Source organism: Bradyrhizobium sp. Bra78 (assembly GCF_024519855.1).
GTDB classification, from domain to species: Bacteria; Pseudomonadota; Alphaproteobacteria; order Rhizobiales; family Xanthobacteraceae; genus Bradyrhizobium; species Bradyrhizobium japonicum_G.
Genome location: NZ_JALJRE010000013.1, coordinates 109656 through 165503 on the forward strand (window position 1 = coordinate 109656; position 55848 = coordinate 165503).

59 protein-coding genes (2 of these 59 running past the window's edge) are annotated in these 55848 nt (G+C 63.1%); 6 read left to right on the forward strand and 53 right to left on the reverse strand.

Annotation, left to right across the window (positions count from 1 at the left end):
* Positions 1 to 328 carry the 5' portion of a winged helix-turn-helix transcriptional regulator gene (locus tag OC450_RS26485; protein WP_211386639.1) on the reverse strand. The gene continues 50 nt to the left of window position 1, outside the view, so the window shows 328 of its 378 coding nt (coding positions 1-328); the start codon lies at positions 326 to 328; its stop codon lies off the left edge, out of view.
* Between the two features lie 134 nt (positions 329 to 462).
* Between OC450_RS26485 and OC450_RS26490 the strand changes: the two genes are divergently transcribed.
* On the forward strand, positions 463 to 1476 hold the full coding sequence (locus OC450_RS26490) for a zinc-binding alcohol dehydrogenase family protein (RefSeq protein ID WP_262048950.1): 1014 nt from the start codon (positions 463 to 465) through the stop codon (positions 1474 to 1476).
* Positions 1477 to 1484: 8 nt separating this feature from the next.
* The gene (locus OC450_RS26495) at positions 1485 to 1874 is read left to right on the forward strand and encodes a hypothetical protein (protein WP_262048951.1); all 390 of its coding nucleotides are present in this window, start codon (positions 1485 to 1487) and stop codon (positions 1872 to 1874) included.
* Between the two features lie 81 nt (positions 1875 to 1955).
* On the opposite strand, the gene OC450_RS26500 is transcribed toward OC450_RS26495, so the two are convergent.
* The 34 genes from OC450_RS26500 to rpsL all read right to left on the reverse strand — a co-directional run bounded on the left by OC450_RS26500 (position 1956) and on the right by rpsL (position 23836).
* Positions 1956 to 2744 carry an SDR family NAD(P)-dependent oxidoreductase gene (locus OC450_RS26500; RefSeq protein WP_262048952.1) on the reverse strand — a complete coding sequence of 263 codons (789 nt, stop codon included), beginning with the start codon at positions 2742 to 2744 and terminating at the stop codon, positions 1956 to 1958.
* Between the two features lie 78 nt (positions 2745 to 2822).
* Entirely contained in the window at positions 2823 to 3659 is an 837-nt protein-coding gene (locus OC450_RS26505) for a c-type cytochrome (RefSeq protein WP_262048953.1), read from the reverse strand.
* Positions 3660 to 3781: 122 nt separating this feature from the next.
* Positions 3782 to 4198 (reverse strand): 50S ribosomal protein L17, encoded by a 417-nt coding sequence (gene rplQ / locus OC450_RS26510; RefSeq protein ID WP_211386643.1) that lies wholly within the window; start codon positions 4196 to 4198, stop codon positions 3782 to 3784.
* A gap of 120 nt (positions 4199 to 4318) precedes the next feature.
* Positions 4319 to 5350, reverse strand: a complete 1032-nt coding sequence (locus OC450_RS26515) for a DNA-directed RNA polymerase subunit alpha (RefSeq protein WP_063195091.1) — start codon at positions 5348 to 5350, stop codon at positions 4319 to 4321.
* 114 nt (positions 5351 to 5464) lie between these two features.
* Positions 5465 to 5854, reverse strand: a complete 390-nt coding sequence (gene rpsK / locus OC450_RS26520; protein ID WP_007603045.1) for a 30S ribosomal protein S11 — start codon at positions 5852 to 5854, stop codon at positions 5465 to 5467.
* 122 nt (positions 5855 to 5976) lie between these two features.
* Positions 5977 to 6345, reverse strand: coding sequence for a 30S ribosomal protein S13 (gene rpsM / locus OC450_RS26525; RefSeq protein WP_211386644.1), 369 nt, complete (start codon positions 6343 to 6345; stop codon positions 5977 to 5979).
* A 187-nt stretch (positions 6346 to 6532) separates the two neighbouring features.
* A complete protein-coding gene (locus OC450_RS26530; RefSeq protein ID WP_211386645.1) occupies positions 6533 to 7402 on the reverse strand; it encodes an adenylate kinase in 870 nt (289 codons plus the stop codon).
* Complete coding sequence (locus tag OC450_RS26535; RefSeq protein ID WP_262048954.1) at positions 7399 to 8466, reverse strand: preprotein translocase subunit SecY; 1068 nt, start codon at positions 8464 to 8466, stop codon at positions 7399 to 7401. Before OC450_RS26535 ends, OC450_RS26530 begins: the two co-directional genes overlap by 4 nt.
* Entirely contained in the window at positions 8463 to 9794 is a 1332-nt protein-coding gene (gene secY / locus OC450_RS26540; RefSeq protein ID WP_211386647.1) for a preprotein translocase subunit SecY, read from the reverse strand. Before secY ends, OC450_RS26535 begins: the two co-directional genes overlap by 4 nt.
* Before the next feature lie 150 nt (positions 9795 to 9944).
* On the reverse strand, positions 9945 to 10430 hold the full coding sequence (gene rplO, locus OC450_RS26545; protein ID WP_211386648.1) for a 50S ribosomal protein L15: 486 nt from the start codon (positions 10428 to 10430) through the stop codon (positions 9945 to 9947).
* 74 nt (positions 10431 to 10504) lie between these two features.
* A complete protein-coding gene (gene rpmD / locus OC450_RS26550; protein ID WP_011088137.1) occupies positions 10505 to 10699 on the reverse strand; it encodes a 50S ribosomal protein L30 in 195 nt (64 codons plus the stop codon).
* Positions 10700 to 10724: 25 nt separating this feature from the next.
* On the reverse strand, positions 10725 to 11315 hold the full coding sequence (gene rpsE, locus OC450_RS26555; RefSeq protein WP_211386649.1) for a 30S ribosomal protein S5: 591 nt from the start codon (positions 11313 to 11315) through the stop codon (positions 10725 to 10727).
* Positions 11316 to 11359: 44 nt separating this feature from the next.
* Complete coding sequence (gene rplR / locus OC450_RS26560; RefSeq protein ID WP_211386650.1) at positions 11360 to 11722, reverse strand: 50S ribosomal protein L18; 363 nt, start codon at positions 11720 to 11722, stop codon at positions 11360 to 11362.
* Positions 11723 to 11733: 11 nt separating this feature from the next.
* On the reverse strand, positions 11734 to 12267 hold the full coding sequence (rplF, locus tag OC450_RS26565; protein ID WP_027549201.1) for a 50S ribosomal protein L6: 534 nt from the start codon (positions 12265 to 12267) through the stop codon (positions 11734 to 11736).
* Positions 12268 to 12283: 16 nt separating this feature from the next.
* Entirely contained in the window at positions 12284 to 12682 is a 399-nt protein-coding gene (gene rpsH, locus OC450_RS26570; RefSeq protein ID WP_007603034.1) for a 30S ribosomal protein S8, read from the reverse strand.
* A gap of 14 nt (positions 12683 to 12696) precedes the next feature.
* Positions 12697 to 13002 carry a 30S ribosomal protein S14 gene (gene rpsN, locus OC450_RS26575; protein ID WP_211386651.1) on the reverse strand — a complete coding sequence of 102 codons (306 nt, stop codon included), beginning with the start codon at positions 13000 to 13002 and terminating at the stop codon, positions 12697 to 12699.
* 46 nt (positions 13003 to 13048) lie between these two features.
* Complete coding sequence (rplE, locus tag OC450_RS26580; protein WP_211386652.1) at positions 13049 to 13606, reverse strand: 50S ribosomal protein L5; 558 nt, start codon at positions 13604 to 13606, stop codon at positions 13049 to 13051.
* Positions 13599 to 13913, reverse strand: a complete 315-nt coding sequence (rplX, locus tag OC450_RS26585; protein WP_007603031.1) for a 50S ribosomal protein L24 — start codon at positions 13911 to 13913, stop codon at positions 13599 to 13601. The genes rplE and rplX overlap by 8 nt, the downstream gene beginning before the upstream one ends.
* Positions 13913 to 14281 (reverse strand): 50S ribosomal protein L14, encoded by a 369-nt coding sequence (rplN, locus tag OC450_RS26590; RefSeq protein WP_007603030.1) that lies wholly within the window; start codon positions 14279 to 14281, stop codon positions 13913 to 13915. Before rplN ends, rplX begins: the two co-directional genes overlap by 1 nt.
* An 83-nt stretch (positions 14282 to 14364) precedes the next feature.
* Positions 14365 to 14613: a 30S ribosomal protein S17 gene (gene rpsQ, locus OC450_RS26595; RefSeq protein ID WP_007603028.1), complete on the reverse strand. Its 249-nt coding sequence runs from the start codon at positions 14611 to 14613 to the stop codon at positions 14365 to 14367.
* 13 nt (positions 14614 to 14626) lie between these two features.
* Positions 14627 to 14833, reverse strand: coding sequence for a 50S ribosomal protein L29 (gene rpmC / locus OC450_RS26600; RefSeq protein WP_140982250.1), 207 nt, complete (start codon positions 14831 to 14833; stop codon positions 14627 to 14629).
* A gap of 5 nt (positions 14834 to 14838) precedes the next feature.
* Positions 14839 to 15252 carry a 50S ribosomal protein L16 gene (rplP, locus tag OC450_RS26605; protein WP_008136349.1) on the reverse strand — a complete coding sequence of 138 codons (414 nt, stop codon included), beginning with the start codon at positions 15250 to 15252 and terminating at the stop codon, positions 14839 to 14841.
* Positions 15253 to 15284: 32 nt separating this feature from the next.
* On the reverse strand, positions 15285 to 16010 hold the full coding sequence (rpsC, locus tag OC450_RS26610) for a 30S ribosomal protein S3 (protein ID WP_129268065.1): 726 nt from the start codon (positions 16008 to 16010) through the stop codon (positions 15285 to 15287).
* A gap of 18 nt (positions 16011 to 16028) precedes the next feature.
* On the reverse strand, positions 16029 to 16415 hold the full coding sequence (rplV, locus tag OC450_RS26615) for a 50S ribosomal protein L22 (protein WP_211386653.1): 387 nt from the start codon (positions 16413 to 16415) through the stop codon (positions 16029 to 16031).
* Between the two features lie 10 nt (positions 16416 to 16425).
* Positions 16426 to 16704: a 30S ribosomal protein S19 gene (gene rpsS / locus OC450_RS26620; RefSeq protein WP_008136357.1), complete on the reverse strand. Its 279-nt coding sequence runs from the start codon at positions 16702 to 16704 to the stop codon at positions 16426 to 16428.
* A gap of 12 nt (positions 16705 to 16716) precedes the next feature.
* Positions 16717 to 17550, reverse strand: coding sequence for a 50S ribosomal protein L2 (gene rplB, locus OC450_RS26625; RefSeq protein ID WP_211386654.1), 834 nt, complete (start codon positions 17548 to 17550; stop codon positions 16717 to 16719).
* Between the two features lie 12 nt (positions 17551 to 17562).
* Positions 17563 to 17865 carry a 50S ribosomal protein L23 gene (locus OC450_RS26630; protein WP_211386655.1) on the reverse strand — a complete coding sequence of 101 codons (303 nt, stop codon included), beginning with the start codon at positions 17863 to 17865 and terminating at the stop codon, positions 17563 to 17565.
* The gene (gene rplD, locus OC450_RS26635; protein WP_074116741.1) at positions 17862 to 18482 is read right to left on the reverse strand and encodes a 50S ribosomal protein L4; all 621 of its coding nucleotides are present in this window, start codon (positions 18480 to 18482) and stop codon (positions 17862 to 17864) included. The genes OC450_RS26630 and rplD overlap by 4 nt, the downstream gene beginning before the upstream one ends.
* 1 nt (position 18483) lies before the next feature.
* Positions 18484 to 19197: a 50S ribosomal protein L3 gene (rplC, locus tag OC450_RS26640; RefSeq protein WP_211386656.1), complete on the reverse strand. Its 714-nt coding sequence runs from the start codon at positions 19195 to 19197 to the stop codon at positions 18484 to 18486.
* A gap of 53 nt (positions 19198 to 19250) precedes the next feature.
* Positions 19251 to 19559, reverse strand: coding sequence for a 30S ribosomal protein S10 (gene rpsJ, locus OC450_RS26645; RefSeq protein WP_002712302.1), 309 nt, complete (start codon positions 19557 to 19559; stop codon positions 19251 to 19253).
* Positions 19560 to 19641: 82 nt separating this feature from the next.
* On the reverse strand, positions 19642 to 20832 hold the full coding sequence (gene tuf / locus OC450_RS26650) for an elongation factor Tu (protein ID WP_200455586.1): 1191 nt from the start codon (positions 20830 to 20832) through the stop codon (positions 19642 to 19644).
* 40 nt (positions 20833 to 20872) lie between these two features.
* Positions 20873 to 22945 carry an elongation factor G gene (gene fusA / locus OC450_RS26655; protein ID WP_211386657.1) on the reverse strand — a complete coding sequence of 691 codons (2073 nt, stop codon included), beginning with the start codon at positions 22943 to 22945 and terminating at the stop codon, positions 20873 to 20875.
* 33 nt (positions 22946 to 22978) lie between these two features.
* Positions 22979 to 23449 (reverse strand): 30S ribosomal protein S7, encoded by a 471-nt coding sequence (gene rpsG / locus OC450_RS26660; RefSeq protein ID WP_018322260.1) that lies wholly within the window; start codon positions 23447 to 23449, stop codon positions 22979 to 22981.
* Between the two features lie 15 nt (positions 23450 to 23464).
* A complete protein-coding gene (rpsL, locus tag OC450_RS26665) occupies positions 23465 to 23836 on the reverse strand; it encodes a 30S ribosomal protein S12 (protein ID WP_007603006.1) in 372 nt (123 codons plus the stop codon).
* Positions 23837 to 24525: 689 nt separating this feature from the next.
* On the opposite strand from rpsL, the gene OC450_RS26670 reads away from it, so the two are divergent.
* A complete protein-coding gene (locus tag OC450_RS26670) occupies positions 24526 to 25770 on the forward strand; it encodes an FAD-dependent oxidoreductase (RefSeq protein WP_256808379.1) in 1245 nt (414 codons plus the stop codon).
* Here OC450_RS26670 and OC450_RS26675 read toward each other — a convergent pair.
* The 14 genes from OC450_RS26675 to OC450_RS26740 form a co-directional block, all read right to left on the reverse strand.
* The gene (locus tag OC450_RS26675; protein ID WP_256808380.1) at positions 25692 to 27716 is read right to left on the reverse strand and encodes an ABC transporter ATP-binding protein; all 2025 of its coding nucleotides are present in this window, start codon (positions 27714 to 27716) and stop codon (positions 25692 to 25694) included. The genes OC450_RS26670 and OC450_RS26675 overlap by 79 nt on opposite strands.
* Positions 27717 to 27849: 133 nt before the next feature.
* Entirely contained in the window at positions 27850 to 29910 is a 2061-nt protein-coding gene (locus tag OC450_RS26680; RefSeq protein ID WP_262048955.1) for an FAD-dependent oxidoreductase, read from the reverse strand.
* Positions 29911 to 30103: 193 nt separating this feature from the next.
* Positions 30104 to 34300, reverse strand: a complete 4197-nt coding sequence (gene rpoC, locus OC450_RS26685; protein ID WP_211386661.1) for a DNA-directed RNA polymerase subunit beta' — start codon at positions 34298 to 34300, stop codon at positions 30104 to 30106.
* A 129-nt stretch (positions 34301 to 34429) separates the two neighbouring features.
* Entirely contained in the window at positions 34430 to 38548 is a 4119-nt protein-coding gene (gene rpoB / locus OC450_RS26690; protein ID WP_211386662.1) for a DNA-directed RNA polymerase subunit beta, read from the reverse strand.
* Between the two features lie 480 nt (positions 38549 to 39028).
* Positions 39029 to 39400: a 50S ribosomal protein L7/L12 gene (rplL, locus tag OC450_RS26695; protein ID WP_211386663.1), complete on the reverse strand. Its 372-nt coding sequence runs from the start codon at positions 39398 to 39400 to the stop codon at positions 39029 to 39031.
* A 54-nt stretch (positions 39401 to 39454) separates the two neighbouring features.
* On the reverse strand, positions 39455 to 39973 hold the full coding sequence (rplJ, locus tag OC450_RS26700; RefSeq protein WP_211386664.1) for a 50S ribosomal protein L10: 519 nt from the start codon (positions 39971 to 39973) through the stop codon (positions 39455 to 39457).
* A gap of 587 nt (positions 39974 to 40560) precedes the next feature.
* A complete protein-coding gene (locus OC450_RS26705; RefSeq protein WP_262048956.1) occupies positions 40561 to 41508 on the reverse strand; it encodes a 2-hydroxyacid dehydrogenase in 948 nt (315 codons plus the stop codon).
* 90 nt (positions 41509 to 41598) lie between these two features.
* Positions 41599 to 42291, reverse strand: coding sequence for a 50S ribosomal protein L1 (rplA, locus tag OC450_RS26710; protein ID WP_014494487.1), 693 nt, complete (start codon positions 42289 to 42291; stop codon positions 41599 to 41601).
* 6 nt (positions 42292 to 42297) lie between these two features.
* Positions 42298 to 42726, reverse strand: coding sequence for a 50S ribosomal protein L11 (gene rplK, locus OC450_RS26715; protein ID WP_045008228.1), 429 nt, complete (start codon positions 42724 to 42726; stop codon positions 42298 to 42300).
* Positions 42727 to 42857: 131 nt separating this feature from the next.
* On the reverse strand, positions 42858 to 43412 hold the full coding sequence (gene nusG / locus OC450_RS26720) for a transcription termination/antitermination protein NusG (protein WP_008136441.1): 555 nt from the start codon (positions 43410 to 43412) through the stop codon (positions 42858 to 42860).
* A complete protein-coding gene (gene secE / locus OC450_RS26725) occupies positions 43412 to 43603 on the reverse strand; it encodes a preprotein translocase subunit SecE (RefSeq protein WP_007611620.1) in 192 nt (63 codons plus the stop codon). Before secE ends, nusG begins: the two co-directional genes overlap by 1 nt.
* 375 nt (positions 43604 to 43978) lie before the next feature.
* Positions 43979 to 45247 carry a class I SAM-dependent methyltransferase gene (locus OC450_RS26730; protein ID WP_211386666.1) on the reverse strand — a complete coding sequence of 423 codons (1269 nt, stop codon included), beginning with the start codon at positions 45245 to 45247 and terminating at the stop codon, positions 43979 to 43981.
* A gap of 84 nt (positions 45248 to 45331) precedes the next feature.
* A complete protein-coding gene (locus OC450_RS26735; RefSeq protein ID WP_256808389.1) occupies positions 45332 to 46354 on the reverse strand; it encodes a lysylphosphatidylglycerol synthase transmembrane domain-containing protein in 1023 nt (340 codons plus the stop codon).
* A gap of 12 nt (positions 46355 to 46366) precedes the next feature.
* Positions 46367 to 46954, reverse strand: a complete 588-nt coding sequence (locus tag OC450_RS26740) for an SIS domain-containing protein (protein ID WP_249129548.1) — start codon at positions 46952 to 46954, stop codon at positions 46367 to 46369.
* Positions 46955 to 47120: 166 nt separating this feature from the next.
* On the opposite strand from OC450_RS26740, the gene OC450_RS26745 reads away from it, so the two are divergent.
* The 3 genes from OC450_RS26745 (at position 47121) to OC450_RS26755 (ending at position 50833) form a co-directional block, all read left to right on the forward strand.
* A complete protein-coding gene (locus OC450_RS26745) occupies positions 47121 to 48149 on the forward strand; it encodes an SDR family oxidoreductase (protein WP_256808395.1) in 1029 nt (342 codons plus the stop codon).
* A gap of 89 nt (positions 48150 to 48238) precedes the next feature.
* A complete protein-coding gene (locus tag OC450_RS26750) occupies positions 48239 to 49804 on the forward strand; it encodes a PfkB family carbohydrate kinase (RefSeq protein ID WP_211386669.1) in 1566 nt (521 codons plus the stop codon).
* A gap of 27 nt (positions 49805 to 49831) precedes the next feature.
* A complete protein-coding gene (locus OC450_RS26755) occupies positions 49832 to 50833 on the forward strand; it encodes an NAD-dependent epimerase/dehydratase family protein (protein ID WP_211386670.1) in 1002 nt (333 codons plus the stop codon).
* Between the two features lie 44 nt (positions 50834 to 50877).
* Here OC450_RS26755 and OC450_RS26760 read toward each other — a convergent pair whose 3' ends face one another.
* From OC450_RS26760 to OC450_RS26775, 4 genes are all read right to left on the reverse strand, one after another.
* Positions 50878 to 52080 carry a class I SAM-dependent methyltransferase gene (locus tag OC450_RS26760; RefSeq protein WP_211386719.1) on the reverse strand — a complete coding sequence of 401 codons (1203 nt, stop codon included), beginning with the start codon at positions 52078 to 52080 and terminating at the stop codon, positions 50878 to 50880.
* Positions 52081 to 52133: 53 nt separating this feature from the next.
* The gene (locus tag OC450_RS26765; RefSeq protein WP_256808397.1) at positions 52134 to 53147 is read right to left on the reverse strand and encodes a transketolase family protein; all 1014 of its coding nucleotides are present in this window, start codon (positions 53145 to 53147) and stop codon (positions 52134 to 52136) included.
* A complete protein-coding gene (locus tag OC450_RS26770) occupies positions 53078 to 53860 on the reverse strand; it encodes a transketolase (RefSeq protein WP_262048957.1) in 783 nt (260 codons plus the stop codon). Before OC450_RS26770 ends, OC450_RS26765 begins: the two co-directional genes overlap by 70 nt.
* Before the next feature lie 65 nt (positions 53861 to 53925).
* Positions 53926 to 55848, reverse strand: partial view of a hypothetical protein gene (locus tag OC450_RS26775; protein ID WP_262048958.1) — the 3' portion only. Its footprint extends 237 nt past the window's final position; the window shows 1923 of its 2160 coding nt (coding positions 238-2160); its start codon lies off the right edge, out of view; its stop codon occupies positions 53926 to 53928.

Consider the following 55848-nt stretch of genomic DNA (forward strand, 5'->3'; position numbering starts at 1 on the left):
ACAGCCGCTGCTGATGGCTCTCGCCCCACGCCTTCAATATGTCGATCACCGGTCGCAGGCTCTCACCGAGCTCGGAGAGGCAATACTCAACGCGCGGCGGCACCTCGGCATAGACCTTGCGAATGACGAGCTTGTCCTCCTCCAGCGCGCGAAGCTGCTTGGTCAGCATGCGCTGGGTGATGCCCGGCATCCGGCGGCGCAGTTCGCCGAAGCGCTGGGTGCCGTCCTGGAGGTGGTAGAGGATCACGCCCTTCCACTTGCCGTCGATCAGATCCAGCGTCGCCTCGACCGAGCAGCCGGGACGCCGGGCAAAATCCCGCCGTTTCATGCGTGTTTCCCTATAGTATCCAAACAGGGACTATATCCCCGAATTTACAGTACTTGCCAAATCGGAGCCAGAGCGACAGTTAGCAAGCCAGGCGCACACCTCACAAGCTCTGCGCCATCTGATGGAGACAAGCCATGAAGGCCGTCGGCTACAAGAAATCGCTTCCGATCGAGGATCAGGACGCGCTGTTCGATTTCGAGACCACAAAGACCGAGCCCAAGGGCCGCGATATCCGCGTCGCCGTAAAGGCGATCTCGGCCAATCCGGTCGACTACAAGGTTCGCAAGCGCGCAGCTCCACCCGAGGGCGAGACCAAGATTCTGGGCTATGACGCGGCCGGCGTGGTCGATGCCGTCGGGCCCGAGGTGACGCTGTTCAGGCCGGGCGACGAGGTGTTTTACGCCGGCTCGATCCTGCGCCAGGGCACCAATTCCGAATTCCATCTGGTCGACGAGCGCATCGTCGGCAACAAGCCGAAGAGCCTGTCGTTTGCGCAGGCCGCCGCCCTCCCCCTCACCTCCATCACCGCCTGGGAATTGCTGTTCGACCGGCTCGGCGCCGTGCCCGGCAAGAGCGTCGATCCGCGCACGCTATTGATCACCGGCGGCGCCGGCGGTGTCGGCTCGATCCTGATCCAGCTCGCCCGCCGCCTCACTGGCCTCACGGTGCTCGCGACCGCGACACGGCCGGAGTCGCAAAAGTGGTGCCTCGACCTCGGCGCCCATGCGGTGATCGACCATGGCAAGCCGATGAAGGAGCAGATCGAGAAGCTCAAGCTGCCGCCGGTCGCGCTGGTGGCAAGCCTCACCTTCACCGAACAGCACTACAAGGCGATCGCGGAGTTCATGGCGCCGCAGGGCCGGTTCGGCCTGATCGACGATCCCCCGGAATTCACCATGAGCACGTTCAAGGGCAAGGCGATCTCGGTGCATTGGGAATCGATGTTCACGCGCTCCTCGTTCCAGACGCCCGACATGATCGCGCAGCATCATTTGCTCAATGACGTCGCCGACCTCATCGACAAGGGCGTGCTGCGCACCACGCTCGACCAGACCTTCGGCACGATCAACGCGACCAACCTCAAGCGCGCACATGCGCTGCTCGAGAGCGGCAAGTCGCGCGGCAAGATCGTGCTGGAGGGGTGGTAGAAAACGTGATGACTGTCGATCCGGGCCCAACTCACCGAACGGTGCCATTGATCGAGTGTGACGTCACTTTGCTGAGCCCAGAGGAAGGCGGTCGAACGACCTCCTTCCCTGCCGGCGCGTTCTCAAACAATCGCTATCGCCCTCATATCGTCGTTGGCGACCCCAGCATTCGCCATGCGGCGGTCGACAATCGGGGCGTTAGCACGGAAGAATACATCGGCGTCGCGTTCAGTGACGGCCCTCACCTCCCCGCCATCGGCAAGGAGATGAAGGTTCTTCTCGCTTTAATGTATTTTCCAAACCCGATGTACGACAAACTCAGGCCAGGCGTCATGTTCACTCTGCGCGAAGGCCCAAAGATCATCGGCTATGGCCGGATTGAGCGTTGGCTCGAGTAGCAGGTGCGTAAGGTGGGTCACGCCAGGCGAATTGCGTTTCGCGCAGTCGCAAGGCTAACCCACCTTGCGAAGCCTACATTTCTAAGCGATCGTATTGACAATGCCGCCCTCCGCGCGCAGTGCCGCACCGTTGGTTGCGGACGCTTCCTTCGACGCAACATAGACCACCATGTTGGCGATCTCGTCGACGCTGGCGAAGCGCTGGATCAGCGAGCTCGGGCGATGCTGCTTGACGAAATTGGCAGCGGCTTCATCCACCGACTGCCCGTTTTGTTTGGCGAGATCCTTCACGAAGGTCTCGACACCCTCCGACATGGTTGGGCCCGGCAGCACGGAGTTGACGGTGACACCCGTGCCGCGGGTGAGCTGTGCCAGGCCCCGCGCGACCGAAAGCTGGGCCGTCTTGCTCATGCCGTAGTGGATCATCTCGACGGGGATGTTGAGACCGGATTCCGACGAGATGAAGACGATGCGGCCCCAGTTGCGCTTGAGCATGCCCTGCAGATACGCGCGCGACAGCCGCACGCCGCTCATGACGTTGACCTCGAAGAACCGGCTCCAGTCCGCGTCGGGGATCTCGAAAAAGTCCTTCGGCTCGAAGATGCCGGCATTGTTGATGAGGATGTCCACCTCGGACAGCGCGGACACAAGCGCCTTGCAGCCCGCTGCCGTCGAGACGTCCGCGGCAATGCCGCGCACCTTAGCCCCGGCCGCTTCCAGCTTGCGGACGGCCGCATCGACCTTGTCCTGGCCGCGCCCGTTGATCACGACGCTCGCGCCTGAGCCCGCGAGGCCCTTGGCGATGGCGTGGCCGATGCCGGCGGTCGAGCCGGTCACGAGGGCGGTCTTTCCGGAAAGGTCGATGTTCATGCGTCGTCTCCATTGAGGCTGACGCAGATATCGTGCGCTGCACAAGCAGCTTCAATCGCCCTCACCGACGCGTGAGGATCAGTTGCGCGCCGGTAGTGTCCTGAGAAAGGCGACGATCGCATCGAGGTCCTGCGCCGTCATGCTGGCGTAGGCAGCATAGGCCATCGGCGGCTTGAGCTTGTGGCCGTCGCGCGCGATGCCTTGCGTAATCGCACGTTTGATTTCGTCATCGCTCCACGCGCCGAGACCTGCGCCGGGATCCGGGGTGATATTGGGGGAGACGGATTCGCCCCAGGGCCCCCTAAATGTCCGACCGCCCTTGCCGCTCGCTGCGGCGAAATCGTGCACGGCGGACGGGCCCTCCGGCGTGTGGCATTCCAGGCAATGGGCGATGGTCAGCAGATAACGGCCATGCGCAAGCTGGTCGGACAGCTCCTGCTCGCTCGCCTGCATGCCGGCATAGATCGGCGTCTCCGGCTTCAGCGCGATCTTGTATTCCGGGGCCGGCGTCTCGTGTCGCACGGGAGGCACGGAGCGCAAGTAAGCCGCGAGCGCATCGAGATCGCGGGCGGTGAGCACCGTGTAGAACGCAGTCGGCATGATCGGCGCGACCCAGGTCCCGTTCGGCCTGTTGCCGCTGACGAGAAACCGCTTCAGCTCGGCGTCGCTCCAATTGCCGATGCCGGTGTCCTTGTCCGGCGTGATGTTGGAACCGGTGACCTTGAATGCCGGCTCGTCGAAGGTCTGCCCGCCCGACAATGCGCGCGAGAGATCGAGGCCCTGCGGCGCGCGCGGGGTGTGGCAGTTGTGGCAGACCATCACGCTGTTGACGAGATAGGCGCCGCGCTCGACCAGCGTCTCGCAGGTGGCCGGCGACATCAGCATCGCCAGCGCAATCCCAACCACAATCCTCATGTCAGCCCCCCGGCCCGCATCGCCTTCAAAAAAACGATCGTGCGCGGCATGAGATATCGCCGCGCTATAAAAAAAGCGGCGCCCTGGGGCGCCGCTTTCTGAAAACTGAAATGCCGGTCGGCTTACGCCGCCTCGGCTTCCTTCTCCTGCACCGGACCGGAATCCTGGCCCTTGGCATCGACGTCGCGATCGACGAACTCGATCACGGCCATCGCGGCGTTGTCGCCGTAGCGGAAGCCGGCCTTGATGATGCGGGTGTAGCCGCCCTGGCGGTCCTTGTAGCGGGTCGCCAGGACGTCGAACAGCTTCCTGACCTGATCCTTGTCGCGCATCTCGGAGATGGCCTGGCGGCGCATGGCGAGACCGCCCTTCTTGCCGAGGGTGACGAGCTTCTCGACGATCGGACGCAGCTCCTTCGCCTTCGGCAGCGTGGTGACGATCTGCTCGTGCTTGATCAGCGCGGCGCACATGTTGGCGAACATCGCGCGGCGATGCTCGGCAGTGCGGTTGAGCTTCCGATGAACCTTGCCGTGACGCATTGATCTATTCCTTGACTTGTCTTCGTCGCGACGGTTCGTCGGACTTGTTGCTCAGGTGGGCTGCCTGCGTTCGCCCGCTAAAGCGCGATGAACTCGCGCTTTAGCCTGTCGTAGCTCGGATCAGTAGTGATCCTCGAAGCGCTTGGCGAGCTCGTCGATGTTCTCCGGCGGCCAGCCCGGCACTTCCATGCCGAGATGCAGACCCATCTGGGCCAGCACTTCCTTGATCTCGTTCAGCGACTTGCGGCCGAAGTTCGGGGTGCGGAGCATTTCGGCTTCCGACTTCTGCACGAGGTCGCCGATGTAGACGATGTTGTCGTTCTTCAAGCAGTTGGCCGAACGCACCGACAGCTCGAGCTCGTCCACCTTCTTGAGGAAGGCCGGGTTGAAGGCGAGGTCCGGGATGATCTCCTGGGCGACTTCCTTGCGCGGCTCTTCGAAGTTGACGAACACGTTGAGCTGATCCTGCAGGATGCGGGCGGCGTAGGCCACCGAGTCATCCGGCGAGATCGCGCCGTTGGTCTCGATCGTCATGGTCAGCTTGTCATAGTCGAGGATCTGGCCCTCGCGGGTGTTCTCGACCTTGTAGGAGACCTTGCGGACCGGCGAGTACAGGCTGTCGACCGGGATCAGGCCGATCGGCGCGTCCTCGGGACGGTTGCGCTCGGCGGGCACGTAGCCCTTGCCGGTGGCGACCGTGAACTCCATGCGAATCTCGGCGCCCTCGTCGAGGGTGCAGATCTGCAGGTCCGGATTGAGCACCACGACGTCGCCGACGGTCTGGATGTCGCCGGCGGTGACGACGCCCGGGCCCGACTTCTTGACGACCATGCGCTTGGGGCCTTCGCCCTGCATCTTGATCGAGATGTCCTTGATGTTCAGCACGATGTCGGTGACGTCCTCACGGACGCCCGCGATCGAGGAGAACTCGTGCAGCACGCCGTCGATGTGCACCGACTGCACCGCCGCTCCCTGGAGCGAGGAGAGCAGGATGCGGCGCAGCGCGTTGCCGAGCGTCTGGCCGAAGCCGCGCTCGAGCGGCTCGGCGACGATGGTCGCAAAGCGGTTCGAATCGCTTCCGGGGGTCACCTGGAGCTTGTTCGGCCGAATCAGTTCTTGCCAATTTTTCTGGATCGTCACTGTTTCACCCATACGGGCCAGTCGAACTGCGATTGCAGATTCTGGCGTTGGAGAAAGGCCGCGGGTCGCACCCGCAGCTTCTTAAAAAAAGTCATCGCAGGCGACGATGGCGCCCGCGACCTCGTATCAAACGCGCCGACGCTTGCGGGGACGGCAACCGTTGTGCGGGATCGTGGTCACGTCGCGGATCGAGGTGACGGTGAAGCCCGCGGCCTGGAGCGCGCGGAGCGCCGATTCGCGGCCCGAACCGGGACCGGCGACTTCGACTTCCAGCGTGCGCATGCCGTGCTCCTGCGCCTTCTTGGACACGTCCTCGGCGGCAACCTGCGCGGCGTACGGGGTCGACTTGCGCGAGCCCTTGAAGCCCATCGTGCCGGCGGAAGACCAGGCAATCGTGTTGCCCTGCGCGTCGGTGATGGTGATGGTCGTGTTGTTGAACGACGAGTTCACGTGCGCGACGCCGGAGGCGATGTTCTTGCGCTCACGACGACGAACGCGGGTGGCTTCCTTGCCCATGGAGTACCTTTCCTGGAGATCTCAAACGCCGCCGTAATGCCAGCGGCTACACCTGTGGAACGAAAGGCGTGTGGCGAACGGGTCATCCCCTTTCGCCACACGCCGTGATTGGATTCGAAAACTTACTTCTTCTTGCCGGCGATGGCCTTGGCCGGGCCCTTGCGCGTGCGCGCATTGGTGTGGGTCCGCTGACCGCGCACCGGCAGGCCGCGACGATGGCGCAGGCCGCGATAGCAGCCGAGGTCCATCAGACGCTTGATGTTGATGCCGACCTCACGACGCAGGTCGCCCTCGACGAGATAGTCGCGGTCGATCACTTCGCGGATCTGGAGCACCTCAGCATCGCTGAGCTGATTGACGCGACGATCCGCGGGGATCTTCACCTTCTCCATGATCTCACCGGCGATCTTCTGGCCGATGCCATGGATGTACTGGAGCGCGATGAGAACGCGCTTGTTGGTCGGAATGTTCACGCCGGCAATACGGGCCACGGCCTTCTCTCCTGTTGCCGATCCCTCGTCAGGAACCGGTCTTTAAGTGCTTGGTTTCTCGGGCAGGTGTTCACAAACGCGAACACGACGCCCACCCCTGGTCTTCCTGGGGCCCGGCATCGTTTGAAACTATCCGACTTGGATGCGGGGCTTATTAGGGGATTCAGGGGGCTTTCGTCAACCGCCGCTAGCGCTTGGCTCGCCTTTTCGTGACCTTTTTTGCGGCCTTTTTGGCACCCTTTTTGACGGCCTTCTTGACCGTCTTTTTGGCCGCCTTCTTTGTCGCCTTCTTGACGGTCTTCCTGGCCGCCTTCTTGGCACCCTTCACGGCCTTCTTGGTGGCCTTTTTGGCGGATTTCGCAGCCTTTTTGGCTGTTTTCACCGGCTTTTTGGCCGCTTTGGCCTTCTTGGCCGTCGTCTTGGCGGGGCCCGTCTTGGCCGCGCTGCGGGCATGCGTCTTGGGCTCGACCGCCCCGAGCGCCAGGAGCAGGCGGTGGATGGCGCGGGTCACCTCGTCGATGGCCATCATGCCGTCGATGGTCGAGAGCTTCCGCCGCTCGGAATAGTAGTGAATCAGGGGTTCCGTCTGGTTGCGGTAGCTGGCTAAACGCCTGGTCAGGACCTCCGGGGTATCGTCGATCCGGACCTCCTCGCCGCGCTCCCGCATCTGGGCAACGCGGGTCTCGACACGGTTCAGCAGCGCGCTCTCGTTGACGCGGAGCTCGATCACCGCGTCGAGCTTGAGGTGCTTGTGCTTGAGCAACTCGTCCAGCGCCTCGGCCTGCGGCACGGTGCGCGGGAAACCGTCGAGGATGAAACCGTTCTTCGCGTCCGGCTGGTCGATGCGATCGGAGATGATTCCGACCACGACCTCGTCGGGAACGAGGCCGCCGCTGGCCATGATTTCCTTGGCCTTGAGCCCGACCGGCGTTCCCGCCGCCACGGCCGCGCGCAACATCTCACCGGTCGAAAGCTGGACGATGCTGTAGCGCTGTACCAGCCGCTGCGCCTGGGTCCCCTTGCCCGATCCCGGCGGTCCCAGAAGTATAATTCTCATCGGCGTACGCCCCCCGGATTGGTGAGCGATACGTCGCGCACCTGTGTTTTGATATCAAGAGCGGTGCAAACCACAACCAGCGCCGCACCACCATCGATGATCATACTATAAGGCAGCCCGATCCGGTAAAGCTCGAAGACCTCCGGAATCAACTGCAATGCCGTCAGGTAGACGGCTCCGACGACCGTCGTCAATGATACGACGCGATCGAGATAGCCGGCCGTCGCCTCGCCGGGTGCGACACCGGTGATGCTGCCGTCGCGTGCAGCCAAGGATTGGGCCGTGTGCTCGGGATCGACCACATAGGCGGTGTAGACGAACGCAAGCACGAAGACCGCAACCGATCCGAGGACCACGTGCGCCAGCGTGCCAAGCTCAAGTTGCCGGTAGGCGGCGGCGACCCATGGCGTATCGGCACCAAAGATGTAGGTCAGGCCAGCCAGCGGCAGAAACCAGATCCACGGCGCCACGGTGGCCGGCACCAGAAAGCCGGCGTGGACCAGCACGAGATCGCCGGAGATTTCACCGCTCTGCAGCAGGCCTGCGATGCCGGCAACGTCGCCCGGGATATGAACCAGAAAATTGACGCTGAGCAGCAGCGCCAGACCATTGCCGATGCCGTGGCGGGTGATCTGTTCACTGAGCCAGATCAGGACGAACACACCACCGACGACCGAGGCCGTGGCCGCGAGCACGGACCATTCGTCCGGATTGGGAACCAGTGCCGGAATTGTCCGGACGGCCGAGGCGTAGCCGTAGGCCTGGAAGGCCCCAAACGCGAAAGTCAGGATCAGCGTGTAGCCGGAGATCCTGCGCCGGCCGCGCTCGCCCGACCTCTCGAGCGAGCTCAGGCCCTGCCATACCAGCGAAGGAAGCCGAATGACGATCGCAGCACTCAGATAAGGAAAGATACCGAGTGCAAAGATCGAAAAGCGGCCCACATGCTCGGCGGAGAACGACAGGCTCGAAGCACCCATCCCTGCGAACGGGATCCGGGTGCCCAGCCTGAAAAGGAGCAGCGCGCCAATCGTGAAAGCGATCCGGCGCGCGAGCTCCCTGCTCATCTACGGCGGCCGCGCAGCTTCGACTTACGGATCAGGCCCTCATACTGATGGGCCAGCAGATAGCCTTGCACCTGCGCCACCGTGTCCATGGTGACGCTGACGACGATCAGCAGCGATGTGCCGCCGAAGTAGAACGGCACCGAGGCGTAGGAGATCAGGATCTCCGGGATCAAGCAGACGATCGCCAGATAGACCGCTCCGAGCACGGTGATGCGCGACAACACGTAGTCGATATATTCCGCCGTGCGCTCACCGGGGCGGATGCCCGGAATGAAGCCGCCGTGCTTCTTCAGATTGTCCGCGGTCTCGGTCGGGTTGAACACGATCGCGGTGTAGAAGAACGCGAAGAAGACGATCAGCGCGAGATACATGATCAGGAACAGCGGCCGGCCGTGGCCGAGCTGGGTCGTGATCCACTGGAACCATTCCGGTCCCTTGCCCGCGTTGAAATTCGCAACCGTGGTCGGCAGCAGCAGCAGCGAGGACGCGAAGATCGGCGGGATCACGCCCGAGGTGTTGAGCTTGAGCGGCAGATGCGAGGACTGGCCTTCGAACATCTTGTTGCCGACCTGGCGCTTGGGATACTGGATCAAGAGCCGGCGCTGGGCGCGCTCCATGAACACGATGAAGGCGATCACGGCGACCGCCATGATGATGACGACCAGGATCAGGCCGGTCGACATCGCCCCCTGACGGCCGAGCTCGAGCATGTTGGCGAGCGCCGCCGGCAGCTCGGCGACGATGCCGGAGAGAATGATCAGCGAGATGCCGTTGCCGATGCCGCGCGAGGTGATCTGCTCGCCCAGCCACATCAGGAACATGGTGCCGCCGGTCAGCGTGATCGCCGTGGACAGGCGGAAGAACATGCCGGGGTCGCTGACGACGTTGCCGGCGCCCTCGAGGCCCACGGCGATGCCGTAGGACTGGAACGCGGCCAGGATGACCGTGAGATAGCGGGTGTACTGGTTCAGCAGCTTGCGGCCGGCCTCGCCTTCCTTCTTCAGCGCCTCGAGCTGCGGCGAGACGGTGGTGAGGAGCTGGATGATGATCGAGGCCGAGATGTACGGCATGATGTTCAGCGCGAAGATCGCCATGCGGTGGATGCCGCCGCCGGCGAACATGTTGAACATGCCGAGGATGCCGCCCGCCTGGGAGCGGAACACCTGCTCCCAGATGTTGGGATCGATGCCGGGCAGCGGGATGTAGGTCCCGAGCCGATAAACGAGCAGCGCACCCAGGGTGAACCAGATGCGCTTCTTCAGCTCGTCGGCCTTGGCAAACGCGCCGAAATTGAGATTGGCTGCCAGTTGTTCCGCTGCAGAGACCATCTTGGACTTTCTCCCGCCGCCTGTTGCGCCGTCATGCCCGCGGCCGGGCTACTATATAGCGGACGCCGGACATTATCTGGGGCTCGGCTTCGATAAGTCCACGTCCCACATGCGTAAAGGCCCGCGAGCCGCGGGCCAATGACGCAGTTGTTACGCCGCCTCGCCTTCTTCCTTGGCAGGGGCGAGAATCTTCACCGAACCGCCGGCCTTCTCGACCGCGGCAATCGCGGTCTTGGTGGCGCCGTGCACTTCAATGTTGAGCTTGGACTTGAGCTCGCCGCGGCCGAGCAGCCGCAGCCCGCCCTTGGGGCGACGCAGCACGCCGCCCTTCACCAGGGCCTCGACATTCACGACGCTGCCGGCATCGATCTTCTTGGCATCGACCGCTTCCTGGAGCCGGTCGAGATTGATCTCGGCGAACTCGATGCGGAAGATGTTGTTGAAGCCGCGCTTGGGCAGACGGCGATGCAACGGCATCTGGCCGCCTTCGAAACCCTTGATGCGCACGCCCGAACGCGCGGTCTGGCCCTTGCCACCGCGGCCGGATTGCTTGCCCTTGCCGGAACCGATGCCGCGGCCGACGCGCATACGCTTCTTGCGCGAGCCGGCGTTGTCGGCGATATCGCTGAGCTTCATCGCCCTTCTCCTTGTTTCTTGCGCATGATCTTCGCCGAAAGCCGGTGCCGGACTTCGGGATCGCGCGCCCTTGCTTACTTCTCGTCGACGATGCGGACGAGATGGTGAACCTTCTCGATCATGCCGCGGACCGCCGGGGTATCCGGCAGTTCACTGGTGCGGCCGATCTTGTTGAGCTTGAGCCCGATCAGCGTCGAACGCTGCGAGTGATGGCGGCGAATCGCGCTGCCGGTCTGCTCGAGCTTGATCGTCTTTGCGGCCTTGGCCATCGTGGTCTACTCCGAAAAGCTTCCGTTAGTCAGCAGCCACTTCGGCATCGCCGCCGATGCGACGGGCCTGAAGGGTGGAGACCTTGATGTTGCGGCGGGCTGCGACCGAACGCGGCGAATCCTGGTGCTTCAGCGCATCGAAGGTCGCGCGCACCATGTTGTAGGGGTTCGACGAGCCGATCGACTTCGCCACCACGTCCTGGACGCCGAGCGTCTCGAACACGGCGCGCATCGGACCGCCGGCGATGATGCCGGTACCCGCGGGAGCTGCACGCAGGTAGACACGACCCGCGCCATGACGGCCGGCGATGTCGTGATGCAGCGTACGGCCCTCGCGCAGCGACACGCGCGTCAGGTTGCGCTTGGCGGACTCGGTTGCCTTGCGGATCGCCTCGGGCACTTCGCGCGCCTTGCCGTGACCGAAACCGGCGCGGCCCTTCTGGTCGCCGATCACGACCAGCGCTGCGAAACCGAAGCGCTTGCCGCCCTTGACGACCTTGGCCACGCGGTTGATGTGAACGAGCTTGTCGACGAACTCGCTGTCGCGCTCCTCGCGCTGCTGACGGTCACGTCCGCCGCGTTGATCGCGTCCACCACGTTGTTCGCGTTCTGCCATTTTTCCAATCCTTCAGAGGCTTACGCCTCAATCCTCAAATTCTGTTAGAAGCTCAGCCCGCTCTCACGCGCCGCGTCGGCAAGAGCCTTGACGCGCCCGTGATAGAGATAGCTGCCGCGATCGAACACGACTTCCTTGACGCCCTTCTCGGCGGCGCGCTCGGCCAGCAGCTTGCCGACCGCCTTCGCCGCATCGATGTCGGCGCCGGTCTTGCCGCCGTCGCGCATCGACTTCTCGAGCGACGAGGCGGAGGCCAGCGTCTCGCCCTTCAGATCGTCGATGACCTGGGCGTAGATGTGCTTGGACGAGCGGAACACCGACAGACGCGGACGGCCGCCACCGGAGCGGCGCAACTTGAGCCGCACACTCCGCTTGCGCCGGGCATTCGTAACCTTGGCTTTCGTCATGACCGGCTCCGTTACTTCTTCTTGCCTTCCTTGCGGAAGATGAATTCGCCAACATACTTCACGCCCTTGCCCTTGTAGGGCTCCGGCGGACGATAGGAGCGAATCTCGGCGGCGACCTGGCCGACGCGCTGGATGTCGCTGCCGGTCACCGTGATCTCGGTCGGCTTCGGCACGGTGATCGTGATCCCTTCCGGGATCGCGTAGACCACATCGTGGCTGTAGCCGAGCGCGAGCTGCAGGTTCTTGCCCTGCATCGCGGCGCGGTAACCGACGCCGGTGATTTCGAGCTTCTTTTCGAAGCCCTTGGTGACGCCTTCGACCAGATTCGCGACCTGGGCGCGAGCCGTGCCGTACAGCGCCCGCGCGCGATTGGTCTCGACCCGCGGGTTCACCTTCACCTGGCCGTTCTCGAGCTTCACCTCGACGTCGTCATGGACGACGAACTGAAGCTGGCCCTTCGGCCCCTTCATCTTGACGGTCTGCCCATCGACGGTCGCGGTCACACCCGACGGCACCGCAACAGGCCTTTTGCCAACACGTGACATGGATCAAAAATCCTTCTCAGAACACCGTGAAGAGAACTTCACCGCCCACGTTCGCTTCACGCGCACTGTGGTCGGCCATGATTCCCTTCGGCGTCGACAACACCGAAATGCCGAGTCCGTTGTTGACCCGCGGCAGGTTCTTCACCGAGGCGTAAACGCGACGCCCAGGCTTGGAGACCCGCTCGATCTCGCGGATGACGGGCTCGCCGTCGAAATACTTCAGCTCGATCTCGATCTCGCTGCGGCCCGAGGAATGCTCGAGCGTGGCGTAACCGCGGATGTAGCCCTCGCTCTTCAGCACTTCGAGGACGTTCTCGCGCATCTTCGAGCCAGGCGTGGAGACCTTGTTCTTGGAGCGCATCTGCGCGTTGCGGATACGGGTGATCAGATCGCTGATTGGATCGTGCGTAGACATCTAAACGACCCTCCTTACCAGCTGGACTTCACGAGGCCCGGGACCATGCCCTTGGAGCCAAGCTCGCGCAGCGCGATACGGGACAGCTTGTTCTTGCGGTAGATCGAGCGCGGACGGCCCGACAGCTCGCAACGCAGACGGATGCGGGTCGCCGACGAGTTGCGCGGCATTTCCGCCAGCTTCAGGGTCGCGGCGAACCGCTCCTCCATCGGCAGCGTCTTGTCGGCGATGATCGCCTTCAACCGCGCGCGCTTCGGGGCGGCGTTCTTCGTCATCCGCTTACGCCGGTTGTTCTTCTCGATTGAACTCTTCTTTGCCATGCTTGGCTCCTGGGTATCCGCGTTTGAGAGGCTTTAGGTCAGCGTCTCACTGCCGGAACGGGAAATTGAAAGCGGTCAACAAGGCCCTCGCCTCTTCGTCGGTCTTGGCCGTGGTGCAGACGGTGATGTCCATACCGCGGGCTTCCGTGACCTTGTCGAAGTCGATCTCGGGGAAAATGATGTGCTCCTTGATGCCGAGCGAGTAGTTGCCGCGGCCGTCGAAGCTCTTCGGGTTCAGGCCGCGGAAGTCGCGGACGCGCGGCAGCGCGACCGTCACCAGGCGATCGATGAACTCGTACATGCGGGCCTTGCGCAGCGTGACCTTGCAGCCGATCGGCTGGTTCTCACGCAGCTTGAAGGTCGCGATCGCGATACGCGAGTAGGTCACGATCGCCTTCTGGCCGGCGATCTGGGTCAGCTCGGCGGCTGCCGTCTCGGCCTTCTTGCGGTCGTTGACGGAATCGCCAACGCCCATGTTCAGCACGATCTTGTCCAGGCGCGGAACCTGCATCACGTTCTCATAACCGAACTTCTCGGTCATGGAGGTGCGGATCTTCGCGTCGTATTCCGCGCGCAGGCGCGGCGTGTAAGCGGCCTCAGCCATCGATCTCAGCTCCCGAGCTCTTGGCGATGCGGACCTTCTTGCCGTCCGCCAGAATCTTGAATCCGACGCGGGTCGGCTTTCCATCCTTGCCGACATACGCGATGTTAGACAGTTGGATCGGCGACTCCTTCGAGATGATGCCGCCCTCCTGGGCCTGCGTCTGCTTCTGGTGACGCTTGACCATGTTGATTCCGCGCACCAGGGCCGTGCCGGCGTCGGGACGCACCTCGAACACCTCGCCGGTGCGGCCCTTGTCGCGACCGGTCAGCACGACGACCTTGTCGCCCTTGCGGATCTTCGCAGCCATCACAGCACCTCCGGCGCGAGCGAGATGATCTTCATGTGATTCTTGGCGCGCAGCTCGCGCGGCACGGGCCCGAAGATACGGGTGCCGACCGGCTCGGACTGGTTGTTGATCAGAACGGCGGCGTTGCGGTCGAAGCGGATGACCGAACCGTCGGCGCGGCGGATGTCCTTGCGGACGCGCACCACGACGGCCTTCATCACGTCGCCCTTCTTCACCTTGCCACGCGGAATCGCTTCCTTGATCGAGACGACGATGATGTCGCCGATCGTGGCGTAGCGGCGCTTGGAGCCCCCGAGCACCTTGATACACATGACACGGCGTGCGCCAGAATTATCGGCCACGTCGAGGTTGGTCTGCATCTGAATCATTGATGCACCTCGTCCTCTTCTCTTTGCGCCAGCCCAGCCGGCGCTCAACATTTCCCTGAAGTCAGTCGGCTAAAGCCAACAGATCAGGCGCTTTTCTTGTGTTCGCCCCGGATCACGACCCAGCGCTTCAACTTCGAAATCGGCTTCGATTCCTCGATCCACACCATGTCGCCCGGCTTGAATTCGTTGCTCTCGTCGTGCGCGTGGTAGTTCTTCGAACGACGGATCGTCTTCTTGTAGATCGGGTGCGTGAAGCGGCGATCAACGCGCACCACGATGGTCTTGGCTTGCTTGTCGCTGACGACCACGCCCTGCAAAGTACGTTTCGGCATCTTCGTAAGCCTCTTACTTCTTCTTCGCGCGCTTTTGCGCGGCGACGGTCTTGATCCGGGCGATGTCACGACGAGCCTCGCGCAGGCGCGAGGTGTTCTCGAGCTGCCCCGTGGCACGCTGGAAGCGCAGGTTGAAGCGCTCCTTCTTCAGGTTCAGGATGGCGTCATCCTGCTGGTCGGGGCTCATCGCGCGGATGTCTTCGATCTTCATCTGTGCCATGGCCATTACTCCGCAATGCGCTCGACGAAGCGCGTCTTGATCGGCAGCTTGGCGGCCGCCAGGGTCAGCGCCTCACGCGCCGTCTGGGTGTTGACGCCGTCGATCTCGAACAGCACCCGGCCCGGCTTGACGCGCGCGACCCACAGTTCCGGCGAACCCTTGCCGGAGCCCATGCGGACTTCGGCCGGCTTCTTCGACACCGGAACGTCCGGGAACACGCGGATCCAGACGCGGCCCGCACGCTTCATGTGGCGGGTCAGCGCGCGGCGAGCGGCTTCGATCTGGCGCGCGGTGACGCGTTCAGGCTCGGTCGCCTTCAGGCCGAACTGGCCGAAGGCCAACGTCGCACCCGAAGACGCAACGCCGTGGATACGGCCCTTATGCGCCTTCCGGAACTTCGTTTTCTTAGGTTGCATCATGGCTTCAAGCCCTCAAATTCTCTGTGCTGGCGTCAGGCCGCAGCGTTGTCACGGCGCCCACGGCCACCGCGATCACCACCGCCGCTGGTCTCGCCTTCGGCCATTCTCTTGTCCTGGGCCATCGGATCGTGCTCGAGGATCTCGCCCTTGAAGATCCAGACCTTGACGCCGCAGGTGCCGAAGGTCGTGAACGCGGTCGCAACGCCGTAGTCGATGTCGGCACGCAGCGTGTGCAGCGGCACGCGACCTTCGCGGTACCATTCCATACGCGCGATTTCCGCACCGCCCAGACGTCCCGAGCAGTTGATTCGGATGCCTTCCGCGCCGAGACGCATCGCCGACTGAACGGCGCGCTTCATGGCGCGGCGGAACGCCACGCGGCGCTCCAGCTGCTGCGCGATCGATTCGGCCACCAGCGTCGCATCGAGCTCCGGCTTGCGGATTTCGACGATGTTGATGACGACGTCGGACGAGGTGATGTCCGCGACCTTCTTGCGAAGCTTGTCGATGTCGGCACCCTTCTTGCCGATCACCACGCCCGGACGAGCCGAGTGGATGGTGACGCGGCACTTCTTGTGCGGACGCTCGATCACGATGCGGGCGACGGCCGCCTGCTTGAGCTCCTTGTGCAGGATCTCGCGGATCTTGACATCCTCGTGCAGCAGCTTGCCGTACTCCTGCTTGCCGGCGAACCAGCGCGAATCCCAGGTCCGGTTGATGCCCAGACGCAGGCCGATCGGATTGATCTTTTGACCCATCGTTTTCTCCTGCGTCCCTTAAGCCGCTGCTTCGGCTTCGACCTGACGAACGATGATCGTCAGCTGTGAAAATGGTTTGTAGACACGGCCCGAGCGGCCACGGCCGCGGGGGGCAAAGCGCTTCATCACGAGGCCGTTGCCGACGAAGGCCTGCGCCACGACGAGATCGTCGACGTCGAGGTCGTGGTTGTTCTCGGCGTTGGCAATAGCCGATTCCAGGCACTTCTTCACGTCAACCGCGATCCGCTTGCGCGAAAACTGCAGGTCGGCGAGCGCAGCAGCCGCCTTCCGGCCGCGAATGAGCTGGGCGACCAGGTTGAGCTTCTGCGGGCTCACCCGCAGCATCCGGGCGACCGCCTTGGCCTCGTTCTCGGCGAGGCTCCGTTCGCGCTTAGGTTTGCTCATCGTTTAATCCTCAAGCCTTCTTGGCTTTCTTGTCCCCGGAGTGGCCATGGAAGGTCCGGGTCGGCGAGAACTCGCCGAACTTGTGACCGACCATTTCCTCGTTGACGGCCACGGGCACGTGCTTCTGACCGTTGTAGACGCCGAAGGTCAGGCCGACGAACTGCGGCAGGATCGTCGAGCGACGGCTCCAGATCTTGATGACGTCGTGACGGCCGGACGCGCGCGCGGCATCTGCCTTCTTGAGCAGAGAACCCTCGACGAACGGGCCTTTCCAGACTGAACGAACCATGTCCGGCGTTCCTTACTTCTTCCGCTTGTGGCGGCTTAGGAGAATGAATTTGTTGGTCGACTTGTTGCTGCGGGTCTTCTTGCCCTTGGTCGGCTTGCCCCACGGAGTGACCGGGTGGCGACCGCCCGAGGTACGACCTTCACCACCGCCGTGCGGATGGTCGATCGGGTTCATCGAAACGCCGCGGTTGTGCGGCTTGCGGCCCAGCCAACGGTTGCGGCCGGCCTTGCCGATCGACGTGTTCATGTGATCCGGGTTCGACACCGCGCCGATCGTGCCGCGGCACCGGCCGTGCACCAGGCGCTGCTCGCCCGAATTCAGGCGGATGATCACGTAGTCATGGTCGCGACCGACGAGCTGGGCATAGGTGCCCGCGGAACGGGCCAGCTGGCCGCCCTTCCCGATCTTGACCTCGATGTTGTGGATGATCGTGCCGACCGGCATGTTGCCGAGCGGCATGACGTTGCCCGGCTTCACGTCGACATAGTTGCCGGCAACGACGGAATCGCCGACGGCCAGGCGCTGCGGCGCCAGGATATAGGCCTGGGTGCCGTCCTCGTACTTGACGAGCGCGATGAACGCGGTGCGGTTCGGATCGTATTCCAGCCGCTCGACCGTCGCGGGCGCATCGAGCCTGTCACGCTTGAAGTCGACGACGCGCAGCGTCCGCTTGTGACCACCGCCGCGGAAGCGCACGGTGATGCGACCGGTGTTGTTGCGGCCGCCCGAGGAGTGCTTGCCTTCGGTGAGCGCCTTGACCGGCTTGCCCTTGTAGAGCGCCGAACGATCGACCATGACCAGCTGGCGCTGGCCCGGCGTCGTGGGATTGAATGTCTTCAGTGCCATCGTCGTACGACCTTACAGACCGGTGGTGACGTCGATCCGGTGGCCCTCTTCGAGGGTCACGATCGCGCGCTTGGTGTTCGACTGCGAGCCGAGATTGCCGCGGAAGATCTTGGTCTTGCCCTTGCGGACCAGCGTGTTGACGCTCTTGACCTTGACGTCGAACAGCTTCTCGATCGCTTCCTTGATCTGCGGCTTGGTCGCCTTCGCGGCCACCTTGAACAGCACCTTGTTGTGCTCCGAGGCGATCGTCGCCTTTTCGGTCACGACCGGCGACAGGATCACGTCGTAGTGGCGAGGCTCGATGTTCTTCGTCATTTGAAGCGCGCCTCCAGCGCATCGATGGCGGCCTTGGTCAGAACGAGCTTCTGACGGCGCAGGATGTCATAGACGTTGATGCCCTGGATCGGCAGCACGTCCATGTTCGGAATGTTGCGGGCGGCAGCCGCAAAGCCGTTGTTGAGCTCGGCGCCGTCGATGATCAGGGCGTTGGTGAGCCCCAGACCCGAGAAGTGGCCGAGCAGCGCCTTGGTCTTGGCGGCTTCCAGCGCGGCCTTGTCGATCACGACGAGATCGCCGTCCTTGGCCTTGGCCGAGAGCGCATGCTTGAGAGCCAGCGCGCGGACCTTCTTCGGCAGGTCGGTGGCGTGCGAACGCACCACCGGACCGAAGGCCCGGCCGCCGCCGCGGAACTGCGGCACGCGGGCCGAGCCGTGACGAGCACCGCCGGTGCCCTTCTGCTTGTACATCTTCTTGCCGGTGCGCCAGATCTCGGCGCGGCCCTTGGCCTTGTGCGTGCCGGCCTGGCGCTTGTTGAGCTGCCACTGCACGCAACGCGCAATGATGTCCTGGCGCGGCTCGAGACCGAAAATGGTATCGGAGAGCTGGACCGAGCCGGCTTCCTTACCTTCGAGGGTGGTGACCTTCAATTCCATCTCACGCCTCCTGCGCAGCCGGGGCGGCTTCCGCTTCGCCAGCAACCTTGAACTTGCCGGGCTTCGGAGCTTCCTTAGGCAGCGGCTTCTTGACGGCGTCGCGCACGCGGATCCAGCCGCCCTTGGAGCCGGGAACGGCGCCTTCGACGAGGATCAGGCCGCGCTCGACATCGAGCTGGACGACTCGAAGGTTGAGCGTGGTGATGCGGTCGACACCCATATGGCCGGGCATCTTCTTGTTCTTCCAGGTCTTGCCGGGGTCCTGACGGCCGCCGGTCGAACCGATCGAGCGGTGCGAGACCGACACGCCGTGCGTGGCGCGCAGACCGCCGAAGTTCCAGCGCTTCATGCCGCCGGCGAAGCCTTTACCGACCGAGGTGCCGGTGACGTCGACGAACTGGCCGACCACGAAGTGGTCGGCGAGAATCTCGGCGCCGACAGGGATCATGGCATCCGCGGAGACGCGGAATTCCTCGACCTGCCGCTTCGGCTCGACCTTGGCGACAGCGAACTGGCCACGCTCCGCCTTGGGCATGTACACGGTCTTGCGGCTGCCAGAACCAAGCTGGAGCGCGACGTAACCGTTTTTCTCTTCAGTGCGGTGGCCTACGACCTGGCAATTGCCGAGCTTCAGCACGGTCACGGGGATATGTTCGCCGGCCTCTGTAAAGACCCGCGTCATCCCGACCTTTTGTGCGATCACTCCGGAGCGCATCGGCGTGCTTCCTGTTCTTTCTGTCCGCTAGTCGCGAACGTGATCCAAAAATCTTAGAGCTTGATCTCGACGTCGACACCGGCGGCCAGGTCGAGCTTCATCAAAGCATCGACGGTCTGCGGGGTCGGATCGACGATGTCGAGCAGACGCTTGTGGGTGCGCATCTCGAACTGTTCGCGGCTCTTCTTGTCGACGTGCGGCGAACGGTTGACGGTGAACTTCTCGATGCGGGTGGGCAGCGGAATGGGTCCGCGGACCTGCGCGCCGGTGCGCTTCGCCGTGTTCACGATCTCGCGGGTCGACGTATCGAGGATACGATGGTCGAACGCCTTGAGCCGGATACGAATGTTTTGGCCGTTCATTGCCGTGGTCTTTCTTCAGTGGGTGGCGAATAGCGAATAGCGAATGTCTCCATTCGCTACTCGCCGATCCCTATTCTCGTAATTACTCGATGATCGAGGCGACGACGCCGGCGCCGACGGTGCGACCGCCTTCGCGGATCGCGAAGCGGAGCTTCTCTTCCATCGCGATCGGCACGATCAGGTGCACTTCCATCGCGATGTTGTCGCCCGGCATCACCATCTCGGTGCCTTCCGGCAGATGCACGACACCGGTCACGTCGGTGGTGCGGAAGTAGAACTGCGGACGGTAGTTGGTGAAGAACGGGGTGTGGCGGCCGCCCTCTTCCTTGGTGAGGATGTAAGCCTCGGCCTTGAACTTGGTGTGCGGCTTGACCGAACCCGGCTTCGCCAGCACCTGACCGCGCTCGACGTCTTCGCGCTTGGTGCCGCGGAGCAGCGCACCGATGTTGTCGCCGGCCTGGCCCTGATCGAGCAGCTTGCGGAACATTTCGACGCCGGTGACGGTGGTCTTCTGGGTCGCACGCAGACCGACGATCTCGATTTCCTCGCCGACCTTGACGATGCCGCGCTCGACACGGCCGGTCACGACGGTACCGCGACCCGAGATCGAGAACACGTCTTCAACCGGCATCAGGAACGGCTGGTCGATCGGACGCTCCGGCTGCGGAATGTACTCGTCGACGTTCTTCATCAGCTCGAGGATGGCGTCGTGGCCGAGCTTCTTGTCCGAATCTTCGAGAGCGGCGAGTGCCGAACCCTTGATGATCGGGATCTTGTCGCCCGGGAATTCGTACTTCGAGAGCAGTTCGCGGACTTCGAGCTCGACGAGCTCAAGCAGCTCCGGATCGTCGACCATGTCGCACTTGTTCAGGAACACGACGAGCGCGGGCACGCCGACCTGGCGGGCGAGCAGGATGTGCTCGCGGGTCTGCGGCATCGGGCCGTCAGCGGCCGACACGACCAGGATCGCACCATCCATCTGGGCGGCGCCGGTGATCATGTTCTTCACGTAGTCAGCGTGGCCGGGGCAGTCGACGTGGGCGTAGTGGCGGTTCGGCGTCTCGTACTCGACGTGCGCGGTCGAGATCGTGATGCCGCGCGCCTTCTCTTCCGGCGCCTTGTCGATCTGGTCGTACGCGGTGAACGTCGCGCCGCCGGCTTCGGCGAGAACCTTGGTGATCGCCGCGGTCAGCGACGTCTTGCCATGGTCAACGTGACCGATGGTGCCGATGTTGCAGTGCGGCTTGTTACGTTCAAACTTTGCTTTGGCCATTTGACTCTCCGTTCAATCGTCAGCTTTCAACCGACGACAATCAGGCAAACTTCTTCTGGACTTCTGCCGACACGTTGGCCGGCGCTTCTGCGTAGTGGTCGAACTGCATGGTGAAGGTCGCGCGACCCTGGCTCATCGAGCGCAGGTTGTTCACGTAACCGAACATGTTCATGAGCGGCACCATCGCGTTGATGACGTTGGCGTTGCCGCGCATGTCCTGACCCTGGATCTGACCGCGCCGGGAATTCAGGTCGCCGATGACCGAGCCGGTGTAGTCTTCCGGGGTCACCACTTCGACCTTCATGATCGGCTCGAGCAGGACGGACTTTCCCTTCTGCAGCGCTTCGCGGAACGCCGCGCGCGATGCGATTTCGAAGGCGAGCGCCGACGAGTCGACGTCGTGATACTTGCCGTCGACGAGCTGAACCTTGACGTCGACCACGGGGAAGCCCGCGACGACACCAGAGCCCATCACGCTGTTGAGGCCCTTTTCGACGCCGGGGATGTATTCCTTCGGAACCGCACCGCCGACGATCTTGGACTCGAACTCGTAACCCTTGCCGGGCTCGTTCGGCTCGACCACGATCGACACTTCCGCGAACTGACCGGTACCGCCGGTCTGCTTCTTGTGGGTGTACTTGACCTCGGCCCTCTTGGTGACGCGCTCACGGAACGCAACCTGCGGCGCGCCGATGTTGGCGTCGACCTTGTAGGTACGCCGGAGGATGTCGACCTTGATGTCGAGATGGAGTTCGCCCATGCCCTTGAGGATGGTCTGGCCGGACTCCTGGTCGGTCGACACCCGGAAGGACGGATCCTCCGCGGCGAGCTTGGCCAGCGCCACGCCCAGCTTTTCCTGGTCGGCCTTGGACTTCGGCTCGATCGCGATCTCGATGACCGGCTCGGGGAATTCCATCTTCTCCAGGATCACCTGCTTGTCGGGATCGCACAGCGTGTCACCGGTGCGCGCTTCCTTCAGGCCCGCCAGCGCGACGATGTCGCCGGCATAGGCTTCCTTGATGTCTTCGCGGTTGTTCGCATGCATCAGCAGCATGCGCCCGATGCGCTCCTTCTTCTCGCGCGTCGAGTTCACGACGCCGGTGCCGCTCTGCAGGACGCCCGAGTAGATGCGGCAGAAGGTGATGGTGCCGACGAACGGGTCGTCCATGATCTTGAACGCGAGCAGCGCGAGCGGCTCCTTGTCGTCGGCCTTGCGCACGACCTCGTTGCCGCGGTCGTCGGTGCCCTTGATCGCGGGGACGTCGATCGGCGACGGCAGATAGTCGACGACGGCGTCGAGCAGCGGCTGCACGCCCTTGTTCTTGAAGGCCGAGCCGCACAGCACGGGATAGAACGCACCGGTAAGCACCGCCTTGCGGATCAACCGCTTCAGCGTCGCTTCGTCCGGCTCGTTGCCGTCGAGGAAGGCGGCCAATGCGTCGTCGTCGAGTTCGACGGCGGCTTCCACCATCTTCTCGCGATATTCCTTGGCCTGCTCGACGAGATCTTCCGGAATGTCGACATAGTCGAACTTCGCGCCGAGCGATTCATCGTTCCAAACGATACCCTTCATCTTCACGAGGTCGACGAGACCCTTGAAGTTGTTCTCGGCGCCGATCGGAAGCTGGATCGCGATCGGCTTGGCACCGAGGCGATCGACGATGTCGGACAGGCACTTGAAGAAGTCGGCGCCGGTCTTGTCCATCTTGTTGGCGAAGACGATCCGCGGAACCTTGTACTTGTCGCCCTGGCGCCAGACGGTCTCGGTCTGGGGCTCGACGCCCTGGTTCGAGTCGAGCACGCAAACGGCGCCGTCGAGCACGCGCAGCGAACGTTCGACTTCAATGGTGAAGTCGACGTGGCCGGGAGTGTCGATGATGTTCAGGCGCTTGCCGGCCCAGAACGCGGTGGTGGCAGCCGAGGTGATCGTGATGCCACGCTCCTGTTCCTGCTCCATCCAGTCCATCGTCGCAGCACCTTCGTGCACTTCGCCGATCTTGTGGCTCTTGCCGGTATAATAGAGGATGCGCTCGGTCGTCGTGGTCTTGCCGGCGTCGATATGCGCCATGATACCGAAGTTACGGTAATCCTCGATGGCATGTTGGCGGGGCATGAGTCGTTCCTTGCAAGTCCGGGTGTGTCGCCGTTACCAGCGATAGTGCGAGAAGGCGCGGTTGGCTTCCGCCATCCGGTGCACGTCTTCACGCTTCTTGACGGCGTTCCCGCGGTTGTTCGACGCGTCCAGAAGCTCCGCCGAGAGCCGCTCGGTCATGGTCTTCTCGTTGCGATCGCGCGCAGCGGAGATCAGCCAGCGGATGCCCAGCGCCTGCCGGCGGGTCGAGCGAACCTCGACCGGAACCTGGTAGGTCGCGCCACCAACGCGGCGGGAGCGCACCTCGATGGTCGGCATGACGTTCTCGAGCGCCTGCTCGAACACGCCGAGCGGGTTCTGCTTGGTCTTGGTTTCGATGATGCCGAACGCACCGTAGACGATACCTTCGGCGACCGACTTCTTGCCGGCGTACATCACCGAGTTCATGAACTTGGTGACGATGATGTTCCCGAACTTCGGATCCGGCAGAACTTCGCGCTTTTCCGCTGAGTGGCGACGAGACATAGGCTTGGTTCCCGCTTACTTCGGACGCTTGGCGCCGTACTTCGAACGACGCTGCTTACGGTTCTTGACGCCCTGGGTATCCAGAACGCCGCGGAGGATGTGGTAGCGCACGCCGGGCAAGTCCTTGACGCGGCCGCCGCGGATCATGACCACCGAGTGCTCCTGGAGGTTATGGCCCTCACCAGGGATGTAGCCGATCACCTCGAAGCCGTTGGTCAGGCGCACCTTGGCAACCTTACGAAGCGCCGAGTTCGGCTTCTTCGGGGTCGTGGTGTAAACGCGCGTGCAAACGCCGCGCTTCTGCGGCGACTGCTGCAGCGCCGGCACCTTCTTGCGCGACTTCTGCACTTCCCGCGGTTGAGCGATCAGCTGGTTGATCGTCGGCATCCTGGCCTTACCCTTTGTGTTCTGCCGCGGCCCCTTGCGGGTCCGCTGTCTTGCCGCGGCCCGTCACCGGGTCCGCAAATTCTTTCGAGCTACCCGCCCGACGAGGCCACCTTCCGCGGGACAATCCGCACAAAGCGAAATTGCGCCAACCGCACCATCACTGAGCGGAAAGCGTTACGACGCCACAGAGGACCGCGATATTCAGACCGGTCAGCTTGAAGCTGCGGTCCGCGCACCGAGGTCATGCATCCGAACTCGATCTCGAGAGAGCTTGCTCAAGAGAACTAAAATCGCACTGGCATTGCCTAGCTATGATCGACAGCGTTTGAGCGGCATTCGTCGAGGTTGGTGCCCGTGTTTAGCGACCCTTGGGGGTTCACAGAACCTTGGAGGTCAACGGGTGGCCCGTTCCGACGTTGGCGATGCTCACCGCCTGTCGTTAAGTGAGGCGCTTTCTATAAGTGGGAGTCGATCAAGTCAAGGCGAAACGACAGTCACAAAACGCTTCTCGCGCCTATGGAATTTGCCAGTTTGCCGCGCTCACCAAGCCTTTCCCATATGGGAACGCAGCGCAGGTTCCGCCACCTCAAAATATAATTACACCCGGATAAAATATACTTTTATTACCCTTGCTAAGGCTTTCTTTCCGATTGAGGCGTCAATCTGCCCCCTTCGCCGAGATTTACGCCATGCGCTACACCGATATTGCCATCATCGGCGGAGGACTTTCGGGCTCGACCGCCGCCGCGATGCTCGGCCGCGCCGGTATTTCGACTGTCCTGATCGATCCGCATGAGAGCTATCCGGCGGACTTTCGAGTCGAAAAACTCAGTGGTCACGTGCAGGTCGAGCGATTCCTGAAGACCGGAATCGCCGAATCGGTGCTGCGCCGCGCGACCTTCGTCGGCAAGAACTGGATCGCCCGCTTCGGCCAACTCCTCGACAAGGCCCCCAGCCGCCAATTCAACATCCTCTACGATTCCCTCGTTAACGCCGTCCGCGACGACATCGCTGCCAGCGTCGAGCGAATCTGCGCCAAGGCCGTCTCGGTCGAGACGAGCCCGGAACGGCAGAAGATCACGCTCTCCAACGACGAGGTGGTCTCGGCCCGGCTGGTCGTGCTCGCCAACGGCCTCAATGTCGGCCTGCGCCGCCAGCTCGGCATCGCGCGAACAGTCATCAGCGCCTGCCACTCGATCTCAATCGGGTTCGACGTGGTGCCGGCGGGACGGAATTCGTTCGACTTCCCGGCGCTGACCTATTTCTCGGAACGGCCGAGCGACCGCATCCCCTACCTCACGCTGTTTCCGATCGGGGCGAGGATGCGCGCCAATCTGTTCGTCTACCGCGGCTTCGACGATCCCTGGCTGCATGAATTGCGCCGGGCGCCGGCCGAGACGCTGAACGCCGCGCTGCCGCGGCTGAAGCGCATCACCGGCGCATTCGACGTTCCCGGCGAGATCAAGATCCGCCCGGTCGATCTCTATGTGAACGACGCAAGCGGCCAGCCCGGCCTCGTGCTGGTGGGCGATGCCTTCGCGACCTCCTGCCCTGCCGCCGGCACCGGCTGCGACAAGGTCTTCACCGACGTCGAGCGACTCTGCAATGTCTACATCCCGCAATGGCTCGCCTCCGACGGGATGGATACCGACAAGATCGCCGCTTTCTATGCCGATCCGGTCAAGCGGGCGTGCGACGAATGGTCGGCGGCGAGGGCATTCGACTTCCGTTCAGTATCGATCGCGACGAGCCCCTACTGGGCGGCGCAGCGCTGGGCACGCTTCCTTGCCTGGTCGGTTCAGGGGCTGCTGCGGCCTCTTGGAGGAGCTGTCCATCTGGAGCCGAACTTCCTCGGTCACTCCTCCTCGTCGTCCTCGTCCTCATCGTCCTCGTCGAGGTCGTCTTCATCCTCGTCGCTGTCGTCGCCGGCCTGAGCCGCCGTGCCATGCGGCTGGTGGATCTGGTCGTTCCACAGCTTGCGGTAGGTGCCGTTCTTCGCCAGCAACTCGGCATGCGAGCCGCGCTCGATCGCCCTGCCCCCTGAAATCACGATGATCTCGTCCATCTCGACCACCGAGGTCAGGCGGTGAGTCGACCAGATCATGGTGCGACCCTTGGCGACCTTGAGCAGCGTACGGTTGATCGCGGCTTCCGTGGTCTGGTCGAGCGCCGAGGTAGCCTCGTCCAGCAGCAGCACGGAAGGATTACGGATGACCGCGCGCGCGATCGCGACCCGCTGGCGCTGGCCGCCCGAGAGGGTATCGCCGCGCTCGCCCACCGGCGTGTCGTACCGCTGCGGCAGGCTCATGATGTAGCGGTGGATCTCGGCCTTCCTGGCCGCCTCCTCGACCTCCTCGTCGGTCGCGCCTTCCTTGCCGAGGCGGATGTTCTCGCGGATCGACATGTTGAACAGCATGTTCTCCTGGAACACGACCGCCATGCTCCGGCGCAGCGAATCCAGCGTCACCTTGCGGACGTCGACCCCGTCGATAGTGACGCGGCCCTCGTCGGGCACGTAGAGTCGCAGGATCAAATTGAGCAGCGTGCTCTTGCCGGAACCTGAGGGACCGACGATGGCGATGCGCTTGCCGACGTCGAGCTTGAGGCTGAGATTGTCCAGCACCGGGGTCTGGCTGCCCTCGTACTGGAACGTCACGCGGTCGAAGGTGATGTCGTGGGTGATGCGCGGCAGGTCCGGCGCACCGGCACGATCGGCCCCGCGCGTCGGCTCGTCGAGCAGCTCCTGAATGTGCCGGATCGCGGCGGCCGAAGAGATCGACACCGGAATGAAGTGCATGACGTGGGCGATGTTGTAGGAGACCTCCCAGAACGCGCTCTCGAAGGTGACGAAAGTACCGATGGTGATCTGGCCTTTGGTCGCCAGATAGGCGCCGATCGCGAGCACCACGAGGTGCAGGAGCAGCACCGAGATGGTGACCGTGCGCTCCACCATGGTCGACAGGAACGCGGCCGAGGCGATCCTGTTGCGCGTCTCGTCGTTGCGGAAAGCGAAGAAACCGAACATCTTGCGCTGCAGGCTGAACGCCTTGATCACGGCCTGCGCAGCGACGTTCTCCTGCACCATGCCGAGCAGCGCGCTCTCGTTCAGCTTCTGCTCGTAATTGGCCTGCACCGCTTTCGGGGTGAGCATGCGCGGGCCGATCAGCGTGATCGGGAACACCAGTAGCGCGACCGCCGCCAGCTGCCAGTTCAGGAACAGCATCAGGATGATGCCGGCGATCAATTCCAGGAACGGCAGCGCCGCGCTGTTGGCAAAGGTCTTGACCGAACCTTCGAAGGCCGAGAGGTCGACGGAAAAGCGCGACAGGATCTCGCCGCGCTTGGTACGGCCGAAATACGCCGCCGGCAGGTCCTGGACATGCTCGAACAGCCGTTTGCGGACATCGGAAATGATGCAGGCGGCCAGCCGCGCATCCCAGCGCTCGTACCAGACCGCGACGATCGAGGTGAAGATGCCGGCGACCGCGAGCACCCCGAGGATCTTGTACAGCGCATGGAAATCCTCCTCGCCGAGCGCGTCGTCGATCAGGTACTTCAGGCTGAGCGGCATGATGACGTTGAACAGCGTCTCGACGAAGACGCCGAACGCCACGAAGGACAGCATCCGCTTGTAGTTGACCAGGAAGGGTTTGACGAAACCCAGGATGGTCGCGAGCGCGCCGGCAGCCTCGCGCGCGGTAAAGACGACAAGATCCTCGTCCTCATCGTCGTCGTCGAGCTCCAGCTCGTCATCCTCCTCGTCTTCATCGTCCTCGTCGTCTTCGAGGTCGGGCTTGACGGGGGCGAGCTTGTCGTCGAGCTCGGCCGCCTCTTCCGCAGCAAGCTTCTTTTTGTCGGGAGAAGGAGGCCTGGACGCCATGAAACCAACCGATGCTGACGGCCGGCATGACCGCAGAGAAAGCAGAAAATAGCGGAAACCGCTATTGCACCGATTCTATGCGATCAGAATGAATTCGGCAAAGCAAATGGCGAATCCGGCTCGGTCCTTGCCGCTACTCCTCGTCCTCGTCCTCGACCTTGTCGAAGAAGGAATAGCGCAAGCTGTCGGCGTCGGCGTACCACTGGCCCGGGCCCTTGTTGGCGGCGAGCGTCGCCTCCCAGAGCGCGTCGGTGCAATCCTTGCGGTGCATCGACAGGTCGAAGCCGTTGCCGAAGAACAGTTCGGACCATTCCCACCAGGTGCCGAGCTTCCTGACCCCGCGCAACAGGTCGTAGCGGTCGATGACCGTCGAGGCCATGTCGGAGGTGATCGAGCCGAACACGAGGCCGGTCTTGACCACGCGGTTCAGCTCCCGGATCCCGCGGACCACCTGCTTCGGGGAAACGTGGCAGAGGCTGGTCTCGAACACGAAGTCGAACGCGCCGTCCTTGAACGGCATGTCGGTGATCGAGCCGAGCTTGTTGTACTTCTTCAGCGCTTTCGGCGTTTTGGCGTGGATCGCGCGGTTGTTCTCGATGCCGAAGGCATCAAAGCCGCGATCGCGCAGTGCGCCGACCAGCTCCCCGCTGGCCGAGCCCGCGACCAATAGCTTGGCACCCTTGGTCTTGCCCCAGACGATGCCGATCAGCCTGGTGAGGTAATCCGGATCGGTGAAGTGACGCCACGCCTCGCTATAGGGGCCGAGGCCGCGATAGTTTGCGAAATAGTCGCGATCGATCTTGTCGGAGAGCGGCTTGTCGTCCTGCGAACGCTCGCGGCGGAGGCGCATCATCTCGGTCAGGATGATGTCGGTCGCCGCGTCCGAGGAGTCGAGCAAACCGTTCAGCGTCGAGTCGAACAGATAGTCGCCGACCACGACGATTCCGGGATGCTCCTTCGGCTCGGGCCGGTGATTGGTCATGACGTCGCGCACGGGCAAGCCGCCCGGAATCGCGTTCACCGACGACAGCCAGCGGTGGATCTTGCCCTCCATGACATGCGAACGCGCATCGCCGAGCGAGGCCGGCAGCGATTTCAGCGCGGCGTCGATCAGCTCCTGGTCGGAGAGATTGGCGAAGGCCAGCGCGTCGGAGCCCGGAATCAGCCAGTTCAGTACGCCGTGGTTGCCGACGTCGTGACGCGCGCCTTCGTTGTAGACGCAGCAGCCACCGAAGGCCTCCGACATGAACCAGGCGCCCGTGATCTTGTCGCCCCAGAACGTCGTGTCGAACAGGATCGAGACGCGCAAATAATGCGCGGGGCGGTCGAAATAGGAAACGTGCTTGACCATCGACTTGCGGAGCTGCTCGCCCTCCCAGCCCATGGTGGCAAGCCAGGAATGCGGCAGGCAGACCAGCACGAGATCGAAGTCGCGCGTCTCCGGGCCCTTGCCGTTCATCATCTTGAGCTGGTAGCGGCCCGTCGGCGCCTTGCCGACGGTGAGCACGCGGTGATTGAGCTGGATGTCGGCATTGACCTCCGACTGCAGGCACTCGATCAGCTGCTCGTTGCCGTTCTGGATGGAATAGAGGCCGATATAGCCGTCGACATCCATCAGATAGTTCTTGAGCGCGTTGAGGCCGTTGGTGTTGTGGCTCTCGGTCGCAATGTCCGAGCGTGCCATCACCTTGAAGAAACGCTTTGCGGTCTCGTCCTCGACCTCCTCGTCGAGCACCTGCTCGGCGGTCTTGTCGGCCCAGGGGTTCTCGTTGTCGTGCGCGCCGACGCCTTCGTAATATTCGATCGGCGACATCGCCTCGGCGCAGCGCTCGCGGAACGTCTCGATCGCGGCCGCAGTCCTGGCGCCGTATTTGCGGCGCATGCCGGCGACGTCGTTGAGCAGCTCGCCGCCGAACTGCACCTGTTCGGCGTCCATCGGAATGGTCTGCAGGCCGAAATGCTGGATCAGTTCGCGCAGCGGATCCGGCCCGGTCATCGAGTAGTCGTAGATCTCGGCGACGCCGGCCTCGTACATCGCGGGCGCGGAATCGAATTTACGCGTGACGATCTTGCCGCCGAGCCGGTCGGATGCCTCGTAGATGGTGACGCGGCAGAGATCGCCGAGCTTGCGCTTCAGATACCAAGCGCTCATCAGCCCGCCGGGGCCGCCGCCTACGATTGCCAGATCAAGCATGAGAGTTCCGTGGTCTCCGGCCCTGCCCCCGTCACGGGATCCACCGGTCTAAACTCTCCTAGCAGAAGCGCTTTTGCGCCTGAAGGAAAGATGAACAAATGTTGATCTTGCACCGCAACAGGCAAACAAAGCAGCAAAAAGGCCGGCTTGCGCCGGCCTTTTCATTGTCCTCGGTATTCCTACGGATGAACGATCATTCCGCGGGCGGCAGCGCCATCGGCTCCGCTTCCGGCGCGGGCGACACGACGGCCGCCTGCTTCTCGCGCTCGTCCAGGATCAGCTTGTCGCGCTTCATCGCGACTTCGCGGATCTTGGCCATCGAGGCGCCGGTGCCTGCCGGGATCAGCCGGCCGACGATGACGTTCTCCTTGAGGCCTTCGAGCGGATCGACCTTGCCGTTGACCGCCGCTTCCGTGAGGACGCGGGTGGTCTCCTGGAACGAGGCCGCCGAGAAGAAGGAGCGGGTCTGGAGGCTCGCCTTGGTGATGCCGAGCAGAACCGGCGTACCCGTGGCGATCTTCTTGCCCTCTTCCTTGGCTTTCTCGTTCAGCGCGTCGAACTCGATCTTGTCGACCTGCTCGCCCGAGATCATGTCCGTGTCGCCCTGGTCGGTGACTTCCACCTTCTGGAGCATCTGACGGACAATCACCTCGATGTGCTTGTCATTGATGAGCACGCCCTGGAGCCGGTAGACCTCCTGGATCTCGTTGACCAGATAGGCCGCGAGCTCCTCGATGCCCTTCACCGCCAGAATGTCGTGCGGCGCCGGGTTGCCTTCCACGATGAAGTCGCCCTTTTCGACGACGTCGCCGTCCTGAAGGTGGATGTGCTTGCCCTTCGGGATCAGGTACTCGCGCGCCTCGTCGGTCTTGTCCATCGGCTCGATCGAGATGCGACGCTTGTTCTTGTAGTCGCGCCCGAACCGGATGGTGCCCGCGATTTCGGCGATGATCGCCGCATCCTTCGGACGCCGGGCCTCGAACAGTTCCGCCACCCGCGGCAGACCGCCGGTGATGTCACGCGTCTTGGCGCTTTCGGTCGAGACACGGGCGAGGATGTCACCCGGGTTGACCTTGGCTCCGACGTCGACCGAGAGAATGGCATCGACGGACAGCATGTAGCGGGCATCGCCGCCACGGGCGAGCTTGAGCACCTTGCCGTCCTTGCCCTTGACCACGATGGCCGGACGCAGGTCCGCGCCGCCGCGGGTCGAGCGCCAGTCGATGACCACGCGCTTGGCGATACCGGTGGCTTCGTCCAGCGTTTCCGAGATCGACTGCCCTTCGACCAGATCCTCGAAGCCGATGGTACCTTCGACTTCGGTGAGGAGCGGACGGGTGTAGGGATCCCACTCGACGATGCGTTGGCCGCGCTTGACGGTGTCGCCTTCGTCGACATGCAGGCGCGAACCGTACTGGATACGGTGCGTCGCACGCTCGGTGCCGTCGGCATCGACGATCGCGATCACCATGTTGCGCACCATCGCGACCAGATGACCTTCGCTGTTTCGGGCGATGGCCTTGTTCCGGATCACGATCTTGCCGTCGAAGTTGGATTCGACGAACGACTGCTCGTTGAGCTGCGCCGCACCGCCGATGTGGAAGGTGCGCATGGTCAGCTGGGTGCCCGGCTCGCCGATCGACTGCGCCGCGATGACGCCGACGGCTTCACCGTGGTTGACCGGCGTGCCGCGGGCAAGGTCGCGGCCGTAGCACATGCCGCAGATGCCGTTGACGAGTTCGCAGGTCAGTGCCGAGCGGATCTTCACCTCCTGCACACCACCCTGATGGATGGCGTCCAGATGGCTCTCTTCCATCAGCGTACCGCGCTTGATGATCACCTTGCCCGAGCTGTCGCGCACGTCTTCGCAGGCCGTGCGGCCCAGGATGCGCGAACCGAGCGAGGCAACCACGGTGCCGGCATCGACGATGGCGCGCATCTTGATGCCGAGCTTGGTGCCGCAGTCGTTCTGCGTGATGATGCAGTCCTGCGCGACGTCGACCAGACGACGGGTCAGGTAGCCGGAGTTCGCGGTCTTCAACGCGGTGTCCGCGAGGCCCTTGCGGGCGCCGTGGGTCGAGTTGAAGTACTCGAGAACCGAGAGGCCTTCCTTGAAGTTCGAGATGATCGGCGTCTCGATGATCTCGCCCGACGGCTTGGCCATCAGGCCGCGCATGCCGGCGAGCTGGCGCATCTGGGCCGGCGAACCGCGGGCACCGGAGTGAGCCATCATGTAGATCGAGTTGATGTCGGCATCCGCCCCGCTCGCCGTCTTCTTGGTCGAGGAGATCTCCTTCATCATCGCCTTGGCGATTTCTTCCGTGGCCTTCGACCAGGCGTCGACGACCTTGTTGTACTTCTCGCCATGGGTGATCAGACCGTCGTTGTACTGCTGCTCGAAATCCTTCGCCAGCGTACGGGTGGTGTCGACGATCTTCCACTTGGAGTGCGGAACGACCATGTCGTCCTTGCCGAACGAGATGCCGGCCTTGAACGCGTTGTAGAAGCCGAGCGCCATGATGCGGTCGCAGAAGATCACAGTCTCCTTCTGACCGCAGTGGCGGTAGACCTGGTCGATGACGCCGGAGATCTCGCGCTTGGTCATCAGCTTGTTGATGATCTCGTACGAAATGCGCGGGTTCTTCGGCAGGAGATTGCCGAGCATGACGCGACCTGCGGTGGTCTCGATCCAGCGCGTCGAGACCTTGCCGGTCTCGTCCATGCCCTGCCACCGATACTTGATCTTGGTGTGCAGGTGGATGACCTTCGCGTGCAGCGCATGCTCGAGCTCGGCCATGTCGCCGAAGATCTTGCCCTCGCCGGGCAGGCCTTCGCGCATGATGGAGACGTAGTACAGACCGAGCACGATGTCCTGCGACGGCACGATGATCGGCTGGCCGTTCGCCGGATGCAGGATGTTGTTGGTCGACATCATCAGGACGCGCGCTTCCAGCTGCGCCTCGAGCGACAGCGGAACGTGCACGGCCATCTGGTCGCCGTCGAAGTCGGCGTTGAACGCGGCGCAGACCAGCGGGTGGAGCTGGATCGCCTTGCCCTCGATCAGCACGGGCTCGAACGCCTGGATGCCGAGGCGATGCAGCGTCGGCGCTCGGTTGAGCAGCACCGGATGCTCGCGGATGACCTCGTCCAGGATGTCCCAGACCTCGGGCCGCTCCTTCTCGACCAGCTTCTTGGCCTGCTTCACGGTCGTGGACAGGCCCTTGGCGTCAAGCCGCGAGTAGATGAACGGCTTGAACAGCTCGAGCGCCATCTTCTTCGGCAGGCCGCACTGATGCAGGCGCAGCTCGGGACCGACCACGATCACCGAACGGCCCGAATAGTCGACGCGCTTGCCGAGCAGGTTCTGACGGAAGCGGCCCTGCTTGCCCTTGAGCATGTCGGCGAGCGACTTCAGCGGACGCTTGTTGGCGCCCGTGATGACGCGGCCGCGGCGGCCGTTGTCGAACAGCGCATCGACCGCTTCCTGAAGCATGCGCTTCTCGTTGCGGATGATGATGTCCGGGGCGCGCAGCTCCATCAGCCGCTTCAAGCGGTTGTTGCGATTGATGACGCGGCGGTAGAGGTCGTTGAGGTCCGAGGTCGCGAAGCGGCCGCCGTCCAGCGGCACCAGCGGACGCAGGTCCGGCGGAATCACCGGGACCACGGTCATGATCATCCATTCCGGCTTGTTGCCGGAGTGGCGGAACGCTTCCACGATCTTCAGGCGCTTGGCGAGCTTCTTGTGCTTGATGTCGGAGTCGGTCTCCTGCATCTCGATGCGCAAGGAGGCCTCGAGCTTCTCGAGATCCATGCCCTTGAGCAGCTCGCGGATCGCCTCAGCGCCGATCATGGCGGTGAAGGAATCCTGGCCGTACTCGTCCTGCGCCTTCAGATACTCGTCTTCCGACAGCAGCTGACGGTCCTTCAGCGCGGTGAGGCCCGGCTCGAGCACGACGTAATATTCGAAGTAGAGGATCCGTTCGAGATCCTTCAGCGTCATGTCCAGCAGGAGGCCGATGCGCGAGGGCAGCGACTTCAGGAACCAGATGTGGGCGACGGGGGCTGCGAGCTCGATATGGCCCATGCGCTCGCGCCGGACGCGCGACAGCGTGACCTCGACCGAGCACTTCTCGCAGATGATGCCCTTGTACTTCATGCGCTTGTACTTGCCGCACAAGCACTCGTAGTCCTTGATCGGCCCGAAGATGCGGGCGCAGAACAGGCCGTCGCGCTCGGGCTTGAAGGTACGGTAGTTGATGGTCTCCGGCTTCTTGATCTCGCCGTAGGACCAGGACAGAATCTTCTCTGGAGACGCGATCGAGATCCGGATCTGGTCGAAGACCTGAGCCGGAGTCGTCGGGTTGAAGAGATTCATAATTTCTTGGTTCATCGTCTTCTCCTCGCGTGCCGGTCGCCTACGGCCGCAAATTCGAAAATCACTCGAGCGGGGCGCCCTGCCCTCAAGGCCTCGGGTCGGGCGCCGATGCCCGGCCGTGAAGGCCGGGCATGAAAGGTCGTTTTACTCGGCCGCTTCCGACGTCGGCGCCGGACCCACCTTGGAATTGTGCAGGTCGACGTTGAGGCCGAGCGAGCGCATTTCCTTGACCAGCACGTTGAACGATTCCGGAATACCGGCCTCGAACGTGTCGTCGCCGCGCACGATCGCCTCGTACACCTTGGTGCGGCCGGCGACGTCGTCCGACTTCACCGTCAGCATCTCCTGGAGCGTGTACGCCGCGCCGTAAGCTTCGAGCGCCCACACCTCCATTTCGCCGAAGCGCTGGCCGCCGAACTGCGCCTTGCCGCCCAGCGGCTGCTGGGTGACGAGCGAGTACGGACCGATCGAACGCGCATGGATCTTGTCGTCGACCAGATGGTGCAGCTTGAGCATGTAGATGTAGCCCACCGTCACCTTGCGATCGAACGCATCGCCGGTGCGGCCGTCATACACGGTCGACTGACCCGAAGCGTCCAGACCGGCAAGCTTCAGCATCTCCTCGATGTCGGCTTCCTTGGCGCCGTCGAACACCGGCGTCGCGATCGGCACGCCGCGGCTCAGATTGTGGCCGAGCTCGATCAACTCGTTGTCGTTGAGCGACTTGATCGTCTCGTCCTCGCCGTAGACCTTCTTCAAGGTTTCCTTCAGCGGCCTGATGTCCTGCTTCGACAAATAGGCATCGACCGTCTGGCCGATGCGCTTGCCGAGGCCGGCGCAGGCCCAGCCGAGATGGGTCTCGAGGATCTGTCCGACGTTCATGCGCGAGGGCACGCCCAGCGGGTTGAGCACGATGTCGGCGTGCGTACCGTCTTCGAGGAACGGCATGTCCTCGATCGGCACGATCTTCGACACCACGCCCTTGTTGCCATGGCGGCCGGCCATCTTGTCGCCGGGCTGGATCTTGCGCTTCACCGCGACGAAGACCTTGACCATCTTCATCACGCCGGGCGGCAGCTCGTCGCCGCGCTGAAGCTTCTCGACCTTGTCGAGGAAGCGCTGTTCCAGCCCCTTCTTCGACTCGTCGTACTGCTTCCGCATGGCCTCGATTTCGGCCATCAGCTTGTCGTTCGGCGAAGCGAACAGCCACCACTGCGACTTCGGGTACTCCTCGAGCACCGCACGGGTGATCTTGGTGTCCTTCTTGAAGCCCTTCGGACCGGCGATGCCCTGCCGTCCCTCGAGCAGCTCGGCAAGACGGTTGTAGACGTTGCGGTCCAGGATCGCCTGCTCGTCGTCGCGGTCCTTGGCCAGACGCTCGATCTCTTCCCGCTCGATCGCCAGAGCGCGCTCGTCCTTGTCGACGCCGTGACGGTTGAACACGCGCACTTCCACGATCGTGCCCTGCACGCCCGGAGGAACGCGCAGCGAGGTGTCGCGAACGTCGGAGGCCTTCTCGCCGAAGATGGCACGCAGGAGCTTTTCTTCCGGCGTCATCGGGCTTTCGCCCTTCGGCGTGATCTTGCCGACCAGGATGTCGCCGGCGCGCACTTCCGCGCCGATGTACACGATGCCGGCTTCGTCGAGGTTCTTCAGCGCTTCTTCCGAAACGTTCGGAATGTCGCGGGTGATTTCCTCGGGCCCGAGCTTGGTGTCGCGGGCCATCACCTCGAATTCCTCGATATGGATCGAGGTGAAGACGTCTTCCTTCACGATCCGCTCGGAGAGCAGGATCGAGTCTTCGAAGTTGTAGCCGTTCCACGGCATGAACGCGACGAGCACGTTCCGGCCGAGCGCGAGCTCGCCGAGATCGGTCGACGGACCGTCGGCGATGATGTCGCCCTTCTTGACGATGTCGCCGACCTTCACCAGCGGACGCTGGTTGATGCAGGTCGACTGGTTGGAGCGCTGGTACTTCATCAGACGGTAGATATCGACGCCCGACTTGGTCGGATCGAGATCTTCCGTGGCGCGGATGACGACGCGGGTCGCGTCGATCTGGTCGATCACGCCCGAACGGCGCGCCGCGATCGCGGCACCCGAGTCACGCGCAACGACGCCTTCCATGCCGGTGCCGACGAACGGAGCCTCGGCGCGAACCAGCGGCACCGCCTGGCGCTGCATGTTCGAGCCCATCAGCGCGCGGTTGGCGTCGTCGTTCTCGAGGAACGGGATCAGCGCCGCGGCAACCGAAACGAGCTGCTTCGGCGACACGTCCATGTAGTCGACCTTGTCCGGCGTCACCGGCAAGACTTCGCCGGCATGACGGCAGACCACGAGGTCTTCGGTGAAGCGGCCCTTCGGGTCGAGCGGCACGTTGGCCTGCGCGACCGTGTAGCGGCCCTCTTCCATCGCCGAGAGGTACACGACCTCGTCGGTGACGCGGCCGTCCTTGACCTTGCGGTAGGGCGTCTCGACGAAGCCGTACTTGTTCACGCGCGCGAAGGTCGCGAGCGAGTTGATCAAGCCGATGTTCGGACCTTCCGGCGTCTCGATCGGGCAGATGCGGCCGTAATGCGTCGGATGCACGTCGCGCACCTCGAAGCCGGCGCGCTCGCGGGTCAGACCGCCCGGTCCGAGCGCCGAGAGACGGCGCTTGTGGGTGATCTCCGACAGCGGGTTGGTCTGGTCCATGAACTGCGAGAGCTGCGAGGAGCCGAAGAACTCGCGCACGGCGGCAGCCGCCGGCTTGGCGTTGATCAGGTCCTGCGGCATGACCGTGTCGATGTCGACCGAGGACATGCGCTCCTTGATCGCGCGCTCCATGCGCAGGAGGCCGATGCGGTACTGATTCTCCATGAGCTCGCCGACCGAGCGCACACGGCGATTGCCGAGATGGTCGATGTCGTCGATTTCGCCCTTGCCGTCGCGCAAATCCACCAGCGTCTTGATGACGGAGAGGATGTCTTCCTTGCGCAGCGTGCGCTGGGTGTCGGGCGCATCGAGGTCGAGGCGCATATTCATCTTGACGCGGCCGACCGCGGAGAGGTCGTAACGCTCGGAATCGAAGAACAGCGACTGGAACATCGCCTGCGCCGAATCCAGCGTCGGCGGCTCGCCCGGACGCATCACGCGATAGATGTCGAACAGCGCGTCCTCGCGCGTCATGTTCTTGTCGGCCGAGAGCGTATTGCGGATGTAGGCGCCGACATTGACATGGTCGATGTCGAGCAGCGGCAACTCCTTATAGCCGTGCTCGTTGAGGGCCTTCATGGACTTGTCGGTGATCTCTTCACCGGCTTCCGCGTGGATCTCGCCGGTCTTGGGATTGACGAGGTCCTCGGCGAGATAGTTGCCGACGAGCTCCTCATCCGACAGGCGCAGCGCCTTCAGCCCCTTCTCCTGCATCTGACGCGCACCGCGGACGGTGAGCTTCTTGCCGGCCTCGAGCACGACCTTGCCGGTGTCGGCGTCGATCAGGTCGTTGATGGTCGAGTAACCGCGGAAACGGTTGGCGTCGAACGGAACGCGCCAGCCTTCCTTGGTCCGCTTGTAGAGGATCTTCTTGTAGAACGTGGACAGGATCGCCTCGCCGTCGAGGCCGAGCGCGAACATCAGCGACGTCACCGGAATCTTGCGGCGACGGTCGATACGCGCATACACGATGTCCTTGGCGTCGAACTCGATGTCGAGCCAGGAGCCGCGATACGGGATGACACGGGCGGCGAACAGCAGCTTGCCCGAGGAATGGGTCTTGCCCTTGTCGTGGTCGAAGAACACGCCGGGCGACCGGTGCATCTGCGAGACGATGACGCGCTCGGTGCCGTTGACGATGAAGGTGCCGTTCATCGTCATGAGCGGGATGTCGCCCATGTAGACGTCCTGCTCCTTGATGTCCTTCACCGACTTCGCGCCGGTTTCCTCGTCGATATCGAACACGATGAGGCGCAGCGTCACCTTGAGCGGTGCCGCGAAGGTCATGCCGCGCTGGCGGCACTCGTCGACGTCGTACTTCGGCTGTTCGAACTCGTAGCGGACGAATTCCAGCATCGAGGTGCCCGAGAAGTCCGAGATCGGGAACACCGAGCGGAACACCGCCTGCAGACCCTCGTCGAGGCGTCCGCCCGCGGGTTCGTCGACCATCAGGAACTGGTCATAGGATGCCTTCTGAACCTCGATGAGGTTCGGCATCTCGGCGACTTCCTTGATGTGTCCGAAGAACTTGCGAACGCGTTTGCGACCGGTGAATGTCTGCTGCGCCATCGTGGCCTCTCATTTCGTCGCCCGCTCGGGGCGCGTCGTCCAAGAAGCGGCTGCCACCACTCCCCGGGTTGAATTTTTCGAACCCGTTTTGGGGACCAAAAATCCAGTTTCAGGCCGTCATGTCCTGAATCTGTTCTTCAGATCTTCAAAACGCAAAACGACGCGCGGGGCGCATAGGCACGCCCGCCCGTCACAACGATCGTCTTCACGGACTGCAAAAGCCCGAAATAGCTTGCTCTCCCAACGGCTTACAGGGAAATCCGGCATCCCTGCCCACCGCGCTTTCGTGCTGCCGACCCGATATGGGGCGACAATAGTGGAGATTCGAGGGGTAAACCCTCAAATCCCCACACTTTTCCGTGTTCGGCCTGCATCGGGACGTTCCGTCGCACGCCTTTTGCATCTGGCCCACCCTTTCGAGATGGTCAGAGATCCCGGTTTCGCTGACGCTCGCCGGGATCTTGTGCCAGTAAGCGTTGCTTACTTGAGCTCGACCTTTGCGCCAGCCTTCTCGAGCTGGACCTTGATCTTCTCGGCTTCGTCCTTGTTCACGCCTTCTTTGACAGGCTTCGGCGCGCCCTCGACGAGGTCCTTTGCTTCCTTCAGGCCCAGGCCGGTGATGGCGCGGACTTCCTTGATGACCTCGATCTTCTTGTCGCCGGCGGCGGCCAGAACGACCGTGAACTCGGTCTTCTCTTCCGCCGGAGCGGCGGCAGCAGCGGCGGGACCGGCAACGGCCACTGCCGCAGCGGCGGACACGCCCCACTTTTCTTCGAGGAGCTTCGCGAGTTCGGCAGCTTCGAGCACGGTGAGGCTCGAGAGGTCGTCAACGATCTTCTGCAAGTCAGCCATTGTTCAGTTTCCTTGAATGTAAGTCTGGTTCGGGTTTGAGTTTTGCGAAGGGCGTCAGGCCGCTTCGCCCTTTGAGGCATGAGCCTGGATGACGCGCGCGAGCTTGCCCGCGGGCGCATTGGCGAGCTGAGCGAGCTTGGTCGCCGGGGCCACAAGCAGGCCGACGATCTTTGCACGCAGCTCGTCAAGCGACGGCAGCGAGGCAAGAGCCTTCACGCCGTCGACATTCAGGACGGTCGTTCCCATCGAGCCGCCGATGATGACGAACTTTTCGTTCGTCTTGGCGAATTCGACGGCGACCTTTGGCGCCGCTACCGGATCATTCGAAGTGGCGATCACGGTCGGTCCCTTCAGCATGGGACCGATGGCAACGACGTCAGTGCCTTCAAGAGCAATTTTGGCGAGACGGTTCTTCGAGACCTTCACCGAGGCGCCAGCCTGCTTCATCTGCGTCCGCAGCTTCTGCATCTGGGCAACGGTCAGGCCGGAATATTGGGCAACGACCGCGACGCTCGTGGTCTTGAAGACCCCATTGAGCTGTTCGACCGCTTCCTTTTTTGCCGCTCGTTCCACAGCAAGCTCTTTCCGGTTGGCGGTCATCGCGAAAGCGGGACCGCCGGGTTGCACCCATCGTCCCGCCCAAACCTGAACCTCAGGGCCAAAACCCATCGGACACGCCGGGCAAGACGACAATTCAAAGCCTGCCCTCCGGGAGCCCGCTAAGGCCCACGGCGTGTCGAGGTCCGAACCAGACCCGTTCCGCGGAGCCAGCCGTAAAGCTGGGCGCGAAGTGAAATCCGGTCTTCACCCGTCTATGCAGGCCATGCGATTAAGCCGTTGAGAAATCGAGATTCCCCGCGGGCGCCTGCAGTCTTGGACAGGACAAGGTCAGCCGGCGAACCGCCCGACCTCTGCCCGCACTCCACCAACCGACGGGTTTTCTTCCCTTTTCCGGCAAATCCTTACGGACGTCCTGAAAAGGAATGATCTCCTGTCTTGTCGGGTTTTCGGAATGCGTGCACGAACGCGCCAGCCGAGGCCGGCACGTCCGGAAGCGGTTCTTTAACCGCTCGGAGCCTGCTTGCCAAGAGCAAAATTCACACCAGTTCCAATCCGTTGCCGCGGATGCCTGTCCTGGGCCGACAAGGGCTGATTCAGGCTCATTTGCCCCCATGAGGCAGCGACTTGCCCTCGAAGAACGCGCCTAGATTCGTCAGCACGCAATCCTGCATGGCGACGTGCGATTCGAGGGTGTGACCGCCGATATGCGGCGCGAGCACTACGTTAGCGAGCGCCGTCAGGGCGTCGGGGGCGTGCGGTTCCTTGTCGAAGACGTCGAGGCCGGCCCCCGCAATGGTCTTGTCGGTCAGGGCCGCTACCAGGGCCTTCTCGTCGATGACAGAGCCGCGGGAGATGTTGACGACATAGCCGTCCGCGCCCAGGCGCTTCAGGATGTCCGCATTGACGACATGCTGGGTGTCGGCCCCTGCCCGGACCGCGATCATCAGCACGCTGCACCAATCGGCCAGCGCCTCCAGGGTCGGGAAATATTGATAGGGCAAATCGTACTTAGTCCGGCTGAAATAGCCGATTTCGCTCTCGAAGGCGGCACAGCGCGCGGCGATCTTGCGACCGATCTCGCCCATGCCGTAGACGCCGATGCGGCGGCCGGGCATGCCGGCCTGGGGCCGCATCATCGGCGACGGCTTCGAGGCGGCCCAATCGCCGCTGCGGACATATTGGTCGGCAGCCAGGATCCGCCGCGTCGTCGCGAGCATCAGGGTCATCGCGATGTCGGCGACCGAGGCCGCATTGGCGCCCGGGCTGTGGCCGACTTCGATGTTGCGGGCTGCGGCCGCCTTCAGGTCGATGCCGTCATAGCCGGTGCCGTAGCAGACGATGGCGCCGAGCTTCGGAAACAGGTCCATCGCCTCCGCGTCGAGCGGCGTGCCGCCCGCGGTGAGCAGCGCGCGGATGCCACTCAGTTCATCGGCCGAAAACACTTCACGCGCGGGCTTGCCGCCGGTATCGAGCAGTTCGAACCGCTCGGCGAAACGCACCATCATCGTCTTGGGAAAGCGCGAGTAGATCAGGACCTTGTCAGCCATTGTTCTTGTTTCCGGTAAACGTCGCCACAAACGATGAGGGGCGGAATCGGTCGCCCGATTCCGCCCCTCACCTCATGCAATTTTCAAACCCTAGCCGAGAATGGTGCCCGGCTCGACCTTCACGCCGGGGCCCATCGTCGAGGACACCGCAACGCGCTGGATGTAGGTTCCCTTGGAGCCGGCGGGCTTGGCCTTGGAGACCGCGTCCGCGAGCGCCTTGATGTTCTCGACCAGTTTCTCCTCGGAGAACGAGGCCTTGCCGACGCCGGCCTGCAGGATGCCGGCCTTCTCGACACGGAACTCGACCGATCCGCCCTTGGCACCCTTCACCGCACCGGTGACGTCCATGGTCACGGTGCCGATCTTCGGGTTCGGCATCAGGCCGCGCGGGCCGAGCACCTTACCGAGACGGCCGACCAGCGGCATCATGTCGGGGGTGGCGATACAGCGGTCGAAATCGATCGAGCCGTTCTGCACCTTCTCGACCAGGTCTTCGGCGCCGACGACGTCGGCGCCCGCAGCCTTGGCCTCGTCGGCCTTGGCGCCGCGGGCGAACACGCCGACGCGGAGCGTACGGCCGGTGCCGTTCGGCAGGGTCACGACGCCGCGGACCATCTGGTCGGCGTGGCGCGGATCGACGCCGAGATTGATCGCGACCTCGATGGTCTCGTCGAACTTCGCTTTCGCGCGTTCCTTGACCATCTTGATGGCGTCCGCGAGCGGGTAAAGCTTTTCGCGGTCAACACCTTCGCGGGCTTTGTTCAAACGCTTTCCGATTGCCATGAGCCCTTACCCCGCCACTTCCAGACCCATCGAGCGGGCAGAGCCCTCGACCATCTTCATGGCCGATTCGATGGTGTCGCAATTGAGATCCTTCATCTTCTTCTCGGCGATCTCGCGCACCTGCGCCTTGGTCACCGCGCCGGCCTTGTCGCGGCCCGGCGCCTTCGAGCCGGACTGGATTTTTGCAGCCTGCTTGAGGAAGAAGGACATCGGCGGCGTCTTCATCTCGAAGGTGAAGGAACGGTCCGCATAGATGGTGATGACCACCGGGATCGGGGTGTTCTTCTCTTCCTTCTGGGTCTGGGCGTTGAACGCCTTGCAGAACTCCATGATGTTGAGACCACGCTGACCGAGCGCGGGACCGATCGGGGGCGAAGGATTCGCCGCACCGGCCGGGACCTGAAGCTTCAGGTATCCGGTCACTTTCTTTGCCATGTATCACTCCTGTTGTGCCGGCCTGGACCGGCGGTTTCAGGTTCCGTGGTTGGGATCGAGCGCGGCTGGCAACCGCCCTCTTCCTCCCACGGCCTATTTTCGCGCGAAGCTTCGCTTCACGCGTCGTCCGGTCAGACCTTCTCGACCTGACCGAATTCCAGCTCGACCGGCGTGGCGCGGCCGAAGATCGACACCGCGACCTTCACGCGCGAGCGCGCCTCGTCGATTTCCTCGACCACACCCGAGAACGAGGCGAACGGGCCGTCGGCCACGCGCACGTTCTCGCCGATCTCGAACGACACCGACGCCTTCGGCCGTTCCACGCCCTCCTGCACCTGGTGCAGGATGCGCATGGCCTCGGATTCCGAGATCGGCATCGGCTTGTTTTCGGCGCCGAGGAAGCCCGTCACCTTCGGCGTGTTCTTGATCAGATGAAACGCCTCGTCGGTCAGCTTCATCTTCACCAGCACGTAGCCCGGGAAGAACTTGCGCTCGGCATCGATCTTGCGGCCGCGGCGCACTTCCGTGACCTTCTCGGTCGGGACCAGCACCAGCTCGAACAGCTCCTCGAGCCCGCGCTGCTTGGCCTGCTCGCGGATCGATTCGGCGACCTTCTTTTCGAAATTCGAATAGGCGTGGACGATGTACCAGCGCTTGTCAGACAATTGAGCCGTTGCTGTTGCCATCAGTGGATGCCCAGAAGGAAGGTGATGAGGTAGCGGATGATCTGGTCGGCGGCGAAGAAGAAGATCGAGGCCACGGCGACCATCACGAACACCATGATGGTGGTGATCGTGGTCTCGCGGCGGGTCGGCCAGGTGACCTTGGCGGTCTCCGAGCGCACTTCCTGCAAGAACTTGAACGGGCTGACTGCCATCGTTTGATGTCCAACGTCCGTCGACAGACGCGAATGAATTTCAGGGATCCGAACAGCCGCCGTTGGCCCAGCCCTCTGTCTTGAAGGATGAGCCGGAAACCGGGCTCGATTGTTCGGGGATTTCAAAGCCGCGCCGGAAATCCGCGTTTAACGGGCCGGCAGCGAGTGCGGGGTATCTACTGCGGATGGGACCAAAGGTCAAGATAGAGAGGGCTCGCGCGGACAACCCGACCTCCCCGGACGACCGAACAGAGCCCAGGCCGATCAAGGGCTTATCTGCCCCTGCCAAAGCGCCGTCCCGGAGCTTCAGCCGGTTCCTTGCAGAACGACAGTAAAGGGGTCCCTCTCCTGCCCCCCTTTAGCGACCTGGCACGGTCAGTCGGCCCGATCGACCACGGAGATACCGGGCAGCGGCACCACGAACTTTCCGCCCTCGGCGAAATAACGGGCATGCTTGGCCCGGATCGGATCCACATAGCGCCAGGCGAAGACGACGACGAACGCCGGCTTGCGCTCGTAAAGGGCTGCGGGCGGCAGAATCGAAATGTCGTATCCCGGGCCGGCCATCACGTTCGCCTTCTTGGGGTCGTCGTCCACCAGGAAGTCGATCTTGTTCTCCAGGCCGAACTGCGGCAGCAGGGTCGTGGTGCCGACGGAGACGCCGTAGCCGGCCACCAGCTGACCGCGCGCGTGGGCGGCATCGGCCATCGCGACCAGCTCGTCCCGGATGGCGGCGATTCTCTTCGCATAGGGCGCATAATAGGCCGGCCGGTCGACGCCGAGCCGGTCTTCCTCGGCGACGAAGCGGGCAACCTCCGCAGACGGCTTCTTGGCGCCGCCAACGCGCTGCACCGTCACGCGGATCGAACCGCCCTTGGTCCAGATGTGCTGGACGTCGATCAATTCCATGCCGAGCCGCGCGAAGAAGCGCGTCAGCGGCTTGATGTTAAAATACGACAGATGCTCGTGGTAGACAGTGTCGAGAAGGTTCTTCTCGGTGACGTCAACGCCGTATTGCGTCTCGAAAACGAACAACCCGTCCGGCGCAAGCACGTCGCGAACCCCGATCACCAGCGGATCGAGATTGTCGACATTGGCGATCATGTTATTGGCGATGACGACGCTGGCCGCACCATGGCTCTGCAGAATGCGGTGACCAATGGCATCGGTGAAGAAATCGCCGATAGTCTCGATCCCCGCTTCCGTCGCACGCCGCGCGATGTCGACGGCGGGATCGACACCCAGTACCCGCATGCCGCGCTCTTTGAAGAAGCCGAGCAGCGAGCCGTCATTGCTGCCGAGTTCGACGACCAGCGAGCCCGGCGCAATCCCGAAACGGCTGATGACGTCGTTGGCATAGCCTGCGAAATGCTCCCGCAGGCCGAGCGAGAGCGAGGTCGTGTAGACGTAGTTGCGGTACTGGATCTCCGGATTGCCGACATGGAGAATCTGGAGGTGGCCGCAGTCTGCGCACAGGTGCAGCGCCATCGGCACGGCGGCCCGAAAGACGGGATCGTCGACGCTGGCGTCCGGCACCTGGAAGTTCGGCGTGCCAATGGGCATGCCAGCCATGGGGACGACCAGTTCCTGCTTGTCCGAATGACAAAGGCGGCAGGTATGACGAACGTAGAACAGGTTTTTCATTGTGGGACCGGAAAACGGAGACACGCGCGGGTGAGGCAATCCTACCCTGTGGAGATCAGATCGGCGGCAATGATTCAAGAGCGATCAAGGGTGGCTCGATACCTCCTCGGCTTTCGCCAGCCCGTAGTCCGCCGATGCTTCCGCAGCCTTCGCTGCCTTGTCCGCCGAATATGAGCCGCGCTCCGGACTTGCCAGCCAGATCACGCCGCCTGCGAGACCGATGAGGACGCTGACGGCACCCAGCAGGATTGAAACCGACAGCGCTTCCTCGGAAGGAACGCCCGCCAGACCGAGACAGGCGACCATCGCCCCTTCACGAACGCCCCAGCCGCTGATCGAGATCGGAACTGCGGTCAGCAGGATCACCGGCGGAATCAGAACGGCGGCGTCCACCACCGAGAGTTGCGCTCCTACGCCGCGGGCCAGGGCATAACAAGCCGCCGCCGTCACGAGATGGATGAGGAGCGCCGATCCGAAAAGCAAACCGCGGTGCTCGGATTGCAGGAGAAGGAATCTGACGAGCGTTCCGAACCGGACGAAGCTCTCGATCGCGGGAAACGCGATGAGGCGCTTGGGCAGGCGATCGAGCGTCAACAGCACCACGGTGCCGGCGACGCCCGCCAATGTCAGCCCGCCGATGGCCAGGATCGCGGCCTGATTGGACACGCGCGACATCAGGAACGGCAATCCGGCCACCATCAGCACGATCAGCCCGATCAACGCCGTGAAACGGTCCGCTGCAACGCCCTTGACCGCTTCCGGCCACTGCACGCCACGCTGGCGCAGCAGCCACATTCGCACCGCATCGCCGCCGACCGACGACGGCAATACCTGATTGAACCAGAGGCTGATCATGAGGATTCGCCAGCCGGCCAGCCAGTCCAGCGACACGCCGAGCGCGCGCATGATCAGCTCCCACCGGCCGTTGAGCGCGAAGGTCTGAACGAATATCAGCGCGAGCGCGAGCACGAACAGGAACGGATCGACGGAGACGAGGTGAGTCCGCAACGCATGCAGGTCGAGACCGCGCGCGATGTAGACCAGCACGGCGATCGACAGCAGAAGTTTTACTGAAAACAGGACCGCCTGCTTGAGCCGCGACTGCATCGGATGCCCGCCTCAGGATGCCGGATATTCCGCGCGACCGATAACGAGGTCGATCGCGGCCATCATCCAGAACTGGTGCGTGGTCTCGACGATGTTGTAGCTGCGGCTGTCGGCCCAGAAATTGATGTCCCCGAGGTTGCGCAGGGGGTTGTCCTCGTTCATGCCCGACAGCGTGATCACGCCGAGCTTCATCGTCCGTGCCTGTGCAACCGCATTGAGGATGTTCTTCGAACGCCCCGACGAGCTGATCGCGACCAGACAGTCGCCGGCGCGGGCGCTCAACCGCACGGCATGCGCGATCCAGTCCTCGAAGCCGTAGTCGTTGGCAAGGCACGACATCATGCTTGCATCGCTGAAGCACAGTGCGGGCACAGCGGCGTTCTTCGCCAGATCGATAGCCAGATGCGAGGCGATACCGGCCGAGCCGCCGTTGCCGATGAAGATGACGCGGCCACCCTGCTCGCGGGCGCGCAACCAGGCCGCGCGCGTGGCGGAGATCCTGGCAAAAACACCGTCGTCCGCCGCCGTCGCGCGATGGAGGCGTTGCACGTAATCGTCGAGAAAAGCCTTGTGATCGGGATCGACGGACTCGGCTGGCATGGGCTGGCGGCTCGATTGCAACATGACGGGGTGATACCGGCTATTACCAGGGATTGCAAAGGTATAATACTTGCAAAGTTTGCGAGCGGCTGGTAGTCGGCTTTCGGGTTTCACTCAAACATTGGCGAGCCTGTTTCGCTGGGCATTCGCGTCACGGATGTTCCCCATGAAATGCATCGTTACTGGCGGCGCCGGCTTCATTGGAAGTCACCTCGTCGATCGCCTCCTGGATGACGGCCACGAGGTCATCGCGCTCGACAATTTCGTGATCGGACGGCCCGAAAATCTGGCCGCGCGTGCCAATTCGAGCCAGCTCAACATCGTGCGGGCCGACGTCACCGACCTCGATTCGATCAGACCGTATTTCAACGGTGTCGACTGGGTCTTCCATCTCGCGGCGCTGGCCGACATCGTTCCCTCGATCGAGTCCCCGATCCCCTATCATCGCGCCAATGTCGACGGCACGGTCAACGTTCTCGAGGCCGCGCGGCAGGCTCGCGCCAGCCGCTTCGTTTACGCCGCATCGTCGTCCTGCTACGGAATTCCCAACGCCTATCCGACCCCGGAGAGCGCCGAGATCCGTCCGATGTATCCCTATGCGCTCACCAAGAATCTCGGTGAGCAGTGCGTCATGCATTGGTGCCAGGTCTACAAGCTGCCCGCGGTCGCGCTGCGTCTGTTCAACGTGTACGGGCCGCGCCACCGTACCACGGGCACTTACGGTGCGGTGTTCGGCGTCTTCATGGCGCAGAAGCTCGCCGGCAAGCCCTTCACGGTGGTTGGCGATGGCGAGCAGACCCGCGACTTCACCTTCGTCAGCGATGTCGCCGATGCCTTCGTGACCGCCGCGCGCTCGGAGGTCTCGAACGAGATATTCAACGTCGGCTCCGACAACACCTACAGCGTCAACCGGCTGGTCGAGCTTCTCGGCGGCGACAAGGTCCACATTCCCAAGCGGCCCGGCGAGCCCGACTGCACCTACGCCGACATCACCAAGATCAAGCGGGTCCTGAAATGGACCCCGAAAGTGAAGTTCGAGGTCGGCGTCGCGACGATGCTGAAGTCGATGGACCAGTACAAGGACGCTCCCCTTTGGACGGTGGACAAGATCGCCGACGCCACCAAGGACTGGTTCAAATATCTTGGTGGCGAAAACGATTCGGCGTCCGGCACGTCGCAGAAGGCAAGCCGTTGAGCCGACGCGTTCGAACTCAATGCTCTCGCCGCCAACCGATCATTTCCGGGTCGGTCAACCGAGACCGACCTGCGCTTTAGGTAATTCACATGGGTAATGCTCCGACAGACAAGCCGACCGGCCATCCGGCCCCGCACGAGAAGATCAAGACGATCGAGGAACTGGCCGCGATCGCGCGGGCCGCGCAGGCAGAAGGCCGGACCGTCGCACTCTGCCACGGCGTGTTCGATCTCGTGCATCTCGGCCATGTCCGGCACATCCTGGCAGCGCGCAACGAGGCCGACGTCGTCATCGTGACCGTGACGGCCGACCGTTTCGTCAACAAGGGACCGGGACGGCCGATCTTTCCGGAGAACATGCGCGCGGAGATGCTGGCCGCGCTCGGCACGGTCGACTGGGTCGGAATCAACCGGACCTCGAGCGCCGAGCCGATCCTCGATGCCGTACGCCCCGACATCTACGTGAAGGGTTCGGACTACGAAAATCCCGAGGATGACGTCACCGGCAAGATCGCCACCGAGCGGGAGGTCGTCGAACGCCATGGCGGCCGCGTCGTCTTCACGCGCGACGTCACCTTCAGCTCGTCGTCGCTGATGAATCGCTACTTCGACATCTACGATCCCCCCCTGCGCGACTACCTCCAGAAGGTGCGCGAAGGCGGCGGCGCCGAACGCCTGCTGAAGCTGATCGACAAGATCCAGGACATGCACGTCGTGCTGGTCGGCGACACCATCATCGACGAATACCAGTACGTCACGGCGCTCGGAAAGGCCTCGAAAGAAAACATCGTCGCCACACTGTTCAAGAACGGCGAGCAATTTGCCGGCGGCGTCATTGCCGCGGCCAATCACGTGGCGAGCTTCTGCAAGTCCGTGGAGATCGTCACGACGCTCGGTGGCAACGACTACCCGGAAGAGTTCATCCGCGCGCATGTCCGCCCGAACGTCACGCTCACGCCGATCCGCATTCAGGGCCGTCCGACGACCCGCAAATTGCGGTACGTCGAGCTTGGATATCTGCACAAGCTCTTCGAAGTATACACCATGGACGACACGCCGCTCGACGAGGCCGAGCGGAAGGAGATCGACCAAATCACCGCCGAGCGCGTTCGCGGCGGGGACGTGGTGATCGTCACCGATTTCGGTCACGGCATGATCGCGCCAAGCACGATCGATGCCCTGATCGCCAACTCCAAGTTCCTGGCGATCAACGCCCAGAGCAACAGCGGAAACCACGGCTATAATCTGGTCACGAAATATCCGCGGGCCGACTACCTCTGCATCGACGCGCCGGAAGCCCGGCTGGCGGCCACCGACAAGTTCAGCGACATCGCGTCGGTGATCGAGAACGGACTGCACGGCAAGATCGACTGCGACAACATGATCATCACGCACGGCTCGTTCGGCTGCTACCCCTTCTCGTCGAAGACCGGCGTGGCGCGCGTTCCCGCTTTCACCAAGACAGTCGTCGACACCGTCGGCGCGGGGGACGCCTTCCTGACGATCACCGCGCCTCTGGTCGCCGCCGGCGGCAATATCGAGGACGTCGCCTTCATCGGCAACGCTGCAGGCGCGATCAAGGTCGGTATCGTCGGCCACCGCAGTTCGGTCGAAAAGGTGCCACTGGTCAAATTCGTCACCGCGTTGCTGAAGTAACGCGAACGGCAATTCTGGAGAACGACAGTGATTGATCAAAAATGGAATGTGATGGTCACCGGTGGCGCCGGCTATGTCGGCAGCGTGCTGGTTCCCCATTTGCTCGCCGCGGGCCACAAGGTCACCGTGCTCGACCTGTTCATGTACGGCGAGGACGTCTTCGACGCCGTCCGCAACAACCCCAATTTGCGCCTGATCAAGGGCGACATCCGCGACGAGGCCGCGATCAACGAGGCCCTGCGCGGCAACAACGCGGTGATCCATCTCGCCTGCATCTCCAACGACCCGTCGTTCGAACTCGACCCGTCGCTCGGAAAATCCATCAATTACGATTGCTTCCGGCCGATGGTGCGCGCCGCGAAGAAGGCCGGCATCAAGCGCTTCATCTACGCGTCCTCGTCCAGCGTCTACGGCATCAAGGACGAGGCCGAGGTGACGGAGGATCTGTCCTGTGAGCCGCTGACCGACTACTCGAAATTCAAGGCGATGTGCGAGACCGACCTTGCCGAGGAGGCCGCGTCGGGGTTCGTCACATGCACCGTCCGTCCCGCCACCGTCTGCGGTTACGCGCCGCGGCAGCGGCTCGACGTCGTCGTCAACATCCTGACCAATCTCGCGGTCAACACGGGCCGCATTCGCGTGTTCGGCGGAACGCAGCGCAGACCCAACCTGCACATCGAGGACATGTCCGCGGCCTATCTGTTCCTGCTGCAGCAGGACGACGCGAAGATCGACGGCAAGACCTACAATATCGGCTACGAGAATCACTCGCTGATGAAGATCGCCGATATCGTCAAGTCGGTGGTCGGCAGCAATGTCGACGTCGCGGTGGAGCCGACCGACGATCTGCGCTCATACCACGTCTCGTCGGAGAAGATCCGCCGCGAGCTCGGCTTTGCGCCGACGCACACGATCGAGCAGGCCGTGTCGGGGCTGGTCGACGCCTTCAAGTCCGGCCGTCTGCCGAACTCGCTCAACGACCCCCGGTACTTCAACATCAAGATGATGCAGAACATCAGCCTGAAGTGAGCCGCGGAGGTCCCGACCAAGCCGGCTCCTCGCCGGCTTGATCCCTACAGCGTCTCGAGGCGATCAAGCTCCCGCCAGATGTCGGCGGGCGCGAAGATCGAGAAGATGGCGTGCGGCCGGTCGAGCATGTTTTTCAGCTTCGCCGTCACCACGGCTTCATTCTCGTTGTTCACCGCGAGGAGACAAACGAGAGGCGCCGACGACTTCTTCAGCTCATCCGGCGAACGGATCGCGATGCGAGAGCCCGGCATGAACAGGCCCTGACGCTCCTTCTGATCGTCGATGGCGAAATCGACCAGCGAACCGAGCTCGAGCGAGTTGGTGTACGTGCAGGCCCGGCATCCGGCGCCATACATCACGATGTCCGTCCCTTTGGCCTTCAGGCGCGAGAGCGCGGGAACCAGGCGGCGCCCATAGTCGCGGGCCAACTCGCCGAACTTCTCCGCCGCCGCAGCCGATGCGCCGCCGTCGAACGCCGGCGGGTTCAGCTTGCTGCGGCGTGCCGTCACTGCAAGCGAGCCGCCGCTGAAATTGTACTTTTTGACGGCAACGGCCTCGAACCCCTTGCGCGCGAGCAAGGCCAGCAGCGTCTCCTCCGTGAAGTAGTTGACGTGCTCCTCCCACAGGACGGAGATGTCGCCGGCCGCGCGGCCCGGCGCGAAATCCGGAACGGCGATGAACAGGTAACCGTCATCGGAGAGCGTGCGGTCGATACAATCGAAGAAATTCTCGAAATCGCCGATGTGCTCGAGGACCTGGCGCGACACCACGAGGTCGAACTTGCCGTGACGTGCGACGGCGTCCTGACAGATCGCCGGGCTCACCATGTCGCAATGGACTTCGAGCCCGCGCTTTCGGGCAATCTCGCTCGATACTGAATTCGGCTCGACGCCGACAAGGGCCTCTGCACCGCGCTTGCGCAGCTCTTCGAGGAAACGGCCGTCGTTGCAGCCGATCTCGAAGACACTTCTCGGCTTGACGAAGGAGTGGATGGTGTCGAGCTCGTCGGGCTCGTGCGGCTCGACCTTCCAGCTGCTGAAGTTGAAGTTGAAGTCGCGATACAGGATATCGGGATCGATCGGCTCGGCGATTTGCGGCAGTCCGCAGGCATCGCAGACTTTCACGGCGAACGGAAAACGCTCTTCGCTCTCGTCCCGTTGACGCAACATCCGGTGGGCAATCGGCATGGGTCCGAGGTCGATGACCGGGCGCAACCGATCGGAGCGGCAGAGACGGCAGAGCTGCATGGTCACAGGGTCTTTCCGATTTTCAAAGCGAGGCGACTGTTCTGGGAACCTTGTTAGTCGGAGCCAACGGCCTTCCGTACCACGTCGGCGATGTTTGCGGCATGCAGGCCGAACGTTTCCATCAGCCATTCCTGGTTGCCGTAGTCGCTGGCGAAGACATCGGGAATGCCGATCCGGCGTATCCTCGGCACGCGCCCGTCGAAGCGCTCGACCAGCGCATCGGTGACGGCACTGCCGAGGCCACCAATGACCGTATGTTCTTCGACCGTGACGACGAGACGGGATGCGCGCGCGTATTTTTCAATGGCGGCGACATCCAACGGCTTCACCGTCGGCATGTGCAGAACGTGACAGGCGATGCCGTCCGCCGCCAGCATCTCTGCGGCCTGCAGCGCCTGCGTGGTTGCAACGCCGGTTCCGACGAGCAGGACCGGGTTCGATTTTCCGCCCTCGGCTTCGCGCAGCAGATAGGCTTGCCCGATCGCGAAGCCATGCTCCGGCCTGGTCACCACCCGGTCGCCGCCCTTGCCGAGCCGTATGTAGATCGGGTGCGGCCAGTCCACCGACACGGCCATGAACCGCTTCATCTCCTCGGCGTCGGCCGGCGCGACCACGGTCATGTTGGGCAGCGCCCGCATGATCGCGATATCCTCGATCGCTTCATGCGTGGGGCCCAGCGGTGCGTAGACCAGCCCGCCGCCGTTCGCGATCAGCCTCACCGGCAGGTCGTGCACGCATAGATCGACAGCGACCTGCTCGTAGCAGCGGCGGGTGATGAAGGTCGCAATCGTATTGACATAGGGAATCGCACCGTCCAGGGCCATGCCGGCTGCCATGCCGATGACGTTCTGCTCCGAGACGCCTTCCATGTACCAGCGGTCCGGAAACTGTTCCTGCATGCCGGCCAGCAGGCCGGGGCTGAGGTCGGATCCGATGAAGACGACGCGGTCATCGGCCTTGGCCAGCTCGTACACCATGTTAACGCAGGTCTGTCGCATCAGCGCGGCTCCAAGGCGGCATAAAGGCGCTCGCCGAGCTCGGCTGTAACCTTCGACTTGTGATGCCATTCGGGGTCGTGCTCGGCGAACGGGAGCCCCTTCCCCTTCACGGTGTGGCAGACGATCGCAGTTGGCCGGCCGACATCGAGCGGCACACGTGCGAAAAGTTTCTGCAGCTTTGCAACGTCATGGCCATCGACCTCCTCGGCCGCAAATCCGAAAGCCCGCCACTTGTCGAGCAGCGGCTCCAGTTCCTGGATGTGAGCGGTCGCGCCGGCAGACTGGATCTTGTTGTAGTCGATGATGGCGACGAGATTGGACAGCTTGTGCTTGCCTGCGGAAAGCGCCGCTTCCCATACCGAGCCCTCGTTGATTTCGCCGTCACCCATGATCACGAAGACGCGGCTGTCGCGCTTCTGCATGCGGGCGGCCAGTGCCATGCCAACGCCGATCGAGAGGCCGTGGCCGAGTGCGCCGGTCGAGGCCTCGACGCCGGGCACCTTGCCGTGCTCGGGGTGACCGCCGAGGATCGATCCCTTGCGGCAGAACGTCTTGAGCAGATCGGTCGGGAAGTAACCCTTGTCGGCCAGCAGCGCATAGAGGGCGAGGCATCCATGGCCCTTGCTCAGAATGCAGCGATCGCGCAGCGACCAGCCCGGCTCGCTGGGCCGATGGCGCAGCACGTCGTCATAGAGCACGCGCAGAATTTCGATCGGCGACATCGACGAGCCGACGTGACCGCGCTCACCACCGACCAGGGCGTCCACCACCAGGCGCCGCAACCAGATCGATCGTTCATCAAGTGGCAGGCTCTTTGGAGACCGGGCAAGAGCAACCGAATCGGCAGTCATCGTGGAGGGCTTTCGGGACGGGGTTGTTCCGCGGATTTCTTCAGGCGATAGAGCGTCAAGGTGGTGGAGCGCTCGCTCGTTGGGGCATAATCCTTGTTGATCAGATTGACAAGCTGCTCGGAGGCGTCCGGGGCTTGGTTCAGGGGACGGTTATCGACAAAGACGAGGTCGGCATCCCTGAACGAGCGGTCGGCGAAGGCGGGGTCAAACGCGAACATCAGCGGCATGAAAACCGATTTCGGCGGGCGTTGCGCTTCAGCCAGATAGGCCCAGTCGACGAGTGATACCACCAGGGCACGCTGATGAGGTGGAACATGCCGCTGGATCAACGCGATGTCGTCGGCCGATATCCCGGTCAGTAGCTGCGGCCAATCCCACCCCATCGTGTCGGTGCTCGCGAAATAGTCGCGGTAGGAAAGCTCGTCGTACAGATGCGAAGGTGCGACGATCGCCTTGGCAAGGCTGGGATAGGCTATGTAGGCCGGCAGCCCGTAAGGATACGGGTTCGCGCGATCGGTGACCTTGAGAAGAAACAATCCGGCCGCAAGAAAAGGCGCAGCCGCCACGCCGACACGCGTGGCCCTGCCCGCTTTTGCGAGGGCGATACGCGCTCCGGAAGTGCTCCAGAGAAAATGCCCCCACCAGCAGATCACAACGATGAGCGGCGCGGCATTCTGGTGCCACTCGGCATCCAGCGAACGATTGATCCATTTCGTCAGCATGCCGAGACCGACAAAGGACAGCATCGCCAGTACACCTGCGACCTGCCGTTCGCGCACGCTCAAGGCGTCAGGCCGGCACCACATGAAAAACCAGAGCCCGCCGATCGTGACGATGGCGACGGTCGGCAGGGGAAGGTTGTAGAACACGCTCCAGATCGTATTCCACCGCACCACCTCGCCGTCCCACCCTCCTGCGTAGGCCATGATCGGCTGCACGGCGGCAGTCAGAAACGACCAGGATAGCGACGACGGCCCCAGAAATAGCCAAGACACGGCAAAGAACATCGCGATCGATCCGACCACGAAAATGACGATCGTAGCGAGTTCAAGCGGCCGATTGCAGCGTGAGATGAATATCCCGCCGCATCCCGCCAGGATCAGATAGAGCCCGACCTCGGTATGCCAGAACAAGGAGATGCCGGCGAAGATCGACATCACGAGCACGGGCGCCAAGCGCTGCCGCCCTCCACAGAACCAGCCGAAGGCGAGCACGAACGGAAACAGCAATGGATATCGGGCCGGATATGCCGAGGGGGCATCGAACGCAAGATAAGTCGAGAAGTTCAGTACCGCGGTGAAAACGGGCGCGGCGAATGCCAGCAGCCGACTGCCGGTCAAAAACATCAGCAACAGATACTCGGCGCCATAGAACAACAAGGTGATTGCGACGGTCAGCTCGACGGCGCTGATCGCTACGTTTCTCCAGCCTGATCCCATCAGGTACGAGAAGGCCGGCCCCAGCCCCGGGCCGTAGTGAGAGTAGAAATCCAGACCAGGCGTCAAATGAGAGCCGTAGCTGTAAAGCCCCGGACCAACGAAATAGCTGATCTTCGCGATGCTGATGCCGATGTGCGCGGCCAGCCGGTCGCTACTTGCAGGGAGAAGCAGCATGCAGATGGCGACGATCGCAATCGCGTCGACCCAATTCACGCGGCGGGCGGTCGACGCAGCGATGACCGCCGGCTCGTATTGTCCGCGCCGCCAGCGAAGCGCAGCGACAACACTCGCCAGAGCCATGCACAGGAACAGGAATTGCAGACCCGTGCTTGCAGCCAACAGACCGAGGTGCGTGAGACCGACGATTGCAAACAGCAAGATGGCATTGCCGGGCGGCGGCATCTGACGCGCAGCGACGCGCCAATTGGCCAGGACGACCGCCACTGGGCCGAACATATAGAACGGCAGGTACAGAATGCG

What these genes read in the sequence shown, in the direction of transcription:
- OC450_RS26760 (WP_211386719.1), bottom strand. Translation starts at nt 52,080, where the DNA reads ATGCAGCTCTGCCGTCTCTGCCGCTCCGATCGGTTGCGCCCGGTCATC.
- rpsN (WP_211386651.1), bottom strand. Translation starts at nt 13,002, where the DNA reads ATGGCAAAGAAGAGTTCAATCGAGAAGAACAACCGGCGTAAGCGGATG.
- tuf (WP_200455586.1), bottom strand. Translation starts at nt 20,832, where the DNA reads ATGGCCAAAGCAAAGTTTGAACGTAACAAGCCGCACTGCAACATCGGC.
- rpsC (WP_129268065.1), bottom strand. Translation starts at nt 16,010, where the DNA reads ATGGGTCAAAAGATCAATCCGATCGGCCTGCGTCTGGGCATCAACCGG.
- rplL (WP_211386663.1), bottom strand. Translation starts at nt 39,400, where the DNA reads ATGGCTGACTTGCAGAAGATCGTTGACGACCTCTCGAGCCTCACCGTG.
- rplF (WP_027549201.1), bottom strand. Translation starts at nt 12,267, where the DNA reads ATGTCACGTGTTGGCAAAAGGCCTGTTGCGGTGCCGTCGGGTGTGACC.
- rpoB (WP_211386662.1), bottom strand. Translation starts at nt 38,548, where the DNA reads ATGGCGCAGCAGACATTCACCGGTCGCAAACGCGTTCGCAAGTTCTTC.
- OC450_RS26490 (WP_262048950.1), top strand. Translation starts at nt 463, where the DNA reads ATGAAGGCCGTCGGCTACAAGAAATCGCTTCCGATCGAGGATCAGGAC.
- rplD (WP_074116741.1), bottom strand. Translation starts at nt 18,482, where the DNA reads ATGGAATTGAAGGTCACCACCCTCGAAGGTAAGGAAGCCGGCTCGGTC.
- OC450_RS26505 (WP_262048953.1), bottom strand. Translation starts at nt 3,659, where the DNA reads ATGAGGATTGTGGTTGGGATTGCGCTGGCGATGCTGATGTCGCCGGCC.
- OC450_RS26630 (WP_211386655.1), bottom strand. Translation starts at nt 17,865, where the DNA reads ATGACGAAGAACATCGAGCCTCGCCACTACGACGTGATCCTGTCGCCG.
- rpsQ (WP_007603028.1), bottom strand. Translation starts at nt 14,613, where the DNA reads ATGCCGAAACGTACTTTGCAGGGCGTGGTCGTCAGCGACAAGCAAGCC.
- fusA (WP_211386657.1), bottom strand. Translation starts at nt 22,945, where the DNA reads ATGCCCCGCCAACATGCCATCGAGGATTACCGTAACTTCGGTATCATG.
- OC450_RS26740 (WP_249129548.1), bottom strand. Translation starts at nt 46,954, where the DNA reads ATGCCAGCCGAGTCCGTCGATCCCGATCACAAGGCTTTTCTCGACGAT.
- OC450_RS26670 (WP_256808379.1), top strand. Translation starts at nt 24,526, where the DNA reads ATGCGCTACACCGATATTGCCATCATCGGCGGAGGACTTTCGGGCTCG.
- rpsH (WP_007603034.1), bottom strand. Translation starts at nt 12,682, where the DNA reads ATGTCTACGCACGATCCAATCAGCGATCTGATCACCCGTATCCGCAAC.
- rpsJ (WP_002712302.1), bottom strand. Translation starts at nt 19,559, where the DNA reads ATGAACGGCCAAAACATTCGTATCCGGCTCAAGGCGTTCGACCATCGT.
- rplR (WP_211386650.1), bottom strand. Translation starts at nt 11,722, where the DNA reads ATGACGAAAGCCAAGGTTACGAATGCCCGGCGCAAGCGGAGTGTGCGG.
- rpsL (WP_007603006.1), bottom strand. Translation starts at nt 23,836, where the DNA reads ATGCCGACGATCAACCAGCTGATCGCTCAACCGCGGGAAGTGCAGAAG.
- secY (WP_211386647.1), bottom strand. Translation starts at nt 9,794, where the DNA reads ATGGTCTCTGCAGCGGAACAACTGGCAGCCAATCTCAATTTCGGCGCG.
- secE (WP_007611620.1), bottom strand. Translation starts at nt 43,603, where the DNA reads ATGGCAGTCAGCCCGTTCAAGTTCTTGCAGGAAGTGCGCTCGGAGACC.
- OC450_RS26705 (WP_262048956.1), bottom strand. Translation starts at nt 41,508, where the DNA reads ATGGCTGACAAGGTCCTGATCTACTCGCGCTTTCCCAAGACGATGATG.
- OC450_RS26515 (WP_063195091.1), bottom strand. Translation starts at nt 5,350, where the DNA reads ATGGGTGAAACAGTGACGATCCAGAAAAATTGGCAAGAACTGATTCGG.
- OC450_RS26495 (WP_262048951.1), top strand. Translation starts at nt 1,485, where the DNA reads ATGACTGTCGATCCGGGCCCAACTCACCGAACGGTGCCATTGATCGAG.
- rplC (WP_211386656.1), bottom strand. Translation starts at nt 19,197, where the DNA reads ATGCGCTCCGGAGTGATCGCACAAAAGGTCGGGATGACGCGGGTCTTT.
- rplB (WP_211386654.1), bottom strand. Translation starts at nt 17,550, where the DNA reads ATGGCACTGAAGACATTCAATCCCACGACGCCGGGCCAGCGCCAGCTG.
- OC450_RS26535 (WP_262048954.1), bottom strand. Translation starts at nt 8,466, where the DNA reads ATGAGCAGGGAGCTCGCGCGCCGGATCGCTTTCACGATTGGCGCGCTG.
- OC450_RS26730 (WP_211386666.1), bottom strand. Translation starts at nt 45,247, where the DNA reads ATGAAAAACCTGTTCTACGTTCGTCATACCTGCCGCCTTTGTCATTCG.
- OC450_RS26735 (WP_256808389.1), bottom strand. Translation starts at nt 46,354, where the DNA reads ATGCAGTCGCGGCTCAAGCAGGCGGTCCTGTTTTCAGTAAAACTTCTG.
- rpsE (WP_211386649.1), bottom strand. Translation starts at nt 11,315, where the DNA reads ATGGCAGAACGCGAACAACGTGGTGGACGCGATCAACGCGGCGGACGT.
- OC450_RS26750 (WP_211386669.1), top strand. Translation starts at nt 48,239, where the DNA reads ATGGGTAATGCTCCGACAGACAAGCCGACCGGCCATCCGGCCCCGCAC.
- rpoC (WP_211386661.1), bottom strand. Translation starts at nt 34,300, where the DNA reads ATGAACCAAGAAATTATGAATCTCTTCAACCCGACGACTCCGGCTCAG.
- rplA (WP_014494487.1), bottom strand. Translation starts at nt 42,291, where the DNA reads ATGGCAATCGGAAAGCGTTTGAACAAAGCCCGCGAAGGTGTTGACCGC.
- rplO (WP_211386648.1), bottom strand. Translation starts at nt 10,430, where the DNA reads ATGAAGCTCAGCGATATCGCCGACAACGCCGGCTCGCGCAAGAAGCGT.
- rplV (WP_211386653.1), bottom strand. Translation starts at nt 16,415, where the DNA reads ATGAGCAAACCTAAGCGCGAACGGAGCCTCGCCGAGAACGAGGCCAAG.
- rpmC (WP_140982250.1), bottom strand. Translation starts at nt 14,833, where the DNA reads ATGGCACAGATGAAGATCGAAGACATCCGCGCGATGAGCCCCGACCAG.
- rplX (WP_007603031.1), bottom strand. Translation starts at nt 13,913, where the DNA reads ATGGCTGCGAAGATCCGCAAGGGCGACAAGGTCGTCGTGCTGACCGGT.
- OC450_RS26530 (WP_211386645.1), bottom strand. Translation starts at nt 7,402, where the DNA reads ATGAGAATTATACTTCTGGGACCGCCGGGATCGGGCAAGGGGACCCAG.
- rplN (WP_007603030.1), bottom strand. Translation starts at nt 14,281, where the DNA reads ATGATTCAGATGCAGACCAACCTCGACGTGGCCGATAATTCTGGCGCA.
- rplK (WP_045008228.1), bottom strand. Translation starts at nt 42,726, where the DNA reads ATGGCAAAGAAAGTGACCGGATACCTGAAGCTTCAGGTCCCGGCCGGT.
- nusG (WP_008136441.1), bottom strand. Translation starts at nt 43,412, where the DNA reads ATGGCAACAGCAACGGCTCAATTGTCTGACAAGCGCTGGTACATCGTC.
- rpsS (WP_008136357.1), bottom strand. Translation starts at nt 16,704, where the DNA reads ATGGTTCGTTCAGTCTGGAAAGGCCCGTTCGTCGAGGGTTCTCTGCTC.
- rplE (WP_211386652.1), bottom strand. Translation starts at nt 13,606, where the DNA reads ATGGCTGAGGCCGCTTACACGCCGCGCCTGCGCGCGGAATACGACGCG.
- rplQ (WP_211386643.1), bottom strand. Translation starts at nt 4,198, where the DNA reads ATGCGTCACGGCAAGGTTCATCGGAAGCTCAACCGCACTGCCGAGCAT.
- rpsG (WP_018322260.1), bottom strand. Translation starts at nt 23,449, where the DNA reads ATGTCTCGTCGCCACTCAGCGGAAAAGCGCGAAGTTCTGCCGGATCCG.
- rpsK (WP_007603045.1), bottom strand. Translation starts at nt 5,854, where the DNA reads ATGGGCAAGGAAGCCACCCGCGTTCGTCGTCGTGAGCGCAAGAACATC.
- OC450_RS26745 (WP_256808395.1), top strand. Translation starts at nt 47,121, where the DNA reads ATGAAATGCATCGTTACTGGCGGCGCCGGCTTCATTGGAAGTCACCTC.
- rpmD (WP_011088137.1), bottom strand. Translation starts at nt 10,699, where the DNA reads ATGGCCAAGGCCGCAAAGACGATCAAGCTCGAGCAGACCGGCAGCGCG.
- rplP (WP_008136349.1), bottom strand. Translation starts at nt 15,252, where the DNA reads ATGATGCAACCTAAGAAAACGAAGTTCCGGAAGGCGCATAAGGGCCGT.
- OC450_RS26675 (WP_256808380.1), bottom strand. Translation starts at nt 27,716, where the DNA reads ATGGCGTCCAGGCCTCCTTCTCCCGACAAAAAGAAGCTTGCTGCGGAA.
- OC450_RS26680 (WP_262048955.1), bottom strand. Translation starts at nt 29,910, where the DNA reads ATGCTTGATCTGGCAATCGTAGGCGGCGGCCCCGGCGGGCTGATGAGC.
- OC450_RS26500 (WP_262048952.1), bottom strand. Translation starts at nt 2,744, where the DNA reads ATGAACATCGACCTTTCCGGAAAGACCGCCCTCGTGACCGGCTCGACC.
- OC450_RS26765 (WP_256808397.1), bottom strand. Translation starts at nt 53,147, where the DNA reads ATGGCATCACAAGTCGAAGGTTACAGCCGAGCTCGGCGAGCGCCTTTA.